This window comes from Microvirga solisilvae (genome assembly GCF_022808595.1).
GTDB classification, from domain to species: Bacteria; Pseudomonadota; Alphaproteobacteria; order Rhizobiales; family Beijerinckiaceae; genus Microvirga; species Microvirga solisilvae.
This window is the reverse complement of record NZ_JAKUCN010000005.1, coordinates 1-57671: the sequence shown is the minus strand read 5'-3', so window position 1 is coordinate 57671 and position 57671 is coordinate 1. Positions and strand designations below refer to the sequence as shown.

40 protein-coding genes, 2 tRNA genes and 2 pseudogenes (1 of these 44 running past the window's edge) are annotated in these 57671 nt (G+C 57.5%); 21 read left to right on the top strand and 23 right to left on the bottom strand.

What is annotated here, in order from left to right:
- Both aroC and ribB read left to right on the top strand, forming a co-directional pair.
- Positions 1-931 carry the 3' portion of a chorismate synthase gene (aroC, locus tag MJ639_RS11560; RefSeq protein WP_243372201.1) on the top strand. 185 nt of this gene lie to the left of the window's left edge, so the window shows 931 of its 1116 coding nt (coding positions 186-1116); its start codon lies off the left edge, out of view; it ends in the stop codon at positions 929-931.
- 202 nt (positions 932-1133) lie between these two features.
- Positions 1134-2423, top strand: a complete 1290-nt coding sequence (gene ribB, locus MJ639_RS11555) for a 3,4-dihydroxy-2-butanone-4-phosphate synthase (protein ID WP_243372198.1) — start codon at positions 1134-1136, stop codon at positions 2421-2423.
- A 154-nt stretch (positions 2424-2577) separates the two neighbouring features.
- Here ribB and MJ639_RS11550 read toward each other — a convergent pair whose 3' ends face one another.
- Positions 2578-3519 carry a histone deacetylase family protein gene (locus MJ639_RS11550; RefSeq protein WP_243372191.1) on the bottom strand — a complete coding sequence of 314 codons (942 nt, stop codon included), beginning with the start codon at positions 3517-3519 and terminating at the stop codon, positions 2578-2580.
- A 204-nt stretch (positions 3520-3723) separates the two neighbouring features.
- On the opposite strand from MJ639_RS11550, the gene MJ639_RS11545 reads away from it, so the two are divergent.
- Entirely contained in the window at positions 3724-4311 is a 588-nt protein-coding gene (locus MJ639_RS11545; RefSeq protein ID WP_243372189.1) for a L,D-transpeptidase, read from the top strand.
- 177 nt (positions 4312-4488) lie between these two features.
- On the opposite strand, the gene MJ639_RS11540 is transcribed toward MJ639_RS11545, so the two are convergent.
- From MJ639_RS11540 to MJ639_RS11525, 4 genes and pseudogenes are all read right to left on the bottom strand, one after another.
- Complete coding sequence (locus MJ639_RS11540; RefSeq protein WP_243372187.1) at positions 4489-4677, bottom strand: hypothetical protein; 189 nt, start codon at positions 4675-4677, stop codon at positions 4489-4491.
- 130 nt (positions 4678-4807) lie between these two features.
- A pseudogene (locus MJ639_RS11535) lies at positions 4808-5176 on the bottom strand (DoxX family protein); the annotation flags it as partial.
- A gap of 164 nt (positions 5177-5340) precedes the next feature.
- Positions 5341-6183 (bottom strand): patatin-like phospholipase family protein, encoded by an 843-nt coding sequence (locus tag MJ639_RS11530; protein ID WP_243372183.1) that lies wholly within the window; start codon positions 6181-6183, stop codon positions 5341-5343.
- 6 nt (positions 6184-6189) lie between these two features.
- A complete protein-coding gene (locus MJ639_RS11525; RefSeq protein WP_243372174.1) occupies positions 6190-6690 on the bottom strand; it encodes a MarR family winged helix-turn-helix transcriptional regulator in 501 nt (166 codons plus the stop codon).
- Between the two features lie 255 nt (positions 6691-6945).
- Between MJ639_RS11525 and MJ639_RS11520 the strand changes: the two genes are divergently transcribed.
- The 4 genes from MJ639_RS11520 (at position 6946) to MJ639_RS11505 (ending at position 12349) form a co-directional block, all read left to right on the top strand.
- Positions 6946-8118 (top strand): DUF898 family protein, encoded by a 1173-nt coding sequence (locus MJ639_RS11520; protein WP_243372172.1) that lies wholly within the window; start codon positions 6946-6948, stop codon positions 8116-8118.
- Positions 8119-8126: 8 nt separating this feature from the next.
- Positions 8127-9221: a M48 family metallopeptidase gene (locus tag MJ639_RS11515; protein ID WP_243372163.1), complete on the top strand. Its 1095-nt coding sequence runs from the start codon at positions 8127-8129 to the stop codon at positions 9219-9221.
- Positions 9221-10000 carry a DUF1499 domain-containing protein gene (locus tag MJ639_RS11510; protein ID WP_243372161.1) on the top strand — a complete coding sequence of 260 codons (780 nt, stop codon included), beginning with the start codon at positions 9221-9223 and terminating at the stop codon, positions 9998-10000. Before MJ639_RS11515 ends, MJ639_RS11510 begins: the two co-directional genes overlap by 1 nt.
- A 450-nt stretch (positions 10001-10450) precedes the next feature.
- Positions 10451-12349, top strand: a complete 1899-nt coding sequence (locus MJ639_RS11505) for a glycosyltransferase family protein (protein ID WP_243372159.1) — start codon at positions 10451-10453, stop codon at positions 12347-12349.
- Between the two features lie 352 nt (positions 12350-12701).
- Here MJ639_RS11505 and MJ639_RS11500 read toward each other — a convergent pair whose 3' ends face one another.
- Both MJ639_RS11500 and MJ639_RS11495 read right to left on the bottom strand, forming a co-directional pair.
- A complete protein-coding gene (locus MJ639_RS11500) occupies positions 12702-13730 on the bottom strand; it encodes a hypothetical protein (RefSeq protein ID WP_243372150.1) in 1029 nt (342 codons plus the stop codon).
- Positions 13731-14192: 462 nt separating this feature from the next.
- Entirely contained in the window at positions 14193-15104 is a 912-nt protein-coding gene (locus tag MJ639_RS11495; RefSeq protein ID WP_243372148.1) for an MBL fold metallo-hydrolase, read from the bottom strand.
- Between the two features lie 132 nt (positions 15105-15236).
- On the opposite strand from MJ639_RS11495, the gene MJ639_RS11490 reads away from it, so the two are divergent.
- Positions 15237-15836, top strand: coding sequence for a biotin transporter BioY (locus tag MJ639_RS11490; RefSeq protein ID WP_243372146.1), 600 nt, complete (start codon positions 15237-15239; stop codon positions 15834-15836).
- Between the two features lie 73 nt (positions 15837-15909).
- On the opposite strand, the gene MJ639_RS11485 is transcribed toward MJ639_RS11490, so the two are convergent.
- Complete coding sequence (locus MJ639_RS11485; RefSeq protein WP_243372144.1) at positions 15910-16200, bottom strand: hypothetical protein; 291 nt, start codon at positions 16198-16200, stop codon at positions 15910-15912.
- 189 nt (positions 16201-16389) lie between these two features.
- On the opposite strand from MJ639_RS11485, the gene MJ639_RS11480 reads away from it, so the two are divergent.
- On the top strand, positions 16390-17079 hold the full coding sequence (locus tag MJ639_RS11480; protein WP_243372142.1) for a DUF1707 domain-containing protein: 690 nt from the start codon (positions 16390-16392) through the stop codon (positions 17077-17079).
- Between the two features lie 59 nt (positions 17080-17138).
- On the opposite strand, the gene MJ639_RS11475 is transcribed toward MJ639_RS11480, so the two are convergent.
- Positions 17139-17534, bottom strand: coding sequence for a DoxX family protein (locus tag MJ639_RS11475; RefSeq protein WP_243372140.1), 396 nt, complete (start codon positions 17532-17534; stop codon positions 17139-17141).
- A 576-nt stretch (positions 17535-18110) separates the two neighbouring features.
- Between MJ639_RS11475 and MJ639_RS11470 the strand changes: the two genes are divergently transcribed.
- On the top strand, positions 18111-18434 hold the full coding sequence (locus MJ639_RS11470; protein WP_243372138.1) for a hypothetical protein: 324 nt from the start codon (positions 18111-18113) through the stop codon (positions 18432-18434).
- A 79-nt stretch (positions 18435-18513) separates the two neighbouring features.
- Here MJ639_RS11470 and MJ639_RS11465 read toward each other — a convergent pair whose 3' ends face one another.
- Both MJ639_RS11465 and MJ639_RS11460 read right to left on the bottom strand, forming a co-directional pair.
- On the bottom strand, positions 18514-18972 hold the full coding sequence (locus MJ639_RS11465) for a translation initiation factor 2 (protein WP_243372136.1): 459 nt from the start codon (positions 18970-18972) through the stop codon (positions 18514-18516).
- 161 nt (positions 18973-19133) lie between these two features.
- Positions 19134-19210 (bottom strand) — tRNA-Pro (locus tag MJ639_RS11460).
- 156 nt (positions 19211-19366) lie between these two features.
- Between MJ639_RS11460 and MJ639_RS11455 the strand changes: the two genes are divergently transcribed.
- The 8 genes from MJ639_RS11455 (at position 19367) to asnB (ending at position 29084) form a co-directional block, all read left to right on the top strand.
- Positions 19367-19441: transfer RNA gene (locus MJ639_RS11455), tRNA-Gln, on the top strand.
- Between the two features lie 212 nt (positions 19442-19653).
- On the top strand, positions 19654-21102 hold the full coding sequence (locus MJ639_RS11450; protein ID WP_243372134.1) for a phosphomannomutase: 1449 nt from the start codon (positions 19654-19656) through the stop codon (positions 21100-21102).
- 208 nt (positions 21103-21310) lie between these two features.
- Positions 21311-22372, top strand: a complete 1062-nt coding sequence (rfbB, locus tag MJ639_RS11445; RefSeq protein WP_243372132.1) for a dTDP-glucose 4,6-dehydratase — start codon at positions 21311-21313, stop codon at positions 22370-22372.
- 61 nt (positions 22373-22433) lie between these two features.
- Positions 22434-22994, top strand: coding sequence for a dTDP-4-dehydrorhamnose 3,5-epimerase (rfbC, locus tag MJ639_RS11440; protein WP_423790789.1), 561 nt, complete (start codon positions 22434-22436; stop codon positions 22992-22994).
- Positions 22995-23108: 114 nt separating this feature from the next.
- A complete protein-coding gene (gene rfbA, locus MJ639_RS11435) occupies positions 23109-23981 on the top strand; it encodes a glucose-1-phosphate thymidylyltransferase RfbA (RefSeq protein WP_243372123.1) in 873 nt (290 codons plus the stop codon).
- A gap of 320 nt (positions 23982-24301) precedes the next feature.
- Positions 24302-25345, top strand: a complete 1044-nt coding sequence (gene wecB, locus MJ639_RS11430) for a non-hydrolyzing UDP-N-acetylglucosamine 2-epimerase (RefSeq protein WP_279306608.1) — start codon at positions 24302-24304, stop codon at positions 25343-25345.
- A 335-nt stretch (positions 25346-25680) separates the two neighbouring features.
- The gene (locus MJ639_RS11425) at positions 25681-27117 is read left to right on the top strand and encodes a glycosyltransferase family 4 protein (RefSeq protein WP_243372120.1); all 1437 of its coding nucleotides are present in this window, start codon (positions 25681-25683) and stop codon (positions 27115-27117) included.
- 68 nt (positions 27118-27185) lie between these two features.
- Positions 27186-29084: an asparagine synthase (glutamine-hydrolyzing) gene (gene asnB / locus MJ639_RS11420; RefSeq protein ID WP_243372118.1), complete on the top strand. Its 1899-nt coding sequence runs from the start codon at positions 27186-27188 to the stop codon at positions 29082-29084.
- Between the two features lie 16 nt (positions 29085-29100).
- On the opposite strand, the gene MJ639_RS11415 is transcribed toward asnB, so the two are convergent.
- The 6 genes from MJ639_RS11415 to MJ639_RS11385 form a co-directional block, all read right to left on the bottom strand.
- Entirely contained in the window at positions 29101-30285 is a 1185-nt protein-coding gene (locus MJ639_RS11415; RefSeq protein ID WP_243372116.1) for a glycosyltransferase, read from the bottom strand.
- Positions 30278-31402, bottom strand: coding sequence for a glycosyltransferase family 4 protein (locus tag MJ639_RS11410; protein ID WP_243372114.1), 1125 nt, complete (start codon positions 31400-31402; stop codon positions 30278-30280). The genes MJ639_RS11415 and MJ639_RS11410 overlap by 8 nt, the downstream gene beginning before the upstream one ends.
- Positions 31399-32547, bottom strand: coding sequence for a DegT/DnrJ/EryC1/StrS family aminotransferase (locus MJ639_RS11405; protein ID WP_243372112.1), 1149 nt, complete (start codon positions 32545-32547; stop codon positions 31399-31401). The genes MJ639_RS11410 and MJ639_RS11405 overlap by 4 nt, the downstream gene beginning before the upstream one ends.
- Entirely contained in the window at positions 32547-34148 is a 1602-nt protein-coding gene (locus MJ639_RS17840; protein WP_279306607.1) for a Gfo/Idh/MocA family oxidoreductase, read from the bottom strand. Before MJ639_RS17840 ends, MJ639_RS11405 begins: the two co-directional genes overlap by 1 nt.
- A gap of 40 nt (positions 34149-34188) precedes the next feature.
- The gene (locus MJ639_RS11390; RefSeq protein ID WP_423790788.1) at positions 34189-35538 is read right to left on the bottom strand and encodes a nucleotide sugar dehydrogenase; all 1350 of its coding nucleotides are present in this window, start codon (positions 35536-35538) and stop codon (positions 34189-34191) included.
- 214 nt (positions 35539-35752) lie between these two features.
- Complete coding sequence (locus MJ639_RS11385; protein ID WP_243372110.1) at positions 35753-36745, bottom strand: hypothetical protein; 993 nt, start codon at positions 36743-36745, stop codon at positions 35753-35755.
- Between the two features lie 223 nt (positions 36746-36968).
- Here MJ639_RS11385 and MJ639_RS11380 point away from each other — a divergent pair, with 223 nt between their 5' ends.
- Positions 36969-38186 (top strand): glycosyltransferase family protein, encoded by a 1218-nt coding sequence (locus MJ639_RS11380; protein ID WP_243372108.1) that lies wholly within the window; start codon positions 36969-36971, stop codon positions 38184-38186.
- A gap of 373 nt (positions 38187-38559) precedes the next feature.
- On the opposite strand, the gene MJ639_RS11375 is transcribed toward MJ639_RS11380, so the two are convergent.
- From MJ639_RS11375 to MJ639_RS11355, 5 genes are all read right to left on the bottom strand, one after another.
- On the bottom strand, positions 38560-39243 hold the full coding sequence (locus MJ639_RS11375; protein WP_243372083.1) for a WbqC family protein: 684 nt from the start codon (positions 39241-39243) through the stop codon (positions 38560-38562).
- A gap of 120 nt (positions 39244-39363) precedes the next feature.
- The gene (locus MJ639_RS11370) at positions 39364-40443 is read right to left on the bottom strand and encodes a DegT/DnrJ/EryC1/StrS family aminotransferase (RefSeq protein WP_243372081.1); all 1080 of its coding nucleotides are present in this window, start codon (positions 40441-40443) and stop codon (positions 39364-39366) included.
- Entirely contained in the window at positions 40440-41081 is a 642-nt protein-coding gene (locus MJ639_RS11365; protein ID WP_243372071.1) for a DapH/DapD/GlmU-related protein, read from the bottom strand. The genes MJ639_RS11370 and MJ639_RS11365 overlap by 4 nt, the downstream gene beginning before the upstream one ends.
- 28 nt (positions 41082-41109) lie before the next feature.
- Entirely contained in the window at positions 41110-41745 is a 636-nt protein-coding gene (locus MJ639_RS11360; protein ID WP_243372069.1) for a PIG-L deacetylase family protein, read from the bottom strand.
- Positions 41735-43414 (bottom strand): glycosyltransferase, encoded by a 1680-nt coding sequence (locus MJ639_RS11355; protein ID WP_243372060.1) that lies wholly within the window; start codon positions 43412-43414, stop codon positions 41735-41737. Before MJ639_RS11355 ends, MJ639_RS11360 begins: the two co-directional genes overlap by 11 nt.
- A gap of 745 nt (positions 43415-44159) precedes the next feature.
- On the opposite strand from MJ639_RS11355, the gene MJ639_RS11350 reads away from it, so the two are divergent.
- Positions 44160-45581 carry a mannose-1-phosphate guanylyltransferase/mannose-6-phosphate isomerase gene (locus MJ639_RS11350; RefSeq protein WP_243372058.1) on the top strand — a complete coding sequence of 474 codons (1422 nt, stop codon included), beginning with the start codon at positions 44160-44162 and terminating at the stop codon, positions 45579-45581.
- A 45-nt stretch (positions 45582-45626) separates the two neighbouring features.
- On the opposite strand, the gene MJ639_RS11345 is transcribed toward MJ639_RS11350, so the two are convergent.
- Positions 45627-46505 carry an aldose 1-epimerase family protein gene (locus MJ639_RS11345; RefSeq protein WP_243372056.1) on the bottom strand — a complete coding sequence of 293 codons (879 nt, stop codon included), beginning with the start codon at positions 46503-46505 and terminating at the stop codon, positions 45627-45629.
- 599 nt (positions 46506-47104) lie between these two features.
- Between MJ639_RS11345 and MJ639_RS11340 the strand changes: the two are divergent.
- Positions 47105-57671, top strand: a pseudogene (locus tag MJ639_RS11340) (hypothetical protein); the annotation flags it as partial.

The following is a 57671-nucleotide window of genomic DNA, read 5'->3' as shown; positions in this document are numbered from 1 at the left end:
GGACCAAGTGAAGATCCTGTCAGGCGTCTTCATCGATGAACGCACTGGTCAGCAGGTGACCACCGGCACGCCGATTGCCCTGATGATCGAGAACGTGGACCAGCGTTCGAAGGATTATTCAGAGATCAAGAACTCCTACCGTCCGGGTCATGCCGATTTCACCTACGATGTGAAATACGGCATCCGCGATTATCGCGGCGGTGGCCGCTCCTCGGCTCGCGAGACGGCAGCGCGCGTGGCTGCGGGCGCTGTTGCCCGCAAGGTTCTCTCCGGCGTCACCATTCGCGGTGCGCTCGTGCAGATGGGCCCGCACGCCATCGACCGTGGCAACTGGGATTGGGAGGAGATCTCCCGCAATCCGTTCTTCTGTCCGGATGCGAAGGCGGCTGCCTTCTACGAGGAATATCTCGATGGTCTGCGCAAGGCGGGCTCCTCCATCGGCGCGGTGCTCGAGATCGTGGCCGAGGGCGTGCCGGCGGGCCTCGGTGCGCCGATCTACGGTAAGCTCGATTCCGATCTTGCCTCCGCAATGATGTCGATCAACGCCGTGAAGGGCGTCGAGATCGGCGACGGTTTCGCGGCTGCAAGCCTGCGCGGCGAGGAGAACGCGGACGAGATGCGCTCCGGCAACCACGGCGCGCCGACCTTCCTGTCAAACCATGCGGGCGGCATTCTTGGTGGCATCTCCACCGGCCAGCCGGTCGTCTGCCGCTTTGCGGTGAAACCCACCTCGTCGATCCTCACCCCGCGCTCCAGCGTCACCCGCACGGGTGCCGAGGCCGAGGTGATGACCAAGGGGCGCCATGATCCCTGCGTCGGCATCCGCGCGGTGCCGGTGGGCGAGGCCATGATGGCCTGCGTCCTGGCCGATCACCTCCTGCGCCATCGGGGGCAGGTGGGCGAGGGGCCTTCCTGGCCTTTCAAAGCTTAGGCTTTTCCGCGCCAACGTAGCCTCACCCTGAGGAGCGAGCTTGCTCGCGTCTCGAAGGGCGAGGCGTCTCCAGTGTTCTCTGGATCCTCCTTCGAGACGGTCGCTCACGCGACCTCCTCAGGATGAGGTCAGAGCTTTTGCGCAAGCCTCCATCGGCAAATTTTAGTTTTACTAAAATCCCGCCATCCGCTAAGCCAGCCCCATGAAGCTGGCTGAATGGTTGTCCCGGAACGGCGTGTCGCGCGTGGAATTCGCGCGGCGGATCGGCGTCACGCCCGGCGCCATCACCCAGATGTGCAATTCCAGCCATGCCTGGCTCTCGCGGGACACCGCGGAACTGATCGCCCGCGAGACGCGCGGGGCGGTCACGCCCAATGATTTTCTGCCCTCATCCGTTCAGGAGGCCCTGATGCCCAACTCCGTTACCGATGCCATCGAGGCTTTCGCTCGTGGTGAAATCGTCATCGTCACGGACGACGACGACCGCGAGAACGAGGGCGATCTCATCGTCGCCGCCTCCCTCTGCACGCCGGAGAAGATGGCCTTCATCATCCGCAATACCTGCGGCATCGTCTGCGCTCCGCTGACGGTTTCCGAGGCCCGCCGCCTGCGCCTCGATCCGATGGTGGCCTCGAACGATGCGCCGCTCGGCACCGCCTTCACGGTAACGGTCGATGTGAAGCACGGGCTCACCACCGGCATCTCCGCCGAGCAGCGCTCCAACACCGTGCGTGCGCTCGCCAACAACAACATGGGCGCTGCGGACTTCGTGCGCCCCGGTCACATCTTCCCGCTGATCGCGAAGGATGGCGGCGTGCTCATGCGCTCGGGCCACACGGAAGCGGCGGTCGATCTCTGCAAGCTCGCGAACCTGCCGCCGGTGGGCGTGATCTGCGAACTCGCGAACGATGACGGCACCGTAATGAAGGGCGCGCAGATCGACGCCTTCGCCGAGAAGCACGATCTCAAGCGTATCTCGGTGGCCGATCTCATCGCCTATCGCCAGTCGCGCGAGAAGCTCGTGGAGCGCATCGCGACCTTCCCGGTGGAGACGCCCTGGGGCTCGTTCACGGGCTATGCCTATTCGACGCCGTTCGACAGCGTGCAGCACATGGCGCTCGTCCATGGCCGCATCGGTGACGGCACGAACATTCCGGTGCGCCTGCACCGCGCCAATGCGCTTACCGATGTGTTCGAAGGCGGCAAGACGGTCGCTGCGTCCATGCAGCGTTTCGTGAAGGAGGGCAGGGGCGTTCTCGTCTATCTGCGCGATGGAACGGCGGGCGTGCCAACCACCACCTTTGCGGATAGCGAGGAGACTGCTTCCGAAGTCGCGCGCACCAATCAATGGCGCGAGATCGGTCTCGGCGCGCAGATCCTGAAGGATCTCGGTGTGGCATCGATCCGCAATCTCGCGACGTCGAGCCGTTCCTATGTGGGCTTGAGCGGCTTCGGCATCGAGCTGTTGGGCGACGAACCGATCGAGTGCTGATCGGCGAAGCACGCTTGTCTACAAGTTTAACCTCATCCTGAGGAGGTCGCTTGAGCGACCGTCTCGAAGGAGGCTCCAGTGCGCGCTGGAACCTCCTTCGAGACGCGAGCAAGCTCGCTCCTCAGGATGAGGGCAGTAGTTCCAAGAGATGGGATCAGGTGTGCATCTCGCGCCCCATGAGGGCGTCGATATGGAAAGCAGTCGACTTCGACAATCCTTCGAGATCGTAGCCACCTTCAAGCACGGACACGATGCGGCTGCCGCAACGACGCTCGGCAAGATCCATCAGCTTCTGCGTGGCCCAGGCGAAATCCGTCTCGGTCACGTTGAGGCTGGCGAGCGGATCGCGCCAATGGGCGTCGAAGCCTGCAGAGATGATCAGAAGGTCTGGCCTGAACGCATCGATGCGCGGCAGGATGACGGTCTCGATAGCATCGCGGAAAGCCTCGGTGCCGTCGCCCGCATTGAGGGGAGCATTCACGATGTTGTTGTGCTCGCCTTTCTCCGATAACGCCCCGGTGCCGGGATAAAGCGGCGCTTCATGCGTCGAGCAATAGAGCACGCTGGCATCGCTCCAGAAGATGTCCTGCGTGCCGTTGCCGTGATGCACGTCCCAATCGAAAATCGCGACGCGCTCGGCGCCATGCTTCTTCTGCGCGTGGCGCGCGGCAATGGCCGCATTGTTGAAGAAGCAGAAGCCCATGGCTCTGATGCGCTCGGCATGGTGCCCCGGCGGGCGCATGGCCACGAAGGCATTCGTAACACGGCCCGACATGACCTCGTCGACAGCCTTCACTGCCCCGCCTGCGCCGCGCAGAGCGGCCTCGTAGGTGCCGGGCGACATGACCGTGTCCTCGTCGACCCGTACAAGACCTTCGCGGGGCGCCATGTCGCGCAGCCGGACCACGTGGTCTTCGGGGTGGGCGAGAACCAAGCTTTCCATCTCTGCCATGGGGGCCTGATCACGTATCAGGGAGGTGAAGCGCTCCTTCTCCAGAGCCCGCTCGATAGCGCGGATGCGATCAGGCCGCTCCGGATGACCGAGAGGCGTCTGATGGTCGAGGCTGGCCGGATGGCTGATATAGAGGGTGGACATGCAAGCACTTGATTTGGGGTGGAAAAGCAGTGTCGCAGCGGTGCATGCGATTGTCCATGTTGTTGCGATGCAACACCCAATCGCAGTTAACCGTGGCATGGTTCGGGTGATTCGCTTATTGACCCTGGGTCAGCCCGCCCTAGCGTAATAGCGTTACTTTTCACCCGAGCTGTCTTCGTGACAGCACAGCAGAGCTTTGTACCGATGCGCCTCTCGAGACTCGTCCTTCTTGTTGCCACCATGGCAGCCCTTGCCGGTTGCACCTACAAGGGGGTTCCGGATCCTCAGGTTTCCGCCCGTGATGCGGAATGGATGGCGCAGATTCCCCCCGCGCAGGAAGAGCTCCGCTATGCACGCTACCTGATCGACGATCCGACGGGCGAAGCGCCTGGCACCATCATCGTCGATACGAAGCAGCGCTTCCTCTACTACGTGCTCGATAACAAGAAGGCGATCCGCTACGGCGTGACCGTCGGCGACGAGGCCTATGGGTGGTCCGGAACCTCGCGCGTTGCCCGCAAGGCCGAGTGGCCGGATTGGAATCCGCCTGCCGAGATGAAGGCCCGCTGGCCGCATGTGCAGTTCACCAAGGGTGGCCCTAACAACCCGCTCGGCGCCCGCGCGCTTTATCTCTACGAAGGCAACCGCGACACGCTCTACCGCATCCACGGCACCAACGAGCCGGAGAAGATCGGCCACGCCGTGTCCTCCGGCTGCATCCGCATGCGCAACATCGACGTAATCGATCTCTACAACCGCGTCGGCCTGAACACGAAGGTGATCGTCCGCTAAGCGGCGATCATTTGGACAAAAGAAAAGCGCCTTAGCGCATCGTGCGGAAAAGTGGATCCGGTTTTCCGCGCCAACGATGCGCTACTTCATATTTGAGCATCGACTTAGTCCCAAAAGTGCATTCCACTTTTGGGGCCGATGCTCGGGGCGCTTTTTTCGTTTTAGGCTTCGGATGTCTCAGCGGTCGAGAACCGCTTCCTTGCGTAGGATGGCAGGCGGCTGAGATGTCTTGGCCTTTTCGGTTTGGTGCTTGGCGGAGCGCATTGCCGCTGCAAGAGCGGGCAGGGCCACCGGCTTGAAGGCTGGGACAGTCTGGACCGTCTTCGAGTTCGATTGCAGGTCGTGGTTCGTATCGTTTGCGGTCATGGCATCTCCTCCGTCGTGAACAGGCTTGCGCGCCTGCCTTTCATGATCGGCGAGTCATGACCTGATTAAGGCATGTCCGCGACCATGTGCGTGTTGCCCCACACATGATGCAATCAGCCTGAATCCAAGATTAACGTTGCAATACTCTCACGCTGTCGAGGGATGGGTCCTGCGTATCCGAGGCAGATGCGGCAGGCCTCGACCGGGCAGCTAGGATCGAGACGAGAACCAGCGCGCCGATCATGCCCATATGCTCACCGGCGGTGTGGAAGGCGGTGATGGCACGCTCGCCTTCGAGGCGCCAGAAGGCATGGACGATCGGGATGGTGAGAAACGTGAACACCCCGAGCATCCCGGCTCCGAACCAAGTGCCGCGCTTGAGGATGATCAGCGCCGAGCCTGTGAGCTGAGCGACGATGGTAAGGCTGTTGAAGAGCCATGCGGGTTCGAGCCCGAAATGGCTCATCTCCGCCATGCCGCCGGAGAAGTCGAGGAGCTTTGCGAGACCGCTGCCCTAGAATGGGAACGTGAAGAGAATGCGGGCAGCAATTTCGGTGATGCGGCTCGACAGAATGGTTTCGACCCAACGCAGCGTCATGATCAGTCCCCTCGGTTAGTTGACGTAACGGTAGATGGTGCCGTGCTTAAGGCCAAGCCTTCCGGTTAAATGTGCGAAGCCGCACGTTTCGCGAATGCCTCGCCGTCCTTGAGACCCAGCTCGTAGGCCTTACGGATGCCGTCCGGGTTCGTGATGTCGAATTGCCCGATGGGCACAGGCATCGAGGGCTGGATGTAGGTGCGGCCCTGTACTTGAGGGAATGTGCGGTATAGCCGCGAGAGGATGACGAGGGTTCTGCCGCCTTGCGCCTCCACCGGCAGCAGCGGCTCGGTGGGCACGTTGTCCACGAGCCCGCCATCGAGAGCCGCCAAGCCGCCGATACGGCCCACCGGCATGAAGGGAGGAACGCTGGCGCTCGCCATCAGAGCCGCTGAGACTTCGGCGGGCGAGATGAGATCCTGCAAGCGGACGAATTCCGGCACGAAGCCGAGCGCGCGTCCGCCGCGCGGATGCACGGGAGAGCGCCATTTCTTCTCGATCTGGTAGGTGGCGATACCCAGCGGGATGGCGATGGCCAGCGGCAGGCGGCGCGGCTTGCGCGCAAGGCCGATGAGGATCTCGGGGCCTTGCCGCAGACGGGCTAAGTGCGCTTCGTCGATGATCGTCTCGATCAGGCTGCGATACATGAAGGCGACGGGCCAGGGAGAGCCTTCGCTGCGCCACGCCTTCCATTCGAAATTGCGGCGGCCCTGGCTGCAGCCTTCCGCCACCATGGCGTTCACTTTCCGCCCGAGGCCGAGAAGGCTGTAGCAGGCGGACCATGCGCCGGCACTCACGCCCACAACCAGGCAAGGCTTGAGTCCCAGGAGCGAAGCCGCCGCCTCCCAGAAGCCGCCTTGCCAGTAACAGCGGTTGCCGCCGCCCGCGAATGCCACCGCATCGAACATGGGCGCTTACGGCTCCAGCTTGGCGAGCGTGGCGTCCTCCTCGATGCGGGCGCGCTCGCGCCAAGTGAGGATGATCCGCTCGAGATCGGCGAGATCCTGCGAGGGCAGGGAGCCCAGGGTGCGCTGCACATAGGCGCTCTGCGCGGCGATGCCCTTCTCTGCGAGGTCGCGCCCTTTCTTCGTCAGGTAGAGGGCATTGGATCGCCGGTCACCCGGAATGGCGCGGCGCTCCACGAGATCGGCCTCCACCATCCGGTCGAGCAGCCCCGACACGTTGCCCTTCGTCACGTAGAGCCGCTCAGCCAGCTCCTGCTGGCTCATCCCCTCGCGCTCCGTGAGCGTGGAGAGCAGATCGAATTGTGGGATCGACAGGCCTAGCGCCTTCAACTCGCTGGCCACGGTATTCACCGCCCTTCGGTGCAGGCGGATGACGCGAAACCAGATGCGAAGCGGATCGGCGCCAAGATCGGCGGAGATATTTCCAGATGCGGGGGCAGGAATCGTCAAGGACAGTGGCTCCTGGATATGGGCAGTCAGTTTATATTGAAACTATCGGCCCCGTCATCCCTGCGGAAGGGCTCCTCGACTGCAAATGGAACGGAATTTCGCGACAATAACCGTGAATAATGAGAGTCTATCCGGACATGTAATATTCTAAAGTATCATGATCATGCTAAGGCTTTCCGATCTTCCTTGAAGGTTAGGACTATGACCGCTTCTGTTTCTTCCAACGTTCCGCTCACCCCGCCTCAGGGTTCTCCCATGTCCTTCTCTGGACGTCCGGGCGAATTTCTGAAGATGCTGATTTCGGGCAGCCTCTATCAGATCCCGACTTTCGGCTTCTATCGCTTCTGGCTCATCACGAAGCTGCGCCGCCACCTCTGGGCCAATACCCGGATCGAGGGCGAGTCCTTCGAATACACCGGCACGGCGAAGGAGCTGCTTATCGGCTTCCTGATCGCACTCGCGATCCTGGTGCCGCTCTACATCGCCTACTTCGTCGCCACCCTCACTCTCGATGGATTGGCTGCGTTCGCGAGCATTCCGCTCATCCTGCTCATGTATGTGCTGCTCCATTTCGGCAGCTATCGCGCCCGTAAATACCGTGCGACCCGCACAGTGTTCCGCGGCGTCCGGTTCTGGATGAAGGGCTCTGGCTGGGCTTATGCCTTCCGCGCCGTGCTGTGGGACTTAGTCACGCTATTCACTCTCGGCCTTGCTCTTCCTTGGGCAATGGCCTCTCTCGAGCGCTACCGGATGCGCCATACCTATTTTGGCAGCATCCAGGGCGATTTCACGGGAACCGGCGGATCGCTCTTCAAGCGTGCATGGTGGGTTTGGGCGCTCGGCATCGGCATGTTCATCGGCTCCTTCTTCCTCAGCGCGGCGCTGCTCCACGCCGCTGGAAGCAAGGAGGAAATGGCGGCGCAGTTCGTTCCGACTCTGCTGATCTTGGTGCCTCTCGCACTGTCGCCGCTCGCCATGGCGATCTTCACCCGCTGGCAGATCGATGGCTTGCGCTTTGGCGAGGCGACGGCTGTTAGCCGTCTTCGCGCAGGCGCCTTCTACGGTCTTTTCTTCAAGATGATGTTCTCGTCGATCGGCATCCTGATCGTCTTTGCTGTGATTATCGGCCTTGCTGCCTTGTTCTTGAGCTCCATCGCTCAGGAAGCTTTCATTGCTCTGCAGCTTGGTGAAATCACCTGGACCGCGATCAGCCTGATCGTGTTCGGCGCCCTGGTCTATCTGGCCTTGTTCCTGAGCATGGGCGTTATTCAGCGCTACTTCTACGGTCGTGGGCTATGGGCTGCCATCATTACGACGACAACCGTGTCGAACCTGCATTCGGTCAGCACTGCTGCTGCCACAGGCAGGCCGGCCGGCACGGTGGGCGAGGGGCTTGCCGACGCGTTGGACTTCAACGTCGGCATTTAAGGTGAAACATGCTGGATGCGGTGTTCTATGACGGAGTGAGTGCCCGACGCCGGGAGGTTACTCTCAAAGTCACCGCATCCAGTCTCGATATTCATGAGGGAGGCGAGTGGATCGCCTCCTGGCCTGTCGGTGATATCCGGCAGAAGGATGCGCCTGACGGCATCTTGCGCGTAACGCGCGAGGGCGGACCGGATCTGGCACGGCTCGACGTGACGGATCCTGCCGATCAGGCTGCCATTCGGCTGCATTGCCATCGTCTCGAAGACAGCGAGCAGAAAGAGCGCACGGGTCGGATCGTCTTCTGGTCCGCCGCGGCATCGATTTCGATCATTCTCTGCGTGCTTTTCCTGATCCCTCTGCTGTCTGAAAAACTCACGCCTCTCATTCCCCTTTCTTACGAACAGCGGATCGGCAAGGCCGTCGACAATCAGATCCGTGTGATCTTCAGCGGCAAGGTCTGCGAAGCCCCGGAGGGTGTCGCGGCGCTTCGCGTTCTCACGGAGAAACTGCGCAAGGCGAAGAACGTCGAATCCTCCCTCGATGTGGCGGTGCTGGAATCCAAGGTGCCGAACGCCATCGCTCTTCCCGGCGGGCGGATCTACATCTTCAAGGCGCTCCTCGACGAGGCTGAATCCGTCGACGAGCTCGCCGGCGTGCTCGCTCACGAGGTCGGTCACGTGGTCAATCGGGACGGGCTTCGAAAGCTGATCCAGTCCACCGGCACCTCCTATCTTTTCGGCCTGCTTTTCGGTGACGTGACCGGCGGCGGCGCCATCGTGCTGGCGAGCCGCTATCTCGTCGACAGCGCCTATTCCCGCGAGGCCGAGACTGCGGCTGACAGTTTCGCGGGCCAGACCATGGTGACCTTGGGCCGGCCTGCCCATCCCATGGCGCTGTTGCTCAAACGCATCGAAGCGGAGCATGATGACGACAAGAAGAAGGATGAGGGGAACGAAAGCGCCTTTCCCGCTTTTCTGTCCACCCATCCGGTTACCGATCACCGCCTGAAAGCTTTGGAAAAACAGGTCCCCTCCCAGCCGGGCGAGCCTCTTCTTACGGAAGGGCAGTGGCGCGCCCTCAAAGAGATTTGTAAAAGCTCCTGATGCGTCGCCTCATCATTGAAGAACCCTATTCCCGGCCGGCGAAGTGGTCGCCCACCCTGGCCTGGTTCGCGCTCGTCGTCACGGTTCTTTCCGCGCTGCTGATCCGCTTCGGGCGCATCGATTATCAATCCGGCTTCGTGGCCATGGGCTTCGGCCTTGCGATGGCGCTCATTGCGGTGGGGTTGTCTCTCGTGGCCTTCATCCGCATCTGGCAGGAGGGAAGGCGAGGGTTCGCAAGCGCGATCAAGGGTCTTGTGCTGGCAGTACTGGTTCTTGGCTATCCGGCCTTTATGGGGCTGAAGGCCGTAACCCTGCCGGCGATTAACGATGTCAGCACCGATACCGAGGACCCGCCGGCCTTCTCCCGCTCGCGCGCGGCGCTCGATGCTCGCGGCGGCCGCGTCCCGCCCGACGTTTCGCCGGAGGCGCGCGAGTTGCAACGCGAGGCTTATGTGCAGATCGCGCCGCTGACCCTCGACATCGCGCCTGAGGATGCTTTTCCTCTGGTCCGCAAGGCCGCGGAGAATCTCGGATGGCAGATCGTCGAGGCCGCACCGCCAGGCGGGCGCAGCGGGGTAGGGCGCCTGGAGGCGGTGGATCGCAGTTTCCTCCTGAAGATGCCCGACGACATCACCGTGCGCGTTCGCCCCCGGGTCGATGGCACGCGCATCGATATCCGCTCCGCCTCGCGGGTCGGCCATCATGACCTCGGCGCAAATGCGGCGCGCGTCCGCAAATTCCTCGAAGAGGCGTCCAATCTGGCCTTGGCGGTGAAGTGATCTGGCTTAAATCGGGAATCCGGGAAATTCGGGTTCTATGAGAGTCGTTCCCGATACCCTGGTCTGAATTGCCGCTGCGGCCGGAAAGCGCAACCACAGGGCCAGTCGCATGACAGGTCGGGTTGTAGGAAATCTTGAATCGGCCCCTAAGACCCTGTTTTTTGAACTGCTTAAGGCGGAGGGGTCGGAGATAAAGGTATATTCCTCAAGACCTTAGATGAGGGATGTCCTAAGAGATCACCGAAGGTGCGAGACTAGGTATTTTAGTTTAGTCGAGCGCCTTTTTCTGGAAGGGTGGCAATAGGCCCCTAGGACACGGTTCGCCATGACAAGGGGATTGCTGGCTTTGAGCCGCTCTGCGGAGCGAGCCTTTCCTGAAGGGGTCTAGCAGAGCAATTGGTTATTTGATAACCAGCAGGCCTCGAAACCATAGAAAATTTGGCTCTGCTCGTGAACTTCGTGCCTTTGTTGAAACGTCTCGCCAGCGCAGGAAAAAGGCGTCTTCTTAGCAATATCAGGCCAAGGGATATCCTTCTTAAATCTTGGACCAGTGCCGCTAAAAAGGCGAACCAGCTCCGCGAAGAAGAACGCTATAACGAGGCTCTCAAGATCCTCGTCAAGCACGCTCGCAGGGCCAGCGACTTACCGGATCTCGGTAAGATGGCGCGAAGAATACTGTCCACAGTCATCGCCAAGAAATCTGATCGCAGGAATGAAATCACGAGCAGGATAGAAGCCGAGCTTCTGCCTATCTTCGAGCGAGCATACAAGCGAAACAACAGGAAAACGGCTTTTCTGCTGAGTTACCTGCATGTGCTTGTTGCTTTGGAATCCTGGACGAGAGCATACGAAGTAGCAACGAAGACCGAGATTGGTTCTTCAGGCCATAAGGATATTCCCTCCCTGTGGGGGCTGATCGATCGCGGATTGTTCGAGCAGAGTCTGGCAGCCGAAGATTTCGATACTGCGGCCGCCTGCTTGAAGAGGCTGTCCAAGACACCAGAGGACTACAAAGCTCATAGAAAATTCGCAGTAAGATTGGCCTGGGCAGCTGTCGTGAAGGCACATGGAATGGGAAGGTCTCATGCAAGACCGGCTGCGCTTCTCAATCCGGAAGTTTTCCAGGAATTCGTGATAAAGAACGCCTCAGGAAGAAGTATTCTGGGCAATCTAGACAGCGAATTGCTGCAGCTGCTGAGCGAAACGCAGAAACCGCGAGCTGCAAGGGCCGGCTTTGCTCAAGACAGAAAACTGCGCGTTTTGCTGGTCTCCAATGACAATTGGCATTTCGTACGCCCTGCAGTCGGCTACTTCGAGCAGCACGGCCTCGAAGTCAGATATCTTTCCTTCTCCCAGTGCCGTGACGCGATCGTTGCGCAGCGTAAAAAAGATAGTTCAAAGCCATCTTTGAACGAGATGATGTTTGGCCTGGGTGCTTATCAAGTATCCGTAGAAGAGGCGAACGAAGCTTTCACGCAGGCAGCCCCATGGGCACGCGATCTCATTGATTGGTGTGATGTCGTATTCGTGGAGTGGTGGAACGCACCTGCAATATGGTTCAGCCGTTATCTCTCGCCCGAGAAAAGCCTGGTCATCCGCTGCCATAGCTATGAAGCCTTTAGCCCTGTAACGCACTTTACAAATATGAGGCGCGTGGATGGGGCTGTCTTCATTGCCGATCATATCCGTCAAATATTCAATGCTGTCTATTCCGACTTGCCGGTCTCCGAGCAGACACAGGTCGTGATCAGCAACATTAGAAGCCGTGACCATCTCCTGAAGGTTGAGAAGCAGGGCGACGTGTCGTTCACGCTCGGGATGATGCAATATGCGAACATCAACAAGGATCCTCTCTTTGCTTTGGATATCCTTGAGAAACTCGTTCTTACCGATGATCGATGGACTTTGAATTTGATCGGGAACGGCTGGGATGAGACCGAAAGCGATGAAGAGCGCAAGGTTTCGCGGCTATCCCGTCATGTCGTGATCGAACCGTTCACGAAAGATACGGCGGCTTGGCACAAAAGGATCGGCTTTGTTCTATCGGCAAGCCATCGCGAAGGCAGCCACGAGAGTGTCATGGATGGCATGGTTACAGGTTCGGTGCCCGTCATCAGGCGCTGGCCGATGGTCAAGGATTTCGGGGCGCCGGAAAGCGCATTCCCCGGGGTGCCTGCCTTTGATACTCCTCAGGAGGCCGCTGATTACATTCTCAAAAGCAGGAATAGCTTTGATGAGATGTCTCGCCATTCGCGCAAACTCGCTCTAGCGATTTATGATCCCAAGATTGCTGGGGCAGAACTTGCCACGTTTGTCACTGAGTGTGCGAGGCAAGGGCTTGATCCCTGAATGCGGAGCAAGCTGAAGTGCAAATTGGTAACGAGATCCGAAAAGGCTGTTCATCCTTGCGGGAGGCCTGAAGGTGGTCGGTGCGAGACAAAGCTTGATTAACTGGTTGCAGATGTTCTCTGAGGGGCTGACGGTGCGAGATTGAACGTCAAAAATCGTCCGTTTATATCAATCGCGATGTGACGATTGCGGTCCTTAGTTGCGCCATCACCGCTCCGCAGAAATCGCGAATAGCTTGTGGGTCATTCGCTCACGGCTTTCGACTGCCCATCTCCTGAGCTTGAACTGCAATCAAACCGTTATGGAAGGCTGCATAACGAGTTTTAAAGCAGCCTAAGGCCTCAAAGGGCATTCATTGGAAAAGGCTAAGCTCGTCTTGAGCCAGAAACCTTTCCTTCACCACTTCAGGTCGAAAGAACTTTGATCTCTCCAAGCTGACCTGTCGGGCATAAGAGAAAAAATCTCCATCATTGATCAAACGCCGGGCCAGATCATAGGCTTCTGCTTCCGTTTCATAGAAGCAGGGATAATCGTCTCCAAGCTGATAGACAAATGTGTCAAGTCGCTGACACATCATCGGAACGCCACGGCTGATCGAGTCGATGACCTTCTGATTGCCAAGGCAATCATTGAGGGGAGATTCGTTGGAGAGGTTCGCAACCGTATTAAAGTGCAGGGCCGGCATCTTCTCATAAGGAATGGTTCCCAGATAGACACTGTTGCGGTAGCGGATCTCGGAGTCCTTACGGAAGCGCCCTGCCAAGGCAATTATAGGGTTTAAATCTCCACGATCATTATAAAGTCGCTCAAGTGCTGAAAATGCCATATATGGGTAAAGATTCTTGTTGAGATTTCCGTAATAGCCGAACGCTTTTCCTCCGGTAGTTGCCGCCCTCATCTCAAAGTCATCATATTCCTCCACCTTGGCATCAGCCAAGGCGGGATCGAGCGCCTGCCCCACATTCAGGATTGGAATGCTGACCTGTGGGGCTACCCCCTCATAAACGGCTTTTAGTTTTCGGGAGCTATCAATGCCATAGCCACGCAGGTGGTTTTTCCAGTTCTCCGTCAGCACTAGCAGTGCATATGAATCCTCAAATACCTCTTTGTTGTACGGATAGGCGAAGCTGATCTTGCGGCCCTTGATTGCATGGAACAACTGCGGGCTATTGCGGATGTAATAATAGTCGTATTGCCGCGTTGGTCCTAACTCATCTGAGCCCAGATTATCTTTGCGGTGATCAAATGGATCATTATTGTAATAGATATCAAAAAAAGAAGAGAGCGTATTGAGCGTACGTAATTCGTTGATGCTGTCGCCGTTCGCAATGACAATACGTGACTGATTTCCCAACAGGGCATAAAGAGTTGGTTTGCTCACGGACAATATCCTTACCTATTTAGGGGCGTTTATAGATACTGACCCGCCTGAGCGATGGCAACATTAATACTTCTTCAATGTGCGATCCAAAAAGCCAAGTTTCGCTGCCAGTCGCCTCTGTCGACCCAACACATGCAACGATTATAAATCGTCATCGCCTGTACATTGCGCCCGCGTTTTTATGCCCTCATGATGGCATGGTGCTACTGGATGTTGCCCGTTGCCGCCCACGGCTTGCTTGATTGGTTGTGGAGCAGAGGCGACCTCACTGCCGCATATGCGCAGCATCCAACGGCCTTCATCTGGATGCCAGCTTAAGAAACTCATTTAGTTCATTGGATGCGCGAGCCGTCGATCTGCACGGTGGCTCGACTGGTAAGATCAGCGCTACCCGCACGATAGTCTTGACCGACGAATGCCGCATGAGACGCTTGCCGAAACACCTTATTGGAAACTCACGCTTTAAGCCGGACGATATTCGCCGTCGAGGCTGGGAGCGCCGTCGGTCGCCGCCTGCTCCTTGGCCACCAGATCCTCCAGATGGGCGAAGACCGAGAGGCCCGCGGCATTTACCAGGGCCGGGTTCAGCCCCTGATAGATCGCGGCGACGATCTGGGGGATTGTTCTGTCACCCGCCTGCAGCCGGTTGAGGATCGAGGCTTCCCTCAGGCGGCGATGATGGGCAAGGGCGCGCACGAAGCGTTGCGGGTCCTGCACCGGACCGCCATGACCCGGCCAATAGACCGCTTCCTCCCGGCCTTTCAGCTTGTCGAGGGATGCCATGAACTCGCTCATGGAGCCGTCCGGCGGCGCGACAACAGTGGTAGCCCAGGCCATCACGTGATCGCCGGAGAACAGGGCCTTTTCTTCAGGCAGGGCGAAGGCGAGGTGGTTGGCCATATGCCCGGGGGTAGCCAGGGCCTCAAGAGTCCAGCCGGGGCCTTGCACCGCCTCACCCTCTGAGAGTTCGCGGTCGGGGGCGTAGTCCTTATCCGAGCTGGCTTCCAGCGAGTTGACCTCGCCGCTGAACAAGGGCCGGGCGCTCCTATGTGGGCTGCAGCCGACGATGAGGGCGCCCGTGGCGGCCTTGATCGTACGGGCTGCGGGGGAGTGGTCCCGATGGGTGTGGGTGACGAGGATATGGGTCACCGTCTCGCCCCGGACTGCATCGAGCAGGGCCTCGACATGCCCCGGATTGTCTGGGCCGGGGTCGATGATCGCCACCTTGCCTCTTCCTACGATGTAGCCGCAGGTGCCGGTAAAGGTGATGGGTCCCGGGTTGTTGGCAACGATTCGGCGGACGAGGGGGCTCACCTGGAGGCACTCGCCCGATTGGGCCGGAGGCCGGACATCGAAGGTCAACTCGTCTGCCATAAGGGATCCCTGGGTAAATCTCTGCCGTGAGGCGTCATCTTAGCCGTTCGGCCGCTTGAGGCTCCGGCCAGACGCACCTATAAGGCTTACAACGCCGCCTGCGAATGGCGGAATGTTCTGGAGATTTGTTTCATGACGACTGGCGCTCCCTCGCTGTCCTCTCCGTCGACCCTCGTCGGCCTCCTCTGGCCGTCCCGTGACGACGCCCGTTTCGCCGCCCTGCGCGCCATCGTCCTGATGGCCGTGGGTACGGCTCTTCTCACCCTGTCCGCCAAGGTTCAGGTGCCGCTGCCTTACGTCCCGATGACGCTGCAGACCCTGGTCGTGCTGATCATCGGCACGTCCTATGGCTGGCGCCTCGGCGGCGCGACCGTTGGCCTCTACCTCCTGCAGGGCGCCATGGGCGTGCCGGTCTTCGCCGGTCCGGTGGCTGGCCCCGCCTATCTCATGGGCCCCACGGGCGGCTTCCTCTTCGGCTTCCTCGCCGCCGCCATCGTCATGGGCTTAATGGCCGAGCGTGGCTGGGACCGTTCGCTCGCCCGCGTCATCGTGATGATGACTATCGGCCATGCGGTGATCTTCGCCTTCGGCCTTGCCCAGCTCTCGCTGGTCATGCCTTTCGCCAAGGCTTGGACAGTCGGCGCCTATCCGTTCATCGCTGCGACCGTGGTGAAGACGGCTCTGGCCGTCGCCCTGATGCAGGCCGCCTGGTCGGTGACCCGCCGCGGTTAAGACGCGAATAGATACAGACAAAAAAGAAGCCGCCCGAGGGCGGCTTCTTTCGTTTGGAAACTACTTTCTCGGCTCAACCGGCCGAGTGTACGAGCCGGAGATTGGGCTTCGCCTTGATGCTGTTGTGGCGGAAGGTGATGTCCGCCCATTCCTCATCGCCGCCTTCTTCGATGACGCGATAGCCCATCTGCTTGGCGATGGCTTCGACCTGTCCGAGATTGGCGCGGGAGATCCAGCGCGAGAACTCGAGGTTCTCCTGATCCATAAGAACAGCGATCATGCCGATCTCGACGCCCTGGTCGAAATCTTCACTGCGGCCGGGAAAACGCAATCTCAGTCCCTCGTCGAGATGGATATGTCGCATGGTGGGAGCCCCCAAATCGCCGTGTGCGGCATTCTTTTAACGGAGTGTAGCAATATTCCGGCCGGACAGGAAGGCGGCATCGGCGCGCAGCGCCGCAACGCGGTTTGGCCTTGGTGCAAGAAACGCCGGAACCGTCCTTCGGACCGCTCATTAGCCTCTCAAAGTGCATCACTCTTTCGGAGGCGTCCCATGGCCGAGCGCAGAATCACCGCTTTCTTCAACACCTATGACGAAGCCGCCAAGGCCGTGCAGCGGCTGGAAGCGGCGCAGTTCCCGAATTTCGAGATCAGCCTGGTCTCCAACAACGCCGACAAGGTTGCCTCCCATCACGCCGCTCATTCCCTCGGTGAGGAAGGCTCTTCGCACGAATTCGCCGGTGCGGGGGCTGCAGCCGGCACTATCGCCGGTGGCGGCGCGGGGCTGCTGGCAGGGCTCGGCACGGTCGCGGTTCCTGGCCTGGGTCCGTTGGTTGCTGCGGGATGGATGGTGTCGACGCTCGTCGGCGCGGGGGCAGGGGCGGCCCTTGGGGGATTGATGGGGGCCCTTGCCGATTCAGGTCTCAGCGAAGATGAGGCGCAAGCCTATGTGGATGGCGTGCGGCAGGGCGGGACGCTGGTCACCGTGCGCGTGGATGATGCTGACCGGGAGCGCGTGGTCGATATTCTCGACGATGAAGGGCGCATCGAGCCCGGCAGCCATGAGCGGCGTTCCGAAAGCAGCGCGCCGCCGATCGGGGCCGCTGCTTCCACCACGACGGGACTGATGACGGATCTGTTCCCCAATCCTCTCGATGAGGATGATGAGGATGGCACGCTTCACGTGGAGCTTGAGGACGAGCGTGTTCGGCGCATGACAGGTTCAGGCAGCGACAAGACCTGAAACGAAAAAGCGCGAGGCTTACAAAAGCCTCGCGCTTTTATTCAACGAGAGCAGAGGCCTCAGTGACTCTTGCGCATTGCGTTGTCGAGGCTCCACACGCCGCCGCCGGCTGCAACGAGATAGAGGAACACGAAGCAGTAGAGGATCGCGGCATCGCCGCCGTTCAGGACGGGGAAGACGCTCTTCGGCGCATGAGCCATCCAATAGGCGACCGCCATCAGGCCCGACAGCACGAAAGCAACGGGGCGAACAAAGAGACCAAGCACGAGAAGAGCTCCGCCGAACAGTTCGAGCACGCCTGCGATCCAGGGCAGGCTGAACATGGCCGGCGAGAAGCCTTCGGGGAAGCCGAGAATCTTCTGGGTGCCGTGCACCATGAAGATGAGTGCAGCAACGATGCGCAGGATGCTGAGAAGGCGCGGCGACCAGACGGTCGTGAGCGTGTTGGTATTCATGAGATTGATCTCCGTAGGAATATAGGAACGGCGCTGCGATGACGCTTAGGCCGATGCGTGTTCCCGGTTAGCGGTGTCCGCTCTCAATTTCCAGGTGCGACAGCACACGCTTCAGTAACGAATTGCTTACCATGTTCGAACGACACTTTGACCCTTCTCGACGATTGGGCGTTTCCCCCATGCCAACAGCACAGGAGGCTGCCATGACCATCCTCGATCCTCGTACCGGTCAGCTTGTGACGATTGACCTTACGCCCCGTCCGCGGCCCTGATGAAGGCGTGTGCTCTTTTGTTGAGTAATGACGTACGCTTTTTCAAAATGACTTTTCTTTCGCACTGACCGCTGGGCAATCTTCACTATCAAATTCGAAGCTCAAGCGGATTTGTGCGGATCGTCACCTCCCAACAACGTGAGGTTTGGTTCCGGAAAACTGGCCGGAACCCGATAGCTCCCCCTGCATTGGCCTGTAGGTGTAAGTTCCGATGGCGTTAAGGCGCAGGTTTATCGTGCCTCGCCCCATCGCCGGAGCTTCAGGACGCAATCTTTGCAGAGCACGATTGAATTGGGAGAGTTGGATGGCTCTGACGGGACGCTTTAATCTTCGCAAGACCCTTACAGGCCGCATGATCTTGCAGGTCGAAGAGGAAGTGCAGGGCTTCTGGGGTCGTATGACAGGCCGCCCCAGGCTGCACCGCCGCTGGCGCGATGCGAATGTGCTCGATCTTGCAGCGCCGGAGCTGCGCTCGCTCGTCGATCTGCGCTTCCGCCCGCGTTACATGCCGCAGGTCGAGCCCGCACCGCAGGACTGGCCGCGAGGCGCGCGTCAGCTCGAGGCTATTCCAGCCCAGACGCTGCACTACGAAACCTATGACGAGAACAACCGCTTCTCGACACACTGACGTCGTTAAGCGCTTGAGAGACAAAAGGCCCGGCGCAGCTCGCAAAGCTGAACGCCGGGCCTTTAGTGTGAAGGGCCGCTTAAGACGCGTTGTTCTGCAGCTTGAGCGTGCTGACGGGCGTCTCGTTCGCCTTGCGCGGACGGGGCGTCTTCTTGGAGCGCGGCAGCGGCGTCATGATAGCATGAACCGGGTTGGGAAAGTGCTCCAGCGTCGCACCGGTTGCAGCATCGGCCGCCATGCCGACCACGCCGCCGATGATCACGTTACCGGCAAATCCGGCCGCGCCAGCGCCCGCCACGCGGGTCTGGACCGGAATCTGCTGGTCTTCGTAACCGGCCATCCTGAAGGTGGTGATGAACTCGGCCTTGCGGCTGATCTCAAAGGTGCAGGGCGTGGCCGGGCAGGTGTGGCCAATGGACGTGACGGCGGATGCTCCCGACGGCTCGGACGTGACCGTGACCTGCTCGGTGGTTCCGCGGGTGACGGTGGCACAGGCTGCCAGCGAGAGAGACGCGGCAGCAATGATCAGAATTCTCATGATTCCCCCAGAAAATGGTGGGCGGAACCAATCACAGCCCCCTGGCTGACGCAACACCGTAACGCATCTAGAAGTTGATTTTCCCCGCGCAAAGAGGTGCCGTAACGCAAGCGTTCTCGGGAGGCTTTTGAGAAGGATTAAGATTTCGACAGGCGGGAAATTGGTCGGAGTGATAGGATTCGAACCTACGACCCCCTCGTCCCGAACGAGGTGCGCTACCAGACTGCGCTACACTCCGACACCGATATTTCATCGGGAAGGCCGGTCTTATAGCGGCGGTGCCCGAGGGCCGCAAGGGGAGATTTGCCTCTCCCAGCCAATATCTTTTCAAAAACGACTCTTCCAAAACCGGGTTGCCAGGGCGGGCTTGGCCGATTATGTACACGCCCATCGTTGGGGCGTCGCCAAGTGGTAAGGCAGCGGTTTTTGGTACCGCCATTCCCAGGTTCGAATCCTGGCGCCCCAGCCATCCTCCCAAACAATCAGAAAAGTCCGCACGCCGAGAAGAGAGATACTCTTCGCGCCGCTTTTGCCTGGCCTCATAGGCATGCATCTCTTCGCTGATGTTCCGTAAGAGAGCCGGCCCAGCCGGAGTACCACGAAGGATCCCGTTCGCCGCCTAGACCCGGAAAGTCCTGAGACGATATCAGATGGACGAGACCGGCAGGCAGGAGAAGAACCGTGATCGCGAGCGATGAATCCCTCAAATTCGGCACCAGTGGATTGCGCGGCCTCGTCACGGATCTGAACGGGGTCCCGGCCTATGCCTACAGCCGAGCCTTCGCGGAGATGCTGAAGGCGGATGGTTCTGCAACTGCTGCAAAGGGACATGTTCTGGTCGGGCGGGATCTGCGCGAGAGCAGCCCGAGCATTGCTCAATTATGCTGCGCGGCCCTGAAGGATTCAGGCCTCGTTCCGCTCGATTGCGGTGCTTTGCCCACGCCGACTCTGGCGTATCACGGCATGCGTTTCGGCCTGCCGGCGATCATGGTCACGGGAAGCCATATTCCTGAAGACCGCAACGGATTGAAGTTCTATCGGGCAGAAGGCGAGATCGACAAGAAAGACGAAGCCGCCATCGTTGCCTGGCACGAGAAGCTGAACATTGCGAAGCTGCCCGCGAATGCGCGCGATGTTTATGCGGCAAATCCTGAGATCGATCTCATTGCCGCTTATCAGCAGCGTTATCTGGACTTCTTCGGAGCTGACGCTTTGAAGGGGCTTACGGTCGGCGTCTATCAGCATTCCTCTGTGGCGCGCGATGTGATCGTGCAGATGCTTGAGATGCTCGGCGCACGTGCTGTGCCGCTCGGGCGCGCCACGAGCTTCATTCCCGTCGATACGGAAGCCCTGCGCGAGGAGGATGAGCATCTGGCCAAAGAATGGGCCGGCGAGCGGAAGCTCGATGCGATCGTGTCCACGGATGGCGATGCGGATCGCCCGCTGATCTCCGATGCACAAGGCCGTTTCCTGCGCGGTGATCTCGTGGGTGCGATCACGGCTCAGTATCTCGGGGTGGACGCCATCGTGACCCCTGTCACATCGAATTCGGCGCTTGAGGCTTCAGGCGCTTTCGGAAGCGTCGTCCGCACGCGGGTTGGCTCGCCTTATGTCATCGAAGGCATGAATGAGGCCGCGCGATTGGGCGCGAAGGCCGTGCTTGGGTTCGAGGCCAATGGCGGCGTCCTGCTGGGCTCTTCCATCGAGCGCAAAGGGCGCAGGCTTGCAGCGCTTCCGACGCGGGATGCCATGTTGCCGATCCTCTGCGCGCTCGCATCGGTGATCGAGCAAGGAAAGTCCCTGGCGGAAATCGGGACGGCTTTCGCGTTCATGTCCGCGATGAGCAACCGCCTGAAGAACGTGCCCAATGAAAAGACGGGCAAGTTCCTCCAGAGACTTCAGCAGGACAAGGCGTTCATCGACGAGATTTTCGCGCCGCTCGATGGGGCCTCGGCACTCGATATGCGGGATGGATTGCGGATCACGGCCGGGAACAGGGAGATCATCCATTTCCGCGCATCCGGCAATGCTCCCGAACTGCGGGTCTATGTGGAGGCGGCATCGCAGGCGCGGGCGGAAAGCCTGCTCGATTGGGGCCTCTCTGTCGCGGCACGCCAGATCGGCGGATAACCGAATAACGCATCTACGGTTGTGGAGGGGCAGGCCAGGGGGCCTGCCTCGTGCGGAGCCGCATGCCACCCAGAGCGGAACATCGCACAAGGCAGCGATATTTGGCCTAACCAGGAGGGTTTGCTTGTTGTAACATAAGATCAATGATGTAGATATTTTGCATCTTTGAGGCTTTGTTCGAGAGCGACTGCCGGAAGGTCTATTGGGTATGACGAAACGTTTTCTGGTGACGGGGGGAGCTGGTTTCATCGGCTCGGCCGTCGTTCGTCATCTGATTGGCAAGACATCCCATCATGTCCTGGTGGTCGACAAGCTCACCTATGCCGGCAATCTCGCTTCCCTCGCTCCCGTCGACGGAAATCCACGTTATGCTTTTGAGCGTGCCGACATTGCCGATTCAGACCGCATGCGAGAGATCATCCAACGCTTTCAGCCGGACGTGATCATGCATCTTGCAGCCGAGAGCCATGTGGATCGCTCCATCGACGGCCCGGCTGCATTCATCCAGACCAATGTGGTCGGCACCTTCGCGCTGCTCCAGGAAAGCCTGCGCTACTGGCGGGCCTTGAACGGAGAGCGCCGCGACACTTTTCGTTTCCATCATATCTCGACGGATGAGGTTTTCGGCTCGCTGGGAGAAAACGGTTTCTTCCATGAGACCTATCCCTACCAGCCGACCTCTCCTTATTCCGCCTCGAAGGCGGCTTCCGATCATTTCGTGCGGGCCTGGCACCATACCTACGGTCTGCCCATCGTCTTGACGAATTGCTCCAACAATTACGGTCCGTACCATTTCCCGGAGAAACTGATCCCGCTCATGATCCTCAATGCCTTTGAGGGCAAGCCGCTTCCTGTCTATGGCAAGGGCGAGAACGTGCGCGACTGGCTCTACGTGGACGATCACGCCGAGGCGCTCGTTCTGGTGGCCGAAAAGGGCAGGGTGGGCGAGAGCTACAATATCGGCGGATGGAACGAGCGGAAGAACATCGATGTCGTCAAGGCGGTCTGCGCTCTCGTCGACGAACTGGCGCCGAACCCGCAGATCGGCACTCGTCAAGATCTGATAACTTACGTGACTGACCGCCCTGGTCATGACCTGCGCTATGCGATCGATGCATCGAAGATCAAGCGAGAGCTTGGCTGGGCGCCTGCCGAGACATTCGAAAGCGGCCTGCGCAAGACAGTCCAGTGGTATCTCGAAAATCGAGATTGGTGGGAGCAGGTTCGCAACGGCGGCTACAGAGGCGAGCGCCTGGGCCTGATGGGTTGAGAGAGATGTTCATGCCTGCTTCTTGCAAGAACAGACACCTGGCAAGCGTGAGGGTTTGAGGGTGTTGGACATCCAGCAGACAGAAATCCCGGACGTGAAGATTGTGACGCCGCGGCGCATCGGTGATGACCGGGGATTCTTCTCCGAGGTCTATAATCGGCGCACGTTCGCAGAGGCCGGCTTGGACCTTGAGTTCGTGCAGGACAATCATTCTCTCTCGCGAGAAGCCGGTACGATCCGGGGGCTTCACTTTCAAAGCCCGCCATTCGCTCAATGCAAGCTGGTGCGAGTGACGCGCGGCCGCATTCTCGATGTGGCTGTCGATCTTCGTCGTTCTTCACCGACCTTCGGCCGTCACGTCGCTGTTGAGCTTTCTGCATCCAATTGGCGTCAGTTGCTGGTGCCGATCGGTTTCGCCCACGGCTTCTGTTCCTTGGAGCCAGATACCGAAGTTCTTTACAAGGTCACGAGCTATTATTCTGCCGCTCATGATCATGGTGTTGCGGTCGATGATCCGGCACTGGGTATCGAATGGCCCGTGCCAATTTCGGAGGCGATCCTTTCGGAAAAGGATCGGAAGCTTCCGCGACTGGCAGAGCTGTCGACGTATTTCGATGAGTAAGGCGCAGTCGCAGATGATGGACGTGCGAAAGCCGTTTCAGTCCCTGGCTTCGTTGCTTGCCCGCATCAGACTTGAGGTCGCTTCTGTTAGCCTCAGCTGCAAAGGAGTTTCGCTTTGAAAGGCATCATTCTGGCCGGGGGGAGCGGCACCCGGCTTTATCCGATGACGTATGCAACGTCCAAGCAGCTTCTACCGGTTTATGACAAACCGATGATCTACTATCCGCTGACCACGCTCATGCTGGCAGGTGTGCGCGACATCCTCATCATTACAACCCCTGAGGATCTCCCTCGCTTCAAGCAGCTTTTGGGGAGCGGTGAGCAATGGGGCATTCGCTTGTCGTATGCGGAGCAACCCAAGCCGGAAGGTCTCGCTCAAGCCTATATCATCGGAGCCGATTTCGTAGGCGACGAATCCTCGGCACTCATCCTTGGAGATAATCTTTTCTATGGCCACGGTCTGCCTGAACTGATGCATTCAGGAAGCCGCGGGTCTCAAGGGGCCTGCATCTTTGCCTATCACGTCCAAGATCCGGAACGGTATGGCGTGGTCAGCTTCGACGGTGATGGAAAAGCGATCTCGATCGAGGAGAAACCGAAACAGCCGAAATCGAATTGGGCTGTAACCGGGCTCTATTTCTACGACGCTCAGGTGATCGATATTGCGGCAAGACTTAAGCCTTCGGCTCGAGGAGAATTGGAGATTACCGACATCAATCGAGCCTATCTCGAAATGGGACAGTTGCGCGTCGAGAAGATGGGACGAGGGTTTGCCTGGCTGGATACCGGGACGCCGGACGCCCTTGTCGAGGCGGCAGGTTTCGTTAGGGCACTCGAGCAGCGCCAGGGCTTCAAGATGGCCTGCCCGGAAGAGATCGCGTTCAACCTCGGCTGGATCAGCCGCGACCAACTTATGGATCTCGGCCGGCCCCTTTCCAAAAGCACATACGGCCAATATCTCCTCGCCGTGGCTGAAGGGGAGATCTAGGGGAGAGAAGGGGCTTCCCTTCGAACTCGGCTATTCATGGCCTCAGACAGAGATCGCCCGAAGCGGCCGTATGCCTCACCCCCTATGGTGAGAAGAGAAGATAGAGCTCGTTCTGTAGTGCTGGAAAATGTCTGGGGTAGGGGCTTAGAGTCCAGCCAAGGGCCAAGATCGTGCGTCTTTGTATTGTCGCGGCCTTCTCAAGGTACTAATGAGGGCCCAGGCACGCGGCATATCCTCAGGGGCTTTCAGGATCGACCGTATATGGTTTTCATAAACCAGAGCGAGTCGCCTGGGCCTCGGATTGGACGGCACGGATTATCATGAAGAAAATTGCAACAATCATTGGCGCCAGACCTCAGTTCATCAAGGCTGCTCCCCTGTCGTTCGAGTTTGCGAATTCAAGCGAGATGCAGGAAATCTGCATCCATACCGGCCAGCATTTCGACGAAAACATGTCGGGCATTTTCTTTCGCGAATTGGGCCTGCCGAAGCCGGCCTACCAGCTTGATATTCATGGGGGGCCTCACGGCCAGATGACCGGCCGCATGATGGAGGCTATCGAGGCCATCCTCATCGAAAACCGCCCCGATGCCGTGCTTGTTTACGGCGACACCAATTCCACGCTCGCCGGTGGTCTCTCTGCGGTCAAACTGCATATTCCGGTCATTCACGTGGAAGCGGGCCTTCGCTCGTTCAATCGGAGAATGCCGGAGGAGATCAACAGGGTCCTCGTGGATCATGTCAGTTCGGTTCTCCTGTGCCCCACCTCGGCTGCCGTCGAAAATCTGAAGGCCGAAGGCATCACCGCTGGCGTCCACCAGGTTGGTGACCTGATGTATGATGCGACCCTGAAGATGACGCCCGTTGCGGCGAAGCATTCGCGCATCATGGAAGTGCTGTCACTGGAACCGAAGCGCTATGGCGTTGCCACCCTGCACCGCGCTGAAAATACGGACAGCCCGGAAGCTCTTCGGAAGGCGATGGAGTTTCTGATGCACTTGTCGGAGCAGGTTCCGCTCGTGCTGCCGCTTCATCCGCGCACCCGACAGGCACTGGTTCGAGCCGGGATCGCTGTGACTGAGGATCGGTTGAAGCTGATCGATCCGGTCGGCTACTTCGACATGCACGTCTTGCTCAGCAATGCGAGTATCGTGGCGACGGATTCGGGAGGCGTTCAGAAGGAAGCTTATTTCCACAGGGTTCCGTGCGTCACCCTGCGTTCCGAAACCGAATGGGTCGAGACGATCGATAACGGTTGGAACCGCCTGTGGCATCAGGAAGAGTACCAGCCCCGGCGCGAAATTCAGGAATATGGTACGGGTGATTCCGCCAAGAGAATCCTGGAGATCCTGAAGAGCGCGTAGCCATACGGCACTCGGCAAGCAAGAACCTCAGCAGTTATTCGGAAGCGCTCCCAATGTCTCGATGGGGGCGGATGGGCCGGATATTAGCCTCTCGCTCCCTGGCTCAATCACCGCCACAAGGCGTTAACTGGCTTTGCGGCTCATATTCACGCCATGAGCTGGACCGGTGGAAACAGGGCTCCTGGGCTGCGGAATTTGCCGATTTCCTCAATATTGACATATTGTAACATGATGCCCGGGCTGGAGCACCGCAGGTTGCTTGGAATGGCGAAGTTTTCATTTCAATTCAAAGCAATTCTCGTTATCAGGCCGCAATGTATTTCCGGAGAATAGCCGTGTCGCGCCAACCTCATGTCGTATCGATCGTGATGAATGGGGTCGAGGGAGACAGTCGGGTCATCAAGACTGCTCAGGCGGCCATGAATGCCGGCTACCGGGCCACCATCGTCGGGGTGACCTTTGCCCCCGATACGGTGAGACGGGAGATCGAAGGAGTTCCTGTCGTTCTTCTTCCTCATTTCGCGACCGAGTTGATGAAGTTCGGCCTCTGGGGAGGCTCTTCGGAAAGAGATCCTCGTCTCCTGATCGGCGGGCACCTTCAGGTGATGATCCCCGAGATCGTCAGGCTCGCGCCGGACTTGTTGCATTCTCATGACATGATTGGTCTCAAGCTCGGAGCCGCTGCAGCCCAGGTCATGGCCATGAGCGGCCGTTCAGTGCCTTGGATTCATGATGTGCATGAGTTTGTCGCCGGGCTTACGGGAGAGGCCGCGAGTTACATGCCGGCATGTCTCGGCTATGAGCGCGAGTATCTGCACAAGGCCGATTATCTCTTTACCGTCAGCGAGCCTTTGGCCGATGAGCTCGAGCAGCGCTATGTGCTGCCATCCCGCCCGACCGTAACCTACAACGCTCCGAATAAGGGCACGTTTGACGAAGCCGGTGCGGATATCCGCTCGACGCTGGGGCTTGCATCCGATCTTCCGCTCGTCGCGTATGTCGGGCGCGCCACGCGGCTGCGAGGCTGCGACGCCATTCTCGACGCCATCATGAAGTTGGACGGCGTTCATCTCTGCTTCGTCAGCCAGGGATCCTATGTCGAGGGACTGAAGGCAAAGGCCGCGAAGGCCGGCTTTGGCGATCGGGTCCATTTGCTTCCCTATCTGCCGAGCCATCAGGTGACGACCTTTATCCGAACTGCGGATGTCGGCATCCATGGCTTGGTTCATTACCCCAATGGGGAAGTGGCGATGCCGAACAAGATGTTCGAGTATCTGCATGCCAAGCTGCCAATCGTCGTGAGCGACGTGGCCGCTATGAAGCAGTTTGTCGAGAGCAATAACATCGGGACGACTTTCATCGCTCAAGACGCTGATTCCTGTGCAGTTGCGATCAGGCAGGCGCTGGATGGCGCCGGCCGCTTCCGCTCAAACATTACGGATGAGCTGATCGATGAGTATTCCTGGGAAGCTCAGGAGAGAAAGATCCAGAACGTGTATCGGGATCTTCTGGGCGCGCCGAAGACGGTGACGCTGGCTGCAAGGGATAATGCAGCTATAGCCCAGCGGCTCGATGAGATCGAGTTTGAAGCGAGATATGGGCGCTGCCTCGCACAGATCAATTTCAAGACAGGAATTCGGCTGAATTCTATTCTTGGCCCGGTCTTTGCTGAGCGTGTTCGTTTCCTGCGCGAGAAGACCTCCGAGGAGGGCATCCTGCGGACAGCCCGCTTCGTTGGATCGAGATTGTTGAAGGTCGTGAAGCGCGGCTAGCACGGGGTGCTGGATCTGTGACGCTCAGTATCGCTGATGCGTAAAGAGTGATGGATTGAAGGTTCGAGATGTGCGGGATATTCGCCTCCGCTGGTTATACGCCTGATCGCGCGCGCATTGCGATCGTGGCCCATCGCGGCCCGGATGGTGAAGGGTGGGAAACGCGGTCTTCGCCTACAGGACCGGTCGCGCTTGGTCATCGGCGGCTTGCCATCATCGATACGAGCGAGGCCGGGCTACAACCCTTCTCGGATCGAAGCGGACGCTTCCTGCTGACCTATAACGGGGAAATCTACAATTACCGCGAACTCCGCGAGGAGCTGATCGCTCTCGGCGATACATTCCATACCCATACTGACACGGAAGTTCTGCTTGCTGCATGGCAGCGCTGGGGGGAGAGCGCGCTTCATCGCTTCGTGGGGATGTTCGCCTTCGTCATATGGGACGAGCGGGAAAAGAAGCTCTTCGCCGTGCGCGACAGGTTCGGCATCAAACCTCTTTACTGGGTAGAAGGGCAGGGCGGTGTCGCCTTCGCATCCGAGATCAAGCAGCTTCTCGATCTGCCGGGCGGCGAGCGCCGGATGAACCTGCCTCGCGTGCATGATTTCCTTGTCGGTGGGATGAGCAATCACACTGCCGAAACCATGTATGCCGGCATCCGTCAGCTGCGAGGCGGCGAATGGGCGATGGTGGATGCGCAAAACAGTGGCGGGGTTCGTGTCACTGTGCGTCGCTGGCACGATATCGGCAGGCCATCAATTCCCTCGATGAGCAGCAAACAAGCTGCAGAGACTTTCCGCGATTTGATGGAGCAATCGATCCGACTGCATCTGAGAGCAGACGTTCCTGTCGGGGCTTGCCTTTCAGGGGGACTGGACTCGTCCGCTATCGTTGGACTGATGGCTCGCATATTGCCGGAAGAGCATCAGGGATTGCATACGGTCTCTGCATGCTTCACCGATAAGTCCGTGGATGAGAGACCGTATATGGAGGCGGTCGTTCGTGCCACCGATGCGACCCCGCATTATGTCTTCCCTAAACCTGAAGATGTCATCGATCACGCCGGTCTCATAACCTGGCATCAGGATGAGCCTTTTGCCTCGACGTCGATCATTGCTCAATGGTGCGTATTCTCGGAAGCGCAACGCGCCGGGATCAAGGTCATGCTGGATGGGCAGGGCTCGGATGAGATCCTGGCCGGGTATAATTTCTGCTATCCGTATCACCTCGCTCACCTCGTGCGGCAGATGCGATTGGGAGCATTCATATCCACGCTCAATGCACGCCGGCGGGAACAAGGACGTGCCTTTGCATCGCAGCTCGCACAGGTCGCTTTTGCATTAGCTCCACGGACCCTGTCGGACGCGATGTTCAAGGTTCATAGCGAACGCCTGAAGCATGGATGGCTCGACACGGGTGTTTTGAATGCGATCGGCCGCCAGCCGTCACCGTTGCGAACTGCGGCAGAGTCTCTTGGGCTGCCCTCGCCGACGGATGTCGCATCGCTTTGCGATGTGATGACCTATGGCTCCAATCTCCCCATGCTGCTGCAGTGGGAGGATCGCAACAGCATGGCGCATAGCATCGAAGCTCGTGTCCCGTTCCTTGATCACCGGCTTGTCGAGTTCGCTCTTGGCCTGGAGGCCGAGCATAAGCTCGCGGGCGCGGAAACGAAGAAGGTTCTGCGGCAGGCCTTGTCGGATGTGCTGCCTCAGGAGGTGCGCGACAGGCGCGACAAGCTCGGATTTGCGACGCCGGAATCCAACTGGCTCAAAGGCCCCTTGCGGCTTCTTATCGAGGATGGTGTCACGAAGACGCTGGAGACCTGCCCAGACCTTCTCAATGGTGCCGGGGTGCGTCGCATGCTTGATGAGTTTCTCAAGGGACGCGACGCCCTGGGTTCAACTCTATGGCGTGTCGTGAATCTCGGCATCTGGGCTGACCGTTTTCGCGTCACGGTTGCCTAAGCGGAATACGATGCCTTTAAGCGTCTGATCTTGTCAGCAAGGCTTCGATGCACGACCTGAGGCGCTCGCGCTCCTGTTCCCAGCATAGGATTTGCGACGCTTCACGTGCTCTCAAGCGAAAGCCATCGACAGCTTCAGGAGTCAGTTCATTGATCGTGGCGCCGATAGCCTCGGGGCCCACATCGCCACTGACAACTCCGATACCGTGCTCCAGGACGATCCTCTTGAGGTCGGAGCCGGGGGATACAGCGATAGCAAGGCCCGCGCCGATATACTCGAAGAGCTTGTTCGGCAGCGTGAATTGGTGCTGTACGGTCTGAAGCGGCGTGAAAAATACGCCGACATCGGCAGTCCGCGCCGCACTCGGGATCACCTCTTCAGGAGCAACAGCAGGCTCGAAGATCACTTGATCATTCGTGCTCACATTTGCAGCACGCTGGCGAAGCTCTTCAAGATAGGCAGGGTTGCCGTCGCCACGGATGATCAGGCGGTGAGCTGAGCGCCACAGGGGAATGCTGTCGATCAGGTTCTCAAGGCCGCGCCCTGGCAGGATCTGCCCGTGGAAGAGCAGGCGCAGAGGCCATCGCGTTTCCGATGCCACGGGAAGAGCATACCTGTTCGGGATGCTGCGGATGACAACCGGCAATGTGCTGAGATTGTAATGGCGCTGCAATTCCTGCGCCAGACCGGGGCTGATCGTGCTGACGCTGTCCGCGGCTCCGATAACTGCTTTCTCCAGATGCGACACGAAGGGCTTATAGACGACGCGCCACCACGCCCGCTCATCGAATTCAAGCGTCGCAAATTCGTGCGAGTCGTAATGGATGCGACCGCCGCATTCTGCCTTCCAGCGAGCAGCGACCACAAGCGCCGGCCAATCATTGGCAATCACCAGGCGAGGACGAGCTTTCTTCAGCTGATTGAGGGCCCAGCGATACCGGGGCGATGACCAGAAGCCCGCCATGGCCGCTGCCTTGCCCATATGGGCCGGAAGCTGGCGCACCAATGTCCCGATGCGATGACCAAGAGTCGGAGAGGGAAGGGGCCATGAGGCAAAGTCATGCCCGATGGTCTCGCCCGGTGCGGCATAGCCGATAACCTTGGGATTGTGTCCCATCTTCGCCACGAGATCGCATTGGCGAAGCACTCGCTGATCGCGTGCGATCCGCGAGAATGACAGGATGGCTATGGTCTCACGCATGCCGCTTTGCCGTCTCGACAGAAGCGCTGACGATAGGCTTCATAATGGCATCGATCATCTCAGCGCGATTGGCCCATGTGCCGTGTTGACGGATATAAGCCGCGCCATTCCGACCCTTTTGGCGGGCCAGATCGGGCTGTGAGGCGATCTCCGCAACAACATTGGCCAGCGCCTCGGCATCGGCCATTGGAATGACCCAGCCTGTATCGTAGGCACGCACCAAATCCGCCTGGAAGGCGATGTCGCTCACGATCACAGGCGCGCCGCTGGCCATGGCCTCGAAGAACTTGAGCGGGGCTACCCCGGTCGTCAGATGGTCCGTCGTATCTTCCGTGATGCTCAGTGCCGCAATCGCACCCCGGGCATAGCTCGCCGCCTCCGCTTGAGGGAGGCGACCGAGCCAGGAGATTGTCTCGGAAGGCGGAAGGTTTTGCAGTTGCTCGCGCTCAACTCCATCGCCGATGACGATCAGCTTCACACCTTTCGGCCATGCAGGTAATTGCGCGGCCCGGATCATCGTGCCGACGCCATGCCAGCCTGTGAGCGAACCGATGAAGACGACATAAGGGCTCAGCTCTGACGGCCGGGGGCCCTCAGGTGTAAAGAGCGCTGTATTGGCGGCATTGGTCACGATGCTGATGCGTTCGTGACCAGTCTCTCCGGCAGCCCAGCGACGTAGGCCTTCCGTGACGACGAAGACATGGGAGGCCAATCGCATCTGGACTCGGTATGTCCAGTGAATCACGCTGCTCAACCGGCCGAGCCACGGATAGGTGACGAAGATGTCATCCGGCCGGCCATTGATCTCCTGAAAAACCGGAACACCGGCTGCTCGTGCAATGAGCGAGGCTGGCAGGGCGGCGAAGTGAGACCGCATATAGACGGCATCTGCCCTGCGAAGCTCCCGAACCATGTTCCATTGCACACGCAGATAATCCAGGAGCCGCTTGAAATAGCTCGCCCCCGAACTGGCGCCGCCTCGGTCGGCGGCGAGCAGGCTCACCTGCCAGCCAAGGGACCGAAGCCCCTTGACGATCTCATGGATATGCGTGTGGGCAGCCTCGCCTTCCCGTGGGGTTTCTAGCGCCAGGTAGAGGAGGTGCCGACCGGTTTTCACGCCGCAGCAGTCCTCTGCGCCAGTGCGCCACGGACGGCCTGAATGATCCGGTCCTGAGTGGCTTCTTCCAGGTAGGGATGCATGGGCAGGCTCACCACTTCCGCAGCAAGGCGCTCAGATACCGGCAGACCGTTCCCGGCCACGGGATAGCTCTTGTAAGCCGTCTGCTGGTGAAGCGGCTTGGGATAGTAAACCATGGTGGGAACGCCGGCGGCCTTCATGTCCGCCTGGAACTTCTCACGGTCCAGACCCCGCAGACGCAGCGTGTACTGTGCCCACACGGAGGTGTAGCCCTCCGGGGTATCCGGGACGATCGCGACATCACGCAGATTGTCGTTGTAGCGCTTGGCAATCCGGTCACGAGCCTCGACCTCGCTCGGGAAGATCTTCAGCTTCTCGATCAGGATCGCAGCCTGCATCGTGTCCAGACGTCCGTTCATGCCGATGCGGACATTGTCGTACTTGTCCGAGCCCTGGCCGTGAACGCGGATGGAGCGCATGACTGCAGCGAGTTCGTCATCATTGGTGAAGACCGCTCCGCCATCGCCGTAGCAGCCCAGAGGCTTGGCGGGGAAGAAGCTGGTGGACGTCGCCAGGCCGATCGAGCCAACTTTGCGGCCCTTGTAGGTAGCGCCGAAGCTCTGGGCCGCGTCGCACAGCACCCACATGCCTTCACGCTGGCACACGGCCTCGATGGCATCGTAGTCGGCAGGCAGCCCGAAAAGATCGACCGGGATCACGCCGACAGGCTTCAGACCGAGGGCCTTTGCCGTCTTGATGCCAGCCTCGAGGCTGGCGATGTCCATGTTGAAGGTATCTTCGCGAACGTCGACGAAGATCGGCGTCGCGCCGGTCCATGCCACCACTTCGGCCGTCGCGGCGAAGGTGAAGGTGGGGCAGATCACGGCATCGCCCGGCTGCACGCCTTTCGCCATCAGCACGAAGCCGAGGGCGTCCGTGCCGTTGGCGCAGGAAACCACATGTTTGGCACCTGTGAAGGCGGCAAGATCGGCCTCCAGAGTCTTCACTTCGGGGCCCATGATGTAGCCGCCGTGGTTGATGACCCGCAGAACGGCCTCATCGACGGCGGAGCCCAGGCGCTTGCGCTGTGCCGCAAGGTCGATGAAAGCAATCGGATCAGTCATCACGCAATCTCCTCAAGTTTGTCGGGACCGACCTCGCGATAGCGGCGACCGGTTTCAGGGCAGACTAAATCGGGGCCGAGCTTGGCACCCGCATGGCTCATCCAGCCGATGCGCTTGGCGGGGACGCCAGCCATCAATGCAAAGGCGGGGACATCTTTGGCAACCACGGCACCGGCTGCGATGAACGCATACTCGCCGAGAGTGTGGCCGCAGACGATGGTGGCATTCGCGCCGATCGAGGCACCGCGCTTGACCAGCGTGGGCCTGTACTCTGATTTGCGTGCAATCTCCGAGCGCGGATTGTTCACGTTGGTGAAGACGCAGGAGGGACCGCAGAACACCCCGTCTTCCAGAGTCACCCCTTCATAAACCGAGACATTGTTCTGGATCTTGACGTTGTTCCCGACCGTCACCTTCGGCCCGATCACGACATTCTGGCCGACATTGACATTCTTCCCAAGCGTCACATTCCCGAGAATATGGCTGAAGTGCCAGATCTTGCTGCCTTCGCCTATCTCGACACCGGGGTCGACATAGGCTGATTCATGGATCGTGACGCCGGGATAATCCTTGGCCACGCGCGGCTTTGCGCCAAGTATGGGAGCTGCAGCAGGTGCTTGTGCTCCATTAGAGCGGCCCGTGCGCAGAGCATCGGCAGCGCGGGCCAGTACCGATAGAACCCGCAGGCCTTCGCGGCCATCCGTACGCGGTGTCGCGCCACTGCGCACGCAATCGATGAAATGCTGGCATTCCTGCTTCAAAGGCTCGTCCTGAGGAACCGAGACAGGAACTGCGTCTGCCTTCACAGGCACGGGCATGTTGTCCTTCCACTCCACCTTGTGCGGATAGAGAAGGAGTTTGCGATCCCAGACTTCACCATCATCGAAGACGGCCATGGCATCCGAGCCCACGACCACGAGCTTCTGTTCCTTGAAGGGGTGGAGCCAGGACACGAACACGTGCGCCCGCTCGCCGCCTGGGAAGCTGAGGTGAGTTGTGGTCACGTCGGCAATGGCATCATGCAGGTAATAGCCGCCAACGGCCTCCACCTTTTCCGGCTCGCTACCGATCAGAGACAAGATCATGGAAAGATCGTGCGGCGCGAAGGACCACAAAATATCCTCTTCGCGGCGGATCTTTCCAAGATTCAGGCGGTTCGAATAGACGTATTGAAGGCGGCCGAGTTTGCCCTCGCGGACCAGTCGCTTCAGTTCAAGAAAGACCGGGTGGTACTGAAGCAGATGGCCGACCATGAGGCGGCGGTCCAGACGCTCGGCGAGTGCGCAGAGCTCCTTTGCTTCATCCACTTCGAGAGACAGAGGCTTCTCAACGAAGACATGCTTCCCAGCTTCAAGGGCGCGCTTGGCAAGGGAATAGTGCAGAGCGGCGGGAGCCGCGATTGCAACCGCATGAACATTCTTGTCGACAAGGGCTTCTTCGAAGCTGAGAGCCCGTCCGCCATGCTTTGCGATCAGTCCCTCGACCGTTGGCTGATGAGCGTCGACGAGGGCTTCCAAGGCACCGAGTTCGGCGAAGTTGCGGACGAGGTTCTTGCCCCAGTATCCGCAGCCGACAACCGCCACCCGCACATCGCTTCCCATGATTACTCGACCTTATCTATCCGTTGTAATGATTTTCAGATCAGGCCTTGATGACCCGACCCTCTGGGATGCCGGCTTTAGCGCAGGCATTCCGGGTATCGACGACGACCTTGGCGTGATCCACAACGAGCTTGTAGTCGACATTGTCGTGATCGGTGGCAATGAGGACTGCGTCATAAGCAGCAAGCGTCGCCGCATCGAGGGCGGTCGACCGGCGGCCGGCGAGTTCGGCATGCTCGCGGGTCATGGGGATCACAGGGATGTAAGGGTCGAAGTAATCGACATGGGCGCCGCGAGCCTCGATCAGCTCGATGAGCTTCAAGGACGGGCTTTCGCGCATGTCGTCCACGTTCTTCTTATAGGCAATGCCGAGCATCAGGATCTTGGATCCCGTGAAGGCCTTGCCGCTCCTGTCGACTGCTTCCGCGAGCTTGTTCACCACGTAATAGGGCATACGGGTATTGATCTGGCCCGCAAGCTCGATGAACCGGGTCGCGATGTCGTATTCGCGCGCCTTCCAGGTGAGATAGAACGGATCGATCGGAATGCAGTGTCCGCCGAGACCCGGCCCCGGATAGAACGGCATGAAGCCGAAGGGCTTGGTTTTGGCGGCGTCGATCACCTCCCACACGTCGATGCCCATGGCGGCATAGACCACCTTCAGCTCGTTCACGAGGGCGATGTTCACGGCCCGGAAGATGTTTTCGGTAAGCTTCACCGCCTCTGCCGTAGCGGAAGAGGAGACCGGCACCGTTTTGACAACAAGCCGGCTGTAAAGGGCGTCTGCCACGGCCAGGGCATCCGGTCCATCGCCACCGACCACCTTCGGAATTGTCGATGTGCCGAAATCGGGATTGCCGGGATCCTCGCGCTCCGGTGAGAAGGCCAGGAAGAAATCCTCGCCGCTCTTCAGGCCCGTTGACTCGAAAATCGGCTTGAGGATCTCGTCCGTAGTTCCCGGATAAGTGGTGGATTCGAGAACGATCAGCTGTCCCTTGCGCAGGCGCGGCGCGATGGCGCGGGCAGTGTTCTCCACATAGGACAGGTCCGGCTCACGGTGCTTCGTGAGAGGAGTCGGGACGCAGATCAGAATCGCGTCCGGCTCACTCAGACGAGAAAAGTCCGCAGTGGCCTCGAACTTACCACTCTGCACGGCCTCGGAAATGGCCTCGGAAGAGATGTGTTTAATGAAGCTCTTGCCCTGATTGATCTGATCCACGCGCGGGGAATCGATGTCAAAGCCGAGGACGTTAAAGCCGGCCTTTGCAGCGGTCAGGGCCAGCGGAATACCAACATAACCCAAGCCCACAATTCCAACGACCGCTGTGCGATCCTGCATAGCCCGCTCGAGGCGAACGGCGATATCCGAAATCGTATTACCTTGTAGCATGAAGTGTATCCCTGTAGCAGGGCAGGCGTTTCCCACGAATGGAGCAAATGGTCAACATTTCTGATTGCCGCGGAACGAACCTGAGAGCTCATTGAAAAAGAGCATTAGGCGCGTCTTGCAGGGTATATATAAATATTGAAATAGATTTTATTCTTATAAAGCAGAGGTTGAAGTAAAATAATTTATATATATTACGTATATATCTTATTGAAACTTAAAATTCTTCCATTGATTGCTCGTCAAATACTGTTCCGCTGGCGATTTGTTTCTCTTTGATGGCCTCCAATTGTTCTGGGGAGAGATTTACCCCTGGAATAAACGGAGCATAGGGCCTTACTGCTGGTAGAAGCGCAGCCGCTTGGACGAGAGACCCGAAGAAGCTGCCAACCAAGGCTAGGTATGAGCGCAGCAATGTGAAGACGATGAAGATCTCTCCAAGGTCAAATGTCGCAATATTAAATTCATGGGCGAATAAAATAAAAACAGCGAATAATAGGCTAAATATGAGAGGCGTGAAGCTGAAATAAGAAGATATAAATATCCTATTGAGATAAGCTTTGAAGTATTTTCCTAATTCATCTGTTGCTTCTTTTGAAGCGTTCAGCTTCCATTCGGAGACGATCCTGGAATGTTTAAACATTCCAGTAGTCGAGTCGGCCATCTTAATATTGAAAGTCCTCATAATCAGGTAGAGGCCACTGGAACAGCAGAGAATTAATCCAACGCCGGCAAGTCCATAGTGATGCGGAATGAGTATGAGGAGGCCAATAAGATTGGCGAAGAGCACGCAGACAATGCTGACGGTTCTCATACTGATTGTTGCAATGCGCCCATAATAATTCGATGCCCGGGGAATGTTTCCCCCAGCGTACTTGGCATTCGGCGCAGATCTGAGCATCTCCGCGAACCAGCGTTCCTGATCAACAGTAACCTTGGCCTCGATAAATGTTTGGCCGATTCTTGAGATCAGAGCGATCAAAGAGAAGGCGATGGCCAGAGAAATCGCAAAAGTCTTATTTTGAACAAAAAAGCTGAACTGTGGACGGTGCTTCAGTCCCATAACATCGAAGCCAAAGTACAGCGCGATCATAGTCGAGAAGCCGATCGTCGATCCGATCAAGGCTATCCCGGCAAGAGCATGAAGCGCCACGTTGAATTTATTATTGACAGCTGTCGCAAGGAACAGAGTGCGGTCGCGTGTTTTCATCGGGGGCCTGTTTCAATATGAGCCGACGCTTACCAGCTTGCATTTTGAGCTACAATAGTGGTTCAAGTGCAGGCGCCTCTCAATACATTCCCGAAAAGGGCCGTCAGAGCCGAAGTGCGGCTTCGCATCGAGCCCCAGTCGCATGAGGAAAAAGGTATTTATCTGAGTGGCTTAAGGGTGGCATGTTCTGGCCGGGGTAGATAGCGTGCGAGTTTTTCAGGGTATGACAGGATCGGCAGGCCAACCGGCGGCTCTTGCAAAAGGGCTGCGGCATTATGGCGTGGCCGCACAAAGTGTCATAATTGGAGATAATAAATTCTCTTACGGAGCCGATCAGAAGGTTGACAGCGCAATAACGGACTGGGTTTCAGTCGGCAGATATTTGACTGGCATTGTCGATGAATTCGACATCTTCCATCTTCATATGCGGCCTTTTTTCTATTGGCATCCCAACAAATTTTATTTCCCAGCTCTGCTGGACCTTCTTGTTTTAAAAGCGGCAGGCAAGAGGATCTGCTTTCATTTCCGCGGAAGTGAAGTCAGAAGGGCTTCGCTTTTCCGTGCGGAAAACAAGTTCCACTATGTGGACGAGGATCCGGAGCGTCTTTTCAAGAAGTTTAGAGAGCCTTCGCAGGACATTTACATCAACTACATTTCCGCTGTGGCAGACAGGGTCTTCGTGACCGATCCCGAGCTGCAAAGCTATGTGCCTGGTAGCGTCATCATACCACGATACTTTGAGCTGCCTGAAACATTTGAGGCAAGGCCTCTGAGGGATAAGAATCCTGTTGTGCTCCATGCTCCTTCTCGACGGGGTGTGAAAGGAACAGAATTCGTTCTGTCGGCCGTTGAACAACTGAGACGCGAAGGTTTAAAATTTGAATTCAGAATGGTGGAAGGCACCTCCAACGCTGAGATACTAGAGGCTATCGCAGACGCCGATATCCTCGTGGATCAGCTCAGAATTGGGTGGTATGGCGTCTTAGCCGTGGAAGGCTTCGCCTTAGGTCGGTCGGTCATCTCATATATTCGCCCTGACCTTGTCGGTGCATTCGGCGACCGCGGCATGCCTGTTGGCAATGCCGACCCTGAGACCCTGATAGGGATCCTCCGCGAGCATATCGAAAATCCTGGGCTTAGAGAGGCAAATGCTCGAGCGGGGCGGGAGTGGTTTCAAAAGACCCACAGCACACAAGCCGTGATCGAGCCCCTTCTAGAGCACTACCAGGATATCATGCACTCGCCAAAGCCGGTTGATGCGCGAGGCGTTCAGAAGTTTTTCGAGCACCAGGCTTCCCTGAGAGACGAGACTTCCTGGCTGCCATCTTTGCCTCTCTCTGCAAGCATGGGACTGAAAAAATTTAAATATCTTAGCGAGACAGAAGGTTTCGATACAGCAGCAAAGACACTATTCCGATATCTCCGAAGGACCATATTCTGATTTGATGTAGACGCAATTGCGACGTGATCTAATAGGTCGTGTGCAAGAGAAAGTTAAAGCGGTGTCTTAAGTTTGCTGCATGGTAGGTCTAAAACAAAGCAGAGGTACATTTCAGCCAGCATCTGAAGGCGCATAACCGTAGGCTGCTCCTAAAAGCAGCGAAGGCGTTGCTCCGTTGCATATTGAGCACTTATCAACTCAGATAAGGCAAGTGTCGTTGTCATGAAAAGGCTGTCAAAACAAGGGCGAGGCCATCTCACTGTGACGACGATTGCGCCTAAACCTTGGATGAGTTGATGCGGGACCTGTGTTTATGGCCTCTATCTGAGCAGGCTTCCTCTACAGTTCAATCCGATTGTTACCCCCCTTGTGATCATGTTTGATAATTAAGAAGCTGGCGAGTGGCTGATGAGCCAATAACGGCTAGCGCATCCACGATGCTGAGACCCGGAATAAACGGGAAAGCCTGCGTCTCATACGGCACTGGACGATAGGATCTAACCTCAAGTGCGATGCCGGCTCCCTCGAATTTCTCCCGATTTTGATAATTCTCTCCGCCAGGTCCTGAGAGATAAGATGTCCCTCCAAGCTTCTTGACCAACTGAATCAGGCGATCATCTCCCGTTGCTTCGACGTTCAGATCGGAGCTGAGCACCAATCTTGATTGAGCTCCAACGGCCTTGGCAATAGATCTCAACAATCCAGTATTCAAAGTACATAGGTTATCATGGGGCGTTTCTAGAGTAGGTCTGATAATATCGAGCATTTCCGTGTAGAAGCGTGCTTTTCCATATACCTGATAGAGCGTTTTCAGGTGCTTTTCGCGAAACAAGGGTTGAGCAATTGCGACGCGGTTAATGGCTGGGCGTCCCGGCTTGGACACTGGTACGGAAAACCACTGGTCAGTGGTTCCATTGCGTATCTTTGTTCTAGTGACAAAGCTCTGCCCGCCTGGAATATCGGCATCATCAAGTATAACAAAGACATCGCAGTTGAGCATCTTCGTGAAAAAGCCGCACCAGGGTAAATAGTTGGGCTGATGAATCGCAACCTTCATGGTTCATCCCTTCGACAGCTTGCCGATATGGCTTCTATGATCATGTTCTAGGAGAGGGTAGCTACAGATAAGTTTAGGCGCTCACGTAGGCGCGTAATCCGCCAGATATGTTGAGAATTCCTAAGTGGGCATGCTCTTGAACATGCTTAGGGCCTGCTCGGCGATGTACGAGACGTCAGCATCGCTCATAGACGGGTAAATTGGTAGACATAAGATCCTTTCCGCGAAATCTGTAGTATTTGGAAGGTGGGTCCCGCGGATCCCCTCCTTTATATGGAGGGGCTCTAGAACACCAAATCCACAATAGATGTTGGCCTCTGCTAGCTTCTGCTTCAAGTAATCCCGGGCCTGTTGGGTCGGCAGCAAAATAGGATACTTCAGAAAACCTGATTGCTCTGAGAATGCAAAATTCGTTTGTATCCCTGGTGTGTCACGAAAACATTCTGCATAGACTCTGCCAAGCCTTTTGCGCTTGGCAATAAATCCTGCGAGCTTTTGTAGTTGGGAGTTGCCCAAAGCAGCGTTTAAGTTAGTCAAGTGGTAATTGTATCCAACCGGCTCATATCCTCGGCGCGCGCCATAATATGTCAGCCGCTTTGCGGTATCGTAGGCCGCTCTATCTTCGGTGACGACCATGCCCGCATCTCCACAAGTGATCATCTTTGTCGAATAGAAGGAAGCCACTGCGTGAGATGTATAAGAGCCCAATTGTTTGCCATTATACTCGACTCCTAATCCTTGGGCGATATCCTCGACAACATTCTCCCTGCCGAAGTGATTTGCCACGGCGTCTACATCAGATGGGAAACCAAAGTGATATGGAAGGATTATCAATCGTGTCTTTTTTGAATAGACACGGCTAATTGTTTCCAATGTGATGTTAAAACTGTTGTGCCCAATATCGGCGAATACGGGAGTGGCGCCCACTAGTTTTATTGGGTAAAGTACTGATGGGCAGCAGTAGCTTGGAATGATGACTTCATCATCAGCTTTTATACTGAGCGCTTGCAGAAGAATATGAATTGCTGAGAAGCCATTAACTGTTGCCTGCCCATGAGGCTTATTCAAAAATTTTGATATCTGTCCTTCGAATGCGCGGACGTAGTCTCCTTCTTCGAGGTGCCCGGAACGGAGCGCCTCAACAACGGTTGCCACATCGTCGTCGTCGATCATTGGTCTGGCTGACGAGAACTTCTTCATCTAATTGTGGGCTCCAGATAGAGATCGTTGCTTCGAATGATCTTAGCTGGGTTACCATACACGATGACACCTGCAGGCACTGACTTCAGGACAACGCTGCCAGCCCCTACAACACTGCCTGAGCCAACGACAACGCCATCGATCAAGACTGAGCCTGCGCCAAGATAACAATCATCATCAACTCTTACGCCACCGGCTATCGTAACACCGGGAGCAATATTTACATTATCTCCAAGGACCGAATCGTGCTCAATGGCGGTGTTGGAGAAAACTATACAGCCGCTACCTAGAGTTACTTTACTGTGTAGGCAGGTGTTGGGGCAGATGATATTTCCCACTCCCATCTTAACGGAGGTTGCAACCGATGCATCTTTCGATACTGCATTTAAGCTAAGCAAATTCCGTTGCTTTAAATCTTGGATGAGTCTTCGCCTTAGAGACATGTTGCGCAAGGCAGCGATGGCGACAAAAATGCCGCTCTCGTCGCTATCCTTATATTGCGCGACTGCACCTAACCATGTGGGGTCGTCCGTTGCGCGGTCATCATAGTAACCGCGGAATATGTGATCAGTAAGAATTTCTCGAATTGGCTGAAATAGTCCGCCTCGCCCGATAATAGAATAGGATGCTTGGCTCATCTTCGTCTCTTTGCCTTGCTGTTCGTGTTCAGTAAGAGACAGCCCGCACGATCTCGAACACCTCGGCCAAAGGCGATCCTACCTGCACTCCACGGAACGTTAGCTGCGACCGCAGAAAGTCCCGATTGAAGTAGGGGCGACCCTTCTGGGAGTTGTAACAGTTTAAAGCAGCGGCCTTTGCTTCAAGATGCCTCTCTTCGATGATAGAAAAGAAGCTAGTCGTAAATACAATATTGTTCCATGGAAGCTCGTAGCTCAGGATTGTCTTCTGTTTGAAGGCGCGCAATGCTTCTACATGAACGGTGGAGTGATCCTGATGAAGATCCGTTCCAGAGGGGACCAGAATGACGTCGGGATTCAACTCGCTTCTCAACTTCAGCATGTCATCGAGAATGTCCTGCCGACGTTCTGAAAAGCGTCGGACACGGTAGTCGAGAATTCTCAAATCGTCGGCCGTTATACCCAAAGCACCCGTTGCCGCTCTGACTTCTTGCTCAAGGATATTCGAGGGCCAGCCGCCAGGAACAGAGTCCTGGCAGGTTGAAAAGGCCACATAAACGACCCGGCTTCCCTGTTCTTTCCATTTTGCGATGGAGGCGCCAGCCCCAAGCTCCCCATCGTCCGTGTGGGGGGCGAGGACCAAAATCGTTTTGTTATCTAGCAACTGAAAGGCTCCCGTAGATTTCGATCAGGCGCTGAGTTTGCACTTCCCAGCTATAAGACTGCGCAATTTGCGACCAATCGACCGAGTCGAAGTATCCTTGCTTTCGCAGTGTCACGGCTTCTTCTATGGCCGCTGCCATTTGCTCAGGGGTAGTCATCTCTCGGGAGATTCCTGCGCCGGTTGCCATTACGAACTGCCTCATCTCGGTCAGATCGCCCACAAGAATCGGGACATGAGCGAATACTGCATCAAAGAGTTTGTTCGGAAGCGCGAGGTCATAGGATAGGCAGACATTCTGGGCCGGATTGATGAAGAGATCCGCATCTGAGATCAAGGCTGGAACTTCGTTCGGCGCGACAGAAGGGACCAAGTGTATCCTAGAGGCTGTGCTGCTTTGGCTAGCAACTTCAAGCAGTTCGGCGTCCTTGTCCTGCCGCCGGGGTCCTAGGATGGCTACATGGTAATTTTGCGGCAAGTGCTCTAAGCTTTTGACTAAGATCTCAAGCCCCCGGCCGAAAGTTACAGCGCCTGTGTAGACGATCAGAACCGTCTCTTGAGGAACGCCTGTTTTTTCCTTCAAGCCAGATCTATTCGTTAGGTCGCCACGCCATACTGATGGGCTATTGAGAACAACGGCCGGGCGAGGAATGTTATACGAGCGCGCAAGAGCATCGGCGATACCATCGCTTACAGTAATCACATGATCGACCTTACGGATATACCGCCATTCGATGAGCTGATCTGCGATATTCTTAACAAAATTGTACTCTTTGTTGCGATGCATCTCAAACTCGTGAGAGTCATAAATGACACGCGCGTGAGGAGCATGCTTATCTCTGTACCTAATAGCGGCGGGTAAAGTATATAGATCGTTGGCGTGAATAATATCTGGCTTGAACTCTTTCATGTAAGGCGATGTTGATATATAATAATCAATATACTTTCCAAATGGGCCTATGTATTTCTTATAGAAACTATGTTTCTTTCTTGTTTTTTCATAATACTTAATTTGATGGCGCTCATAGGTGGCGTCGATTCTCTGAATGGTCTTGAGGTAATTTTCCTCTCTACGAAGATGATACTGGCTTCGCTTGATACGAGCCCATTGCGTTGCGATAGCCAAAAGCTTTTTCGAAAGGGATGGCTGGTCCGAAAGACCTTGCAGCAAACTGTCGTGAGTTACCGCATATTGGCGTGCCAGTTCCGCAAGGGCGAGCCCTTTATAGAGGCGGAACTTTCTCTTTTTTCTAGCTTTCGACTGCTTGCCGAGCTTGTAGAGATTGCGAAGGATGCACAGGCGATAGCTTAAGTGGATGAAAGGCGCGCGCACCAAGCCAGGATCAGAGTAGGTATGCTCGGCATTCTTCTTCGTGATTCCAAGAATGCCGACTGAATAGCCGCCGCTCCGAAGTGCGGCTGCGGTCTTCTTTACCCTTGTATCGTGGTCGACTGAGTTAGCGACCAGAAGCAAAACCCGTTGCCCTTCGGCTTCGGAGGGATAGGTTTGGATCGCCCCCGGCGGCAATTCGGGAGAGAGGCTTTGGAGAGAGCGCTCTGTTCCAAATATGAAACGCTCAATTCGTCCTTTTGCTCTGCCAGAAAGCGAACGGGTTTGCTTGGGTGCAGCCACCGTACCGTCTGTGTCAGAATTTAAGAACAAAGAAGACATTGAGTACCTTCAGTTGTGTCTGATCCGCCCCTCGAAGGAAGCGCCGCTATGGGCGGGCAACTTACTTGATGCCTCGCGAGCGTGTTCAAAAGGAGGGTCAGGATGTTATCACATATAGCATAGAATCGAAAGGGTATGTGTTACATCATCGAGGCAAATAAACAATCGGTATCTTTTTGTAATAGAAATGTTATTTGCCCAGGCTGCCACTTTAGGTAGCCGCATCTGTATTTGAGCGTCTTATAAGACGTTGCGGAATGACTTTCAGAGGCCTGAGGCCGAACTCATCAGAAGAACTATAATCGCCAGTTGCTTGTGGCTGGGCATAGTGCTGCAAAAATCAGCCATTGATAACGGAGTAGCTGAGTTTGAGAGCGAGCATGGCCTTGTTTGGGAAGCGGGCATGGCCTTTCTTTATCTCAACCATCCAAGACATCTAGCTGATCTTGATGGTTGACCGCGAGCAAGTTGGTTTTCGATATCAACTCAATGCCCAGCGAATATCTCCGAGGAGCTGGTGCACGGAAGATCTTTCGAGAGGTCTGCAAGCATGTCCTCATCGACCGCGCTGGTGGCAAGTTAACCGCCGAGGTCATCCGCATACTTGATTACTAGATGTACTCTCTTCATAGCAAGGATGGTCTCTCGTTCAGGTGCCGTGCCTTACACTTCGACCAATGGCTGGCTCTGTAATCGAATAATGGCCTATAGATGATAGTTATGTTGTAACTATCAGGGGCTAGGCATGGACGATGGCGACAAACGTATTCTGCCCGTCATTCTCTGTGGCGGTTCAGGGACGCGGCTCTGGCCTGCTTCCCGGGATAGCATGCCTAAGCAATTCATTGACCTGCTGGATGACCATTCCACATTTCAGGCTTCTCTTAAGCGCGTCGTAGCCTCTGACGTTTTTCAACCTCCCGTCGTCATCGCCGGCAACGACGTTCGTTTCATTGTCGCGGAGCAGCTGGTGCAGATCGGCGTTGAGGCCGATATCGTCCTTGAACCCATCCAGCGCGAGTCCGCTGCGGCCATTGCCGTCGCCACCCTCCATGCTGCCCGGCGCGATCCCAGCACGGTTCTTCTCGTCCTTCCTGCCGATCACGTGATTGACGATCCTACGGCTTTTGTCGCGTCATGTAGGGCGGCTCTGGAGCCAGCGCGCCAGGGCCACATCATGACCTTGGGCGTGGCCCCACAATATCCCGCAACCGGTTATGGTTATATCCAGCCTGGTCAGCGGATCGAAGGCACGGATGTATTTCGTGTCGACCGCTTTGTCGAGAAACCGGACGCTGCAGCGGCGCAGATTTATATTGACCAAGGTTTCCTCTGGAACAGTGGTAACTTCCTGTTCCGTGCCGACGTGATGATGGAGGAACTGGAGCGGTTCGAGCCCGCGATCCTTGCAGCGGCCAGGGGAGCTCTCGAAGCTGCGGCGATGGATCTCGACTTCATTCGTCTGAATGAAGAAGCCTTCATCAAGGCTCCAAAGACTTCGATTGATTTCGCCGTCATGGAGCGGACCGCGCGTGCGGGCGTGCTGCCGGTTTCGTTCTCCTGGTCGGATGTCGGAACCTGGGGAGCCTTGTGGGAGGGTTCGGTGCGGGATGAGGCCGGCAATGCCCTGCGCGGCAATGTCGAAGTCGTCGAAGCTCGCAACAGCCTTGTTCACAGTGATGACATCCTTACCACGGTGGTCGGGCTCGATGATGTGATCGTCGTCGCCAAGCCCGATGCGGTGCTGGTAACCTCGCGCAGCCGTTCCGAGATGGTGAAGAACCTTGTGTCCTCCATGCGCGCGAAGGAGCGCCCCGAGACCCGCGAACATATCCGCGTCTACCGCCCATGGGGCTGGTACCAGCGCACGGATCGGGGCTCCCGCTTCCAGGTGAAGCGCATCATGGTCAAGCCAGGCGGGCGCCTTTCGCTTCAGAAGCATCATCACCGCGCCGAGCATTGGGTAGTCGTAAAGGGCACGGCCGAGGTCACCGTGAACGAGACCGTCTCGCTCGTGCATGAGAACGAGTCTGTTTATATCCCGATCGGCTCCCTGCATCGCCTCGCCAATCCAGGCCTCATTCCGCTTGAGGTGATCGAGGTTCAGGTCGGCAGCTATACGGGCGAGGACGATATCGTCCGCGTCGAGGATGCATATGGTCGCTGAACAGGCTTCGTCCGGTTCCTGTAATAATCGGGATAATTCGGGACCTTAGGCAGCTTGCGGCGGGTCGAGTTCGATCGCCATCGAGAATTCGCGGCTTTCACCGGCAGGGATCATGACGATGCCCGGCTTGTCGGCCAACTCCCCCTTGAAGCCTACGGGATCGGCATAGCCTTGCCAGGGCTCGATGCAGACATAGCCCGCGCCCGGCTTCGTCCAGACACCCAGATGCGGCATGTGCGGGAAGGACACGGTGATGGATCGGTGGCCCGGGACGCCATAGCGGACCTTACGGCTCGCCAGTTCGCTCCACACGAGCGCCCCGTCTTGAAAGAGGCTGTCGCGGAGCGCCAGGCGGTCGCCACTTACCGGGGTCGGACGCGAGGCTTCTCCGATCAGGCCATCCGATAGCAAGTGGAGGGAGGCCGCCTCCGGCTTCTCGAAACGGATCTCGTGTTCATCGCGCTCGCCGCCATAGGGCAGGGGCCAGCGCAGGGCGGGGTGGAAACCGAACGAGACCGGAATGGGCCGATCTTCAGGATTCAGGATCGAGGCCGAGAAGACCAGCCGCGGCCCTTCGAGCCGGTAAGCCATGTCGAACCTGAAATCGAAGGGGTAGAGTTCCCGTGTCTCATCGCTTGCGCTCAGGCGCAGGCGGCAGCTCTCGGCCCCTGCATCCACGATTTCGAAGAGCGATGTACGGGCAAAGCCGTGCTGCTTCATGGAATAGGGGCGCCCCTCGACCAGAGCCCGATCGTCGCGCAACCGGCCGACGATCGGGAAGAGCAGGGGAGACCGTCCTGTCCAGAACGCCGGATCGCCATCCCAGAGCAGGTCGCGGCCCTGCTCGTCGCACAAGGCGGTCAATTCCGCGCCATGCGTGGAAATTTGAGCCTTCAGCTGGGTGTTGGATAGGGTGATCGTCATTAATGGCTCCCAATTGGGGGCTGTATCCCTGCATATTGAAGGGAGAGGTCAGCTGCGACGGGACGTCGCCAGTTGGTTTAGCGGCTCAAGCCACCGAGGCAAGGCGCATCGACTGAACACTGCCTCACGTTTTCCCATCACAGCGTCGTGAGTGAGCTCTAGCGTCTGGAGAAGCTCAACCAGACGGTGGCATGCCGTCGTGCTTATGCTTTTGTCTGGCTTGGGGCACAGCAGGCCCTCAAGCGCTCCGCCCCACCTGAAACCGAAGCGAAAGCCTGCTGAAAATGTCGCAGAGGGATAAATGGGGATAAAGTTAATGACAGGCTGAAACAATTTTAAATTGAAATGCCCAAGAAATATGCTCGCAGTAATGGATAAGGCTGCGATTACTATGCATTAAAGCATCGAGCGTTTGCAGAAATGTCGGTTCCTAGGAAAGTCTGCCGCAAAACTTAACGGAACCGCGCATTCAGCTCTTTTCGGCCCAGCTTCAATTTAAGCCGACTGAATGCCCAGCTTACGTTTGGGACTTGCATTACAATGTAACGTTACGGATAATAGAGTTACATAGGTGTAATTTTTCTCTCCGGAGCAGTCTCATGGCCACGACCCCCAGCTGGATGTCCCAATTCGTCATCAAGGATCAGAGTGGGGTGGAGCAGACCGGCAATTTGCTCGATATCAAGAAGCAGGCCGACGGAAGCTATCTGGCTTTCTGGAATAACAACACTGGTGGTCTTTTCAGTCTGAAGCTGAATGCCGATGGAAGCGCGGCAGGTCCCATCAAAACCCTGCTGACTGAAGGTTTTTACAGCGACTTTGAGCTCCTTACTTTAGCGAATGGCCAATACGTCATCTTGGCCAATTTGTTCAACAATACTAAGGCTGCTCTCCGCTACGATATCAATGGGAATCTCCTGGGCCCCTTGCAGTCCGTGCATGGCGCGTCATTCACGTCTACGAATAGCGGCCATGATGTCACCCTACTGTCCTCGGGGCGCTTCGTCGTCAGCGCCAATGGGCGAGATTACATCTACAATGCAGATGGCAGTTTCTACCGGCAATCGGTGGCAATAGGCGTGGGTGCGAGGGATAACCCGGTCACGAACGATCTGGGCGGGGGGAAGTTCGTCACGATCTATCAGGAAAATAACCAGCTTCGGCTCTCTTTCCGTAAGGAAGTTGATGGATCCTCCTATGGGCCTGGTGACACGATCTACATCCCTACTGGATTCAACGCTAACTATAACGCCAAGACGCTCAGTGACGGAAAGCTGCTCGTCGTCTGGTACGACAACACATCGAAAAGCATTGTTGGACGCACTTACGACGCGGATGGAAATGCCGGGACGTTGACGACCTTCGCCACTCCGACGAGCTTCACTGGTGGTCCCGGCTACGGAGTGCAGCTTGAAGTGCTGGCCGGTGGCAAGTTCGTTATCGGCTACACGAATGCAGGCACCCATATATCGCAGGTGTTCTTCAACTCAGGTGCTGTTGCGAGCGACCCCACCCCCACGACCAATTCCAAGGCCCTGGTCTATCTGGGCGACGGCTTGTACGCTGTCGGCAACAGCAGCCTCGGCTCGCTCCACATTACCATTTACGACAACTCTACCACCGGGAAGAACGAGGGGCCCTCTACAGCCTTTCCTGATCATCAGCATGTTGGAACAATCCACAACGATACGCTGGATGGCGGCGGCGGCCACGACAAGCTTTATGGCGGTAGGGGCAGCGATATCCTCAAGGGCGGCGACGGCAACGACACCCTTAATGCCGGCGACGATCTTGGCACCGACAGAAATACCCTGATGGGCGGTGACGGCGCTGACCATCATGTCGGCGGCGCAGGTGTCGATACCGTTTCTTACGATGACTACAAAAAGGGTGAGGCCACAACGGATGGCCTGGTCATTCATCTTGAGGCGCCAGGGCTTAACACCGGCTATGCCCTGGGCGATACGTACAAGAACGTCGAAATCCTCCTCGCGTCAGAGCACAACGATGTGATCGTGAATGGCCGCGATGACGGTACTTATTTCAAGACGATTCAGGGCGGTGCTGGCAGCGACACGATTACAGGTGGAGCTATTCGTTCGACGCTTGAGGGCGGAACTGGCAACGACAAGCTCACTGCTGGTGCAGTTGGCGATAAGCTGTTCGGTGATGCCGGCAGCGACACGATGATCGGCGGCGCCGGTGGCGACACATTCGAAGGCGGCGACGACGCCGGCATCGACCTCGTCACTTATGCCAATTCGGCTACTCCCATTAAAGTCTACATGGCGCCGACTGCTGGGCAGACCAATAGCGGCGGCGCTGCCGGCGACGTTCTCATCGGCATCGAGCACATCATCGGCACCGACGGGCGGGATGAGATTGGCGGCGACAGCCGAGCCAATACGCTCGATGGCGGTAAGGGCGACGACACGCTCATCGGCGGCCTAGGCTCCGATACCTATGTGATCGACGGCGTCGGCGACGTGATCAACGAAACCGGCACGGATATCGATACTGTTATCATCACCGGTACGAACTGGGCCGGCAATGGCCTCGACGGTACGGGTGGTTTTGTTCTCTCCGAAGGTCGCAACGATCTTGAAATCCTGAAGCTCGATGACAGCGCTCAGGCGCGCGGTATCCAGGGCAACAGCGTTGGCCAGACGCTCATCGGCAACCGGCATCTCAACATCCTCAACGCAGGTGGCGGCAACGATACGCTCGATGGCGGCGGCCCTCTTGGCGACTACGATGCGGCTGGCGACACGCTGATCGGCGGCACCGGTGATGACACATATTACATTCGTCACAATGCTGATCGGGTTCAGGAGGACTCGGCTTCCGGCGGTGGCATGGATACGGCATTCGTCTACAGCGCGTATTTCAAGCTCGACGACAATCAGGGTCTCGAGCAAATTGTCGTTCACGACGATAACAAGCTCCCCGGCGTGCACATCGTCGGCAACAATCTGGCCAACACCATCGTCGGCAAGGGCGGCAACGACACGCTCGAAGCCGGTTCGCCTGCAGCGAGCGGAACCGACATCCTGATCGGCGGCACAGGCGATGACACTTATGTGATCAGCGATGCAACCAGGGTGCTGATTCAAGAGAAAGCTGGCGCTGGCGAAGGCAGCGATACCATCAAGATCGTCAACTCCTCGCAGACCACCTTCAGCATGGTGACGCTCGGAGCAGCGAACGTCGAGAATCTCGAAGCGGGCGTGGGCACCGGCAAGGTCACACTCATCGGCAATACCGGTTCCAACATCATCACCGGTAACACCCTCGAGAATACCCTCGACGGCGGCGGCGGCGTGGATACGCTCCGTGGCGGCGAAGGGAACGACACGTATTATATCTACGACAACACCAACACGATCGATGAGTCAGGCGATAAGGATGGCGACGACCTCGATACCGTCGTTCTGAAGGGCGATTTCTGGGGCGTGTCCGTTACCAGCCACACTCTGGCTGGCAGGGTCGATACGCTCGATGGCAGCGAGATCACCCGCAACATGACGTTGACCGGAAACAGCCTTGCCAACCTGATCAAGGGCGGCAGCGGCAAGAACACCCTCGATGGTGCCGGCGGCAGAGACACGCTCAGCGGCGGCGCTGGTGCCGACACGTATTATGTCGACTCCGATGATTCCATCACTGGCGAAGCTGCAGGAGATGGTCCAGACGAATTCGACACCGTCATCGTACGGAATTTCTTCACGCTCGGCGCCGGACAGCATATCGAGCTGCTGAAGGCCGACGACCTTCTGACGAGCGTCTCCATCACCGGTAACGACAAGGTGCAGGAGATCAGGGGCACGGGCGGCGCGGACGTGCTCGGCGGCGGTAAGAACACCGATCTGACAAAGGGCGACACGCTCGATGGCGGCGGTGGCAGCGATACCTACATCATTTCCAACGAGAAGGACGTAATTCGCGACAGCGGCGGCACTATGGACGTCGTGGAGCTGTCGTCGAAGCTGACGTCCTCGACCGACACCTTCAAGTATCAGCTCGGCAAGGACAGCCTCGGCAATGATCTCGACATCGAGGTTATGAGAGTCGCGGCCGGCGCCGATCTTCACGGCTACCACCTCATCGGCAACACGAAAAAGCAGAGCATTTTTGGCGGTGCCAAGAACGATACGCTGGAAGACGGCGGCGGAACCGGGGCCGATACCCTCGTCGGTGGTGACGGCGTCGATATCTACAAGGTCGGCAATTCCGAGACGGTCATTTCCGACGCCAATGGCGACAAGGTCTATGCTTCGACCCATTACGACCTGAGCAAGCAGGCCGCTGGCTCGAACATCTCGCTTCTTCAGGCGGAGACCGTTGAAGGTGGCATCACGGATTTCAAGCTCACCGGCAACGACGCCAGCAACTCCATCGTGGGTGCGGAGGGCAACGACACCCTCGACGGCGGCGCCAATGGTACCGACGTGCTCCAGGGCAATCAGGGCAATGATCGCTACATCGTCCGCAACCTCTCCAAGACGACCCTGATCGAGGATGGCGACGGCGGCAACGACACCGTCATTCTGATGGACGGAAGCGTCAAGAACTATACCCTGCAGGACCACTTCGAGAACCTCGAAGCGGGCGCCGGCACGGGCGCGATCAACCTGACCGGCAACACGGCAGCCAACCAGATCACGGGTAACGCACGCGCCAACATTCTCGACGGCGGCGCCGGCAACGATACCCTCGACGGCGGCGGCAGCACAGGCGCGGCCGATATTCTCAAGGGCGGCACGGGCAACGATCTCTACAAGATCCGTACCTCAGCCGATATCATCGTCGAAGGAGCGACGAAGGCAGACGGCGATAACGACGTCGCTGAAGTCTATGGACGCTTTTATCGTCTGGCCAACGATGTCGGCATCGAAGTCCTGCAGGCGAAGGATTACCTTGATGCTGACGGAAACCCCGTTGACCTGAATGGCGATGGGCGTGACGGTAGCTGGCTGATCGGCAACAATCTGGGTGGTACCCTTCTGGGCGGCAATTTTGCCGACACCCTCGATGGCGGTAAGGGACATGACGGAATCGGCCACACGCTGCGCGGTGGCGAGGGCAACGACGTCTATATTATCCGCAGCCGCTTCGATGATGTTAAAGATGAGGGTTCGAGCAAAGGTGACGTCGCTTATGTCTATACCTCGACTTTCGAGGATACCAATCAGCGAGACGCTTTCATCGCCGATCTATATAATAAGTACGGCATCGATAACGTAATAGTTGACGATTTCAGCTTCAATACCCCACCGGATGTTCCTGTCGTTAAGAGCGTCGTGGAGTCTATCGACGAGGGCGTGGCTCCGTTCGGTGCGATCGCGCAGGTGGAAGCTGGCGACGCGGATGGAGACTCAGTCACCTATCGCCTCGAGAACACCCATGGCCGCTTCAGGATCGATGATTCAGGCACCATCACGATGTTTGGCGCCGCGGATTACGAGGCTACCACCGGCCTGATCAAGGTGACCGAGGATGGAGTCGAGAAGAAATATTACGAACTCAAGGTTTATGCGAAAGATAGCAAGGGAGATGAATCGCCCCCTGCGACTGTTCGCATCTACATCAACAACATCGATAACAGGCCTGGCGCTCCAGTCTTGAAATCGGCTGTTGCTACCGTGAAAGAGAATGCCACCTCGTCCATGGTGGCTTCTTTCAAGGCATTCGACGAAGAGGGCGATACGCTCTCCTATCATCTGGAGAAAGACTACGGCGGCATCTTCCAGCTCAGCACGAACATCAATGGCGAGATCGTCGTCTCTCTGGCGTCGGGTGTCGACTTCGAGACCCATCCGGACCTGCTGCCCGATGGAGACCGGAAGTACTTCGAACTGACGATCTACGCGAAGGAGACCAAGGCCGGCGGTCTCACCTCGCCCTCCAAGACTATTCGCGTCTATATCGACGACGTGGACGAGAAGCCGTTTGATCCGGAAATCAAGTCGGTCAAGACGATCAACGAGAACGTGGCTCCGACTGAAGCGGTTGCGGTGGTCGAGGCCAAGGATCCGGAACGCAAGGCGGTCACCTACAGGCTGGTTGATACCTTCGACGGTCTTTTCTCCATTGACGGGAACGGCAACATCTTCATGACCCGTGAGGTCAATTTCGAGGATGCAACGCTTCGCCTGACGCCGGAAGGCGTCCTGAAATACTTCAATCTTCAGGTCATTGCTGAAGATCCCATGGGGCATCCTTCGAACCCGAAACAGGTCAAGATTTACATCAACGATGTGAACGAAGGCCCCTCCAGGCCCGACGTCGTGATGACCCCAATTTCGGTCGACGAGAACACCAAGGAGCCCACAGTGGTGGCCCAGGTCGGCAACTCGGTCGATCCGGAAGGCAAGGCTATCCGTTACGCTCTGAAGAACACCTATGGAGAGCTGTTCGAGGTCAACGCCTCGGGCCAGATCATCCTGAAGGGCGAGGTGAACTTCGATAAGCATCCGGACCTGCTCCCTGGGGAAGGCGGCAAGAAGTACTTCCTGCTGCAGGTGGTTGCCCTCGATCCAGAGAACAACGAATCTTCTGTGCGCGAGGTCCAGGTCTTCATCAACGACGTGAATGAAGCACCGGACGCGCCCGAGGTCGTGATGGATCCGATCTCGGTCGACGAGAACACCAAGGAGCCCACAGTGGTGGCCCAGGTCGGCAACTCGGTCGATCCGGAAGGCAAGGCTGTCCATTACGGTCTGAAGAACACCTATGGTGGTCTATTCGAGGTCAACGCCTCGGGCCAGATCATCCTGAAGGGCGAGGTGAACTTCGAAAAGCATCCGGACCTGCTCCCTGGGGAAGGCGGCAAGAAGTACTTCCTGCTGGAGGTGGTTGCCCTCGATCCGGACAACAACGAGTCCACATCGATCGAGATTCGGGTCTTCATCAACGATGTGAATGAGGCGCCGGAAGCGCCTGTGATCCTGGCTCAACGCGACTCCGTAAGCGAGAACACCGAGTCGAGTGTCGCCGAGATCGAGGCATTCGATCCTGAAGGAACTTACGTCACCTATCATCTGGAAGATGATTTCGGTGGCCTCTTCTGGCTGGATAGCAGCGAGCTCATTATCAACAATGCCAACTTCGAGAACCTTCCAGCCGGCTATAAGCAGATCATCGACGAGCACGGAGTGGTGAAGCGCTACTTCGAGGTCAAAGTCTATGCGATGTCTGAAGGGAAGCGGGGCCCGTCGACGACTGTCACCATCTTCATCGACAATGAAGATGAAGCGCCATCCAATCCTGTGATCGAGAGGCTTGAGGCCATCTTCGAGAACACCGAGGGCAGCCATGTGGTCGCCGATGTCGGTGGCTCGATCGATCCGGAAGGGGACGCTTTCGATTATGAACTGGCCGACACTTTCGGCGGTAGGTTCTCTATCGATAAGGACACGGGTGAGATCACCATGCATGGCCCCGTGGATTACGAATCCACGACAGCCGGCATGACCAACGGAACCGATGAAGTCACGGGCAAGCCGATCAAGTACTTTGCGCTGCGGGTGATTGCACGCGACGAGAACGGCAACGCGTTCGGCGAGACCATCGTCAAGATCGTCATCAAGGACATCAGCGGTGCGCCGGTGAAGCCGGTCGTCCTCGAGTCTCTGTCTTCCGTGGCCGAGAACACCAAGGACGTCGTCATCGCCAAGGTGAAATCCTATGACGACGAAGGCGATACTTTCCGGTACCGCCTGGCCGACGACAAGGGCGGCAAGTTCACAATCGATCCCGCGACAGGTGAGATCAGGCTCGTCAAGGCCTTCAACTATGAAGGCGACGGCGATCTGGTCGATGTCTGGGATGCTGTTTCCGGCACCATGCGCAAGGGTTTCGTGCTGAGCGTCTTTGCGCTGGAGACGAAGGCTGGCGGCAAGGCTTCGGAGTTCACGGAGATCGTGATCTTCGCAGACAACCTGGACGGCTCGCCCCATGCCATCAAGCTGAACGATAAAACATCGCTCAATGTTGCGGAGAATACGACAGGTATCATCGGCGAACTCACCGCTGTCGACGACGAAGGTGCCGCGATCACCACGTACACCATCACCGGCGGCAACGACGGCGATATCTTCGAGGTCTATTCTGATGGCGGAAAGTTCTACATCCGCGTGAGGGCTGACAAGGAGCTCGATTACGAGAAGCTGGCCAGCAAGGTCTTCAATCTCAAGATCACGGCTACCGCGGGCGGCGTGACCTCTCCTGAAGAGACCATCACGATCACCATCGACAATGTTAACGAGAAGCCTCACCTGACGACGAAGTCGACGGCGGTCACTCTCAACGAGCGTATGGGTGTCGGCTCCATCGTGGCGAACTTCGGTGTCGAGGACAGCGACGGTGATGACGGCTTCGTCTATGAGATCACGGGTCTGCCGCCTGAGCTGGCCGGTATCTTCAGGGTCGATTCCGCCAAGAAGCAGATCCTGGTGAACAATGCCGAGCTGATGAAAGTGCCGCTGGAAGGTCGCACCTTCACCATGAAGCTGGTGGTCAAGGACAAGGGCGGAACGGGCGCCTATCTGCAGGACGAACTCGACTTCACCATCACCATCAACGATGAATCCGTGGGCAACACGGCTCCTCACACCGTTGAACTGAACGATGCGACAACCGTCACGGTGCTCGAGAACACGAAGATCATCGGCGAGCTGACGGCTGAGGACGATGAAGGCAACGTCATCATCGATTACGTCATCGAAAGCGGTAATATCGGCAATATCTTTGAGGTCTATTCCGAAGGCGGCAGGTTCTTCCTGCGGGTCAAGGCCGATAAGGTGCTCGACTACGAGGCCCTGCCGGACGACAAGAAGTTCTTCAAGCTGATGATCAAGGCGAAGGACTCGGTCGGTCTCTTCGGCGCGGCTCAGGAGATCACGATCAACGTCGAGAACGAGAACGAGGGTCCGACCGCTCCGATTTACTCGGGCAAGCCGACGGTTGCCGAGAACACCACCATCGATCAGCTCCCCGAAGCCGAAAAGTTGCTTGTGCTGGTCGGCGGTTCCAGGGATCCGGAGGGCAGGGCTGTCACCTATGCTTTCGCGGATGGTGGCAATCCGGGCGGTCTCTTCACGATCACCGACGACGGTCGGATTTACCTGGCTCCCGACAAGACGCTGGATCGCGAAGCCGCAGGCCTCGGCGAGGATCCGGACGGTGGCAGGTATTACACCGTGATGGTCATCGCGCGGGATGCCGGAGGCCTTCCCTCGAAACCCACGGCCGTCAAGATCTATGTCACGGACGTCAACGAGGCGCCTGAACTGACCTCGTCGACGACGACGGTCACCATCAACGAGAGAATGGTGTCCGGCGATATCGTGGCGCGCTTCGGTGTCAGGGATGTTGATGCTGCCGATGATGGCTTCGTTTATTCGATCACTGGTCTGCCGGCTGATCTGGAAGGTGCCTTCAGGGTCGATGCGGCCACAAAGCAGATCGTTGTCGATAATGCTGCGTTGCTGAGAGTCCCGCTCGAGGGCCGTACCTTCAAGCTCACTCTTGTCGTCAAGGACAAGCACGGATCCAGCGTTTCCTTGCAGGACGAGCTGGAGTTCACCATCACCATCAATGATGAGACGGTGGGCAACACGGCTCCTCACGGCATCGAGCTGAACCACGCGACGAGCGTGGATGTTCTCGAGAATGCGAAGGGCATCATCGGTGAGCTGAGAGCCACCGACGACGAGCGCAATGCGATTACCGATTTCGTTATCGAAAGCGGCAACGACGGCGATATCTTCGAGATTCATTCAGAGGACGGAAAGTTCTATATCCGCGTGAAGGCCGACAAGCTCCTCGACTACGAGGCGCTGGCTGCGGACAAGAAGTTCTTCAAGCTGATGATCAAGGCGAAGGACTCTGTTGGCCTCTTCGGCGCTGCCGAGGAGATCACCATCAACGTCGGAAATGAGAACGAAGGCCCGACCGCGCCGACCTACACCGGCAAGCCGACGATTGCTGAGAACCTCAGCAGCGGAGACGTGCTGGTGCAGCTCACAGGCTCGGAAGATCCTGAGAAGCTGGGCGTGACCTACGGTTTCGCGGAGGGTGGCAACCCAGGCGACCTGTTCATGATCACCGATACCGGCCAGATCATGCTCGCGCCCGGCAAGAAGCTGAACTTCGAAGCCGAGGGCCTGGGTACCGACGATGATGGCGGTAAGTTCTATACGGTGAAGGTCGTTGCGAAGGATCCGGACGGCAATGCCTCGTCCGTGACCGACGTGAAGATCTATGTCACCGACGTGAACGAAGAGCCTGAACTGACGACGGGCAGCACCACGGTCGCAATCAACGAGAACGCGATCAAGGGCGATGTCCTGGCGAGCTTCGAAGTGAAGGACGTCGACGCGTCCGAGGACTTCGTGTTCACCATCGAAGGCCTGCCGGCCGATCTGGCGGATGCGTTCGAGGTCGACCGGGACACCATGACGATCAAGGTGAAGAACCCCGAGCTGCTCAAGGTGGCAGCAGGTGGGCGCACCTTCACGCTGAAGCTCGTTGTCAAGGACAAGGGCGGCGCAGCCCCCGACACCCTGACCGACGAGATCACCTTCGATGTCACCATCAACGACGTGGCAGGTCTCAACGAGAAGCCGACAGTCACGAACGATGCAGTTGACATCGACGTCAATCACGATGCGACCGATCCGGTGGCTCCGTTCGGCAGCGTGCGCTTCACGGATGACCGCTTTGGCGGTGACGAGTTCACGGTCAGGATCACCGTAAGTGACCGGACCCTGGGCGACATCATCGTACCGGCAGGCGTGGCAGGCTCCTACGATCCGGCCACCGGCATCTACACGGTCACCGGCACGCTGGCCGATGTCGAAGCTGCTGTTCAGGCCCTGCTTTATGATCCGGCGAACCGTGATCCGTCGATCCCAGGCACTGTCCGGACCACATTCACGATCACGATTGTGGATGCTGGAGGAGCAACGGCGACCAACACCGACGAGATCGCGGTCGACTCGATCGTGCCGGATGCTCCGAATCGTTCGCCTGCTGATCCGAGCCGTGTTGTTGAGATTGCGGAAGGGACTTTGGGCGATGTTGTGACGCTGGCGCTCAAGGACGATGACGAGGAGACGATCACTTACAAGTTCAAGTGGTCGGACAACTCGCTGCACGACACCA

Excerpts from the sequence above, each read along its gene's own strand:
- ribB (WP_243372198.1), top strand. The coding sequence starts at position 1,134 with ATGAAGCTGGCTGAATGGTTGTCCCGGAACGGCGTGTCGCGCGTGGAA.
- MJ639_RS11550 (WP_243372191.1), bottom strand. The coding sequence starts at position 3,519 with ATGTCCACCCTCTATATCAGCCATCCGGCCAGCCTCGACCATCAGACG.
- MJ639_RS11545 (WP_243372189.1), top strand. The coding sequence starts at position 3,724 with ATGCGCCTCTCGAGACTCGTCCTTCTTGTTGCCACCATGGCAGCCCTT.
- MJ639_RS11540 (WP_243372187.1), bottom strand. The coding sequence starts at position 4,677 with ATGACCGCAAACGATACGAACCACGACCTGCAATCGAACTCGAAGACG.
- MJ639_RS11530 (WP_243372183.1), bottom strand. The coding sequence starts at position 6,183 with ATGTTCGATGCGGTGGCATTCGCGGGCGGCGGCAACCGCTGTTACTGG.
- MJ639_RS11520 (WP_243372172.1), top strand. The coding sequence starts at position 6,946 with ATGTCCTTCTCTGGACGTCCGGGCGAATTTCTGAAGATGCTGATTTCG.
- MJ639_RS11515 (WP_243372163.1), top strand. The coding sequence starts at position 8,127 with ATGCTGGATGCGGTGTTCTATGACGGAGTGAGTGCCCGACGCCGGGAG.
- MJ639_RS11510 (WP_243372161.1), top strand. The coding sequence starts at position 9,221 with ATGCGTCGCCTCATCATTGAAGAACCCTATTCCCGGCCGGCGAAGTGG.
- MJ639_RS11495 (WP_243372148.1), bottom strand. The coding sequence starts at position 15,104 with ATGGCAGACGAGTTGACCTTCGATGTCCGGCCTCCGGCCCAATCGGGC.
- MJ639_RS11490 (WP_243372146.1), top strand. The coding sequence starts at position 15,237 with ATGACGACTGGCGCTCCCTCGCTGTCCTCTCCGTCGACCCTCGTCGGC.
- MJ639_RS11485 (WP_243372144.1), bottom strand. The coding sequence starts at position 16,200 with ATGCGACATATCCATCTCGACGAGGGACTGAGATTGCGTTTTCCCGGC.
- MJ639_RS11480 (WP_243372142.1), top strand. The coding sequence starts at position 16,390 with ATGGCCGAGCGCAGAATCACCGCTTTCTTCAACACCTATGACGAAGCC.
- MJ639_RS11475 (WP_243372140.1), bottom strand. The coding sequence starts at position 17,534 with ATGAATACCAACACGCTCACGACCGTCTGGTCGCCGCGCCTTCTCAGC.
- MJ639_RS11470 (WP_243372138.1), top strand. The coding sequence starts at position 18,111 with ATGGCTCTGACGGGACGCTTTAATCTTCGCAAGACCCTTACAGGCCGC.
- MJ639_RS11465 (WP_243372136.1), bottom strand. The coding sequence starts at position 18,972 with ATGAGAATTCTGATCATTGCTGCCGCGTCTCTCTCGCTGGCAGCCTGT.
- rfbB (WP_243372132.1), top strand. The coding sequence starts at position 21,311 with ATGACGAAACGTTTTCTGGTGACGGGGGGAGCTGGTTTCATCGGCTCG.
- wecB (WP_279306608.1), top strand. The coding sequence starts at position 24,302 with ATGAAGAAAATTGCAACAATCATTGGCGCCAGACCTCAGTTCATCAAG.
- asnB (WP_243372118.1), top strand. The coding sequence starts at position 27,186 with ATGTGCGGGATATTCGCCTCCGCTGGTTATACGCCTGATCGCGCGCGC.
- MJ639_RS11415 (WP_243372116.1), bottom strand. The coding sequence starts at position 30,285 with ATGCGTGAGACCATAGCCATCCTGTCATTCTCGCGGATCGCACGCGAT.
- MJ639_RS11405 (WP_243372112.1), bottom strand. The coding sequence starts at position 32,547 with ATGACTGATCCGATTGCTTTCATCGACCTTGCGGCACAGCGCAAGCGC.
- MJ639_RS17840 (WP_279306607.1), bottom strand. The coding sequence starts at position 34,148 with ATGGGAAGCGATGTGCGGGTGGCGGTTGTCGGCTGCGGATACTGGGGC.
- MJ639_RS11390 (WP_423790788.1), bottom strand. The coding sequence starts at position 35,538 with ATGCTACAAGGTAATACGATTTCGGATATCGCCGTTCGCCTCGAGCGG.
- MJ639_RS11385 (WP_243372110.1), bottom strand. The coding sequence starts at position 36,745 with ATGAAAACACGCGACCGCACTCTGTTCCTTGCGACAGCTGTCAATAAT.
- MJ639_RS11380 (WP_243372108.1), top strand. The coding sequence starts at position 36,969 with ATGACAGGATCGGCAGGCCAACCGGCGGCTCTTGCAAAAGGGCTGCGG.
- MJ639_RS11375 (WP_243372083.1), bottom strand. The coding sequence starts at position 39,243 with ATGAAGGTTGCGATTCATCAGCCCAACTATTTACCCTGGTGCGGCTTT.
- MJ639_RS11370 (WP_243372081.1), bottom strand. The coding sequence starts at position 40,443 with ATGAAGAAGTTCTCGTCAGCCAGACCAATGATCGACGACGACGATGTG.
- MJ639_RS11365 (WP_243372071.1), bottom strand. The coding sequence starts at position 41,081 with ATGAGCCAAGCATCCTATTCTATTATCGGGCGAGGCGGACTATTTCAG.
- MJ639_RS11355 (WP_243372060.1), bottom strand. The coding sequence starts at position 43,414 with ATGTCTTCTTTGTTCTTAAATTCTGACACAGACGGTACGGTGGCTGCA.
- MJ639_RS11350 (WP_243372058.1), top strand. The coding sequence starts at position 44,160 with ATGGACGATGGCGACAAACGTATTCTGCCCGTCATTCTCTGTGGCGGT.
- MJ639_RS11345 (WP_243372056.1), bottom strand. The coding sequence starts at position 46,505 with ATGACGATCACCCTATCCAACACCCAGCTGAAGGCTCAAATTTCCACG.